The organism is Halobacillus litoralis, from assembly GCF_009856415.1.
In the GTDB taxonomy this organism is placed as follows: domain Bacteria; phylum Bacillota; class Bacilli; order Bacillales; family Halobacillaceae; genus Halobacillus; species Halobacillus litoralis_C.
Genome location: NZ_WMEZ01000001.1, coordinates 1 through 57,671, shown reverse-complemented (window position 1 = coordinate 57,671; position 57,671 = coordinate 1). Strand labels below are relative to the sequence as shown.

Sequence of the window (57,671 nt, the reverse complement as noted above, 5' to 3'; positions counted from 1 at the left end):
AGCGGGGCGGTCATCCAGCTTTTCGTTTGTTTTATCAATGCCATAAAAAGCTCCTGTCACAAAAACAATGACAACGATGAGTCCCCCAGCCAACCATTTCATTGTGCCCCTCCTCCATTACTCAGTAGATACTTTTTCATCTTCGAAGTAATAATCACTAAAAACTTCAGCCATAACATCAGCCGAACGATACAACTCATCTAAATGATTATAAACTCCGCCAAACTCGATAAGGATGGCATTCGGATGTAAGTCCTGGTTATAGATGCCGTCTACCCCTGAACCCTTCTTCGTTATAACCCCGCGGCTGATTCCTGGATATTTCTCCTCCAATAGCTGGTGAATTTTAGATGCGAGTTGTAAGTTCTGTTCATATTGAGGGTGTTCAGCTCCTATGACAAAAGCAAAACGCGCGTAATTTTTTCCGTTGATCGTCGTTGTGGTGTGCTCCTTGGAAAGAGAATCCCGGTGAAGGTCAAACAGGTACTGAATACCTCCGTTCTGACTGATGGCTTCTTCCACCACAGGTCTCATCGCATCGTAAGATTGATAATATTTCATACCTTTTTCATTTCTTAAAGCAGCTACATCTGTTGTATCCACAATGGTTCCAATCCCTCTTTTTTCTAACCCTTCGCCAAGACGTTCACCGATAAGAGTAATATTCACCTTTCCATCATGGTCCGTGGACTCATCCGGTAAATGTGGATAAAATGATTCAGTGTTGTGGGTGTGGTAAATATAAACACGATCTTCACCGACTGGTTTTTCTTCCGGTTTATCATCTTCTTCGTTCGTTTCTTCCACATCCCCTTCCTCGCCGCGGTCGTCTACAATCATAGGAGGTTCTGACTCAATTGGAAGTGTGGAGTAGTCTGTCCCTTTACCAGCGATGATTATTTGACTGTTGTAAGAAGATAATCCAGGGATTTCTCTTCCCAGAAGGCTTCTCGGATCATTTGGTGTAAGACTCGTGAGTAATTGAAAAGATAATGTCGTCAAGCTCGGAATGCGGTTCCCTTCCGGATGAGCATCTTTGAAGGCGCGGTTTTCCATTTCAAATAGATACAAAAACGAACGGCCTTCAAGCTTGGTTGTCCACTCCTGGATCGTACTTGAATAAATACGGTAGGTCGTCTTCGCCCCTGTAAGGATACCGATGCCAATAAACAATAAAAGCAGAACGGTGACTGTGATGATCGTCCATCTTGTCCCCTGCTTCATATAACTTTTCTTATTTTTCTTCATGATCGGGTAACGAGACATGAAAAATCCTCCCCCTCATTCCACTATCTAGTAAATGGTATGAGAGAGAGGAATTTAATAGAACCTCTCTATTAAATCATTATTTAAAATAAGATTGGGCTTCTCCATCCTCTATGCCCGGATGCAAGGCTCCATTGATCCCCTTCGCAATGACATGAGCCATGTCCTGGATGAAGCTGTCTACCTCTTTAGGTGTAACCATCAAGTTATGGCCAAGGGGTGTCAGTACTTCTTTAATCAATTGTTTCTTTTCTGCCTCTTCTAATTGGCCGAACATGCCCATGACGGCTTTGCTTTGCTCTTCGTTCGGGTGGTCTTCAGCCGTAAGTGTCTTTCTCTCAAACGGGTTCATGGCAGGTGATAAGGCATTAGACGGACGATCTTTTTCCCGCCACTCTCTGCCAAAATGCTTTAACACATAATCAATCGCATCACTCGTGATGGTCACGGCATCGACTACTGTTGGTACTCCGATGGATATTACAGGGATTCCGTATGTCTCTCGGCTGATTTCTTTCCGCTTGTTACCCACACCAGACCCCGGATGTATCCCTGTATCTGAAAGTTGTATAGTTGCATTGATCCGATTAATTGACCGTGAAGCAAGGGCATCGATGACTAGAACAAAATCCGGCTTTGTCTGTTCAATAATCCCGTGCACCATATCACTGGTTTCAATGCCTGTTACGCCCATTACCCCCGGTGTAAAAGCAGAAACAGGTCGATAACCATCCGATACGGTTTCCGGGTGAAGCTCAAATAAATGAGTGGTTACATAGATTTCTTCTGTTACCAATGGTCCTAATGCATCCGGGGTTACATTTGCATTACCAAGGCCGACAATTAACCCCCGGTCCATTTCTTTTATTCCACACTCATTCATTAATTTCCTTAACTGTCCCGATAACGTCTTGGATAAATTCACTTGCAATTGGTGATCCTGCTTTCGAATAGCGAGTGACTCCAACGTGACATAATGCCCCGCCTTTTTCCCGATTCGCTCAGCACCTGCTTCATCTACTGTTACATAGGTGATTTTGATATCGTTTTTCTCGTTTTCATGCACCTCGACCCCATCACCATCTGAGGATCCGGGTTCATCTTTTACATTCATCTCCTGTGCCTCAAGCGCCAAGTCCGTTCTCAACGTGTAGTCGAAATTTTCCTCCATTCACTTCAACCTCCTTAAGAAAATCTTCTCCCAAGCAGATAAAAACTATGCAAATGAAGGGATTGGTATTGAGATAAGTATTGAAAACAACGCACCGCTCTGGTAAAATGTCTCTTGTTCGATATGAATGAGTCTTTTGTTTTTACCTAGGAGGTGAAACTATGCCTAATATTAAATCAGCGAAAAAACGTGTACGTACGAATGATGACGCTCGTTCTTTGAATGCAGCTTTCAAATCTGACATGCGTACAGCGGTTAAACGTGTAGAAAAGCTTGTTGAAAGCAAAGATGTAGAGAACGCTAAAGAAGCACTTCCTACAGCTGTTAAGAAAATCGACAAAGCTGTTCAACGTGGTGCCCTTCATCAAAACACAGGGAACCGTAAAAAATCCCGCCTAACAAAACTAGTCAACGCATTATAATTCATTCGTAATTTATGACCAACAGACGATCCTTCTTATTTGAATGGGTCGTTTTTACATGAACGAAGCCCTCCGATTTATCGGAGGGCTTCTTTTCATATTCTCTTGAATTCAATTCAGAGAATTACGATGATACCGGTGTATTTTGTTTGATATTAATTAAACGGTACAGAAGCATTTCAAAAGCCAGGGCTTTCTCCATTTTCCCCTGCTTCAAATTGTAATCCGTTTCTGCAAGTTGATTCATAATTTGATCCAGTTCCTGTTGGGAGAAAGCACGCTCCCTTTTTAACGCCATTTTTATGACGTATGGGTGGGCCTTAATATAGCTTTTCATTTGATTCTGGCCGTACCCTTTCTGCTTGAGTACCTTCGCCTGGCTGATAATCCTGAATTGAGAAGCGAGAAGAGCAGTTAAAGCGATCGGCTCTTCATTCAGTTTTTCCAGATCCTTATAAATCCGAATTGCTCGACCTAAATCTTTTTCCATGACGGCATCGACAAGTTTAAGCCCGGAAGCTTCTGCACTGTGGGAAAGGAGCTGCTCTGCAATTTCTCGCGTAATAACACCGCCTTCTCCGACATACAAAGCCAGTTTTTCCATTTCTTTTCTAAGCGCCATAAGGTTTGCACCAATTTCTTGAGTGAACAGTTCATGAATTTCTGGAGGAACGGTGATATGTAAATCATTCGCTAATGTTTGAATCCATTTGTCAACGTCCCATTCTTTAACTGGCTGACAACTAATGACTTCTCCGTTCTTTTTTAATTGTTTGAACACCTTTTTCCGTTCATCAAGCTTTTCATAAGGGGCAACTAAAATAAGCACCGTGTATTCAGCAGGGTTTTGAAGGTATTCCAGAAGCACCTCCGTGTCATGATCGAACGGAAGTTTATCCGGTTTCCCCTTTAAAAAGACGGGTTGGTTGGCAATGACAACTTTCCCCTCACCAAGAAACGGAAAGGTTTCTGCATCTGTAATAACATCCTCAATGGGAGTTTCTTCTAAATCATACTGAGAAATATTAAACTCTCGATCTTCTTTCTTTAATGTTTTTTCAATGATTTTATTCTTATGTTCTTGAATTAAATAGGATTCTTCTCCATACAATAAGTACACTTGTGATTGTTTTACATTGACCATAAAGTGGTTGTCCTTCCTTTTTAAAAAAAGAGTACGGCGCCCCAAAAAGGGGAACTCAGTGTCACCATTTTATGTTTCTTTGGAATTTCTGTCAAAATGGTGTGCTGATATCGCCGTATGAACCATCTATATAAACGCCATTCCAAAAGCCCCGGGAGCTCTTGGAGAGGACGATGTTGTTCCTCTCTTGCGTTTAGTTTGACCGCTTACGTAAGAATTATCTGTGACAAGTCTTGCTAGGAGTGGGAAAGGTATGAATCATCGATAAAATTCGTTTTCATGCCCGGTACATGTAGATTTTTGGTTAAAAATGGACTATACTTAGTAATTGATATAGGAGGGGTAACAGTGAACGAGTTCAAAAACGATATTCAATCCAAAACTAATGATGTGATCGACTCTGGGTTAGGGTTTGTATTTTCATTTGTTTTCTTCTTCGTCATCTTTTTCATCGGTGTTTTGTTTTCTTTTCTTGGACAGTAATGGGATACAAAACCGGAAGGCTGCTGTTTTCGGCAGTCTTTTTTTATTCTCTGCTCGCATTATACGGGATAAACGTTGAAAACGTTCCACTTTGCCCTGAAAAAAAGTATTGCACGGCCCCGTGGCGATTGGTTTGAAGTAATACAACCCCGTGCTCAGATAATCTTCCTACAACTTCTTCATGAGGATGACCGTAACGATTGTCCACGCCCGCAGAAATCAAGCCAATTCTTGGGTTTAATCCATTCAATAGCTCCTCTGAAGTGGATGTATGACTTCCATGGTGGGCGACTTTTAATACATCCGTCTGTAATGTCGAATTCCTCTTTACGATGTCCCTTTCAATCGGAGCCGATATATCTCCTGTAAAGAACCATCGCTTCCCTCCAATCGAGCTGTACAATACGAGCGAATTATCATTCGGATCTCCATGGTTCCTATCCATTAATGGATGCACCACGTGAAATTCATGCCCCTTGAACCGAATGCTCTCGCCTGCGCTTACTTCCTCAACCTTAACTCCATTTTCGTATTTTTCTGTATGATATGGACTGACATAGATCCGACTAACTTCCATTTCCTCAAGTACAAAAGGAACACTTCCACTGTGATCAGAATCTTCGTGAGAAATAAATAGTGCATCAATACGATGTATTCCCCTTGACTTTAAAAACGGTAAGATCACCTCATTCGCAGTCTTCTCCTTATTCGTCGTAAAAACCGGCGGCCCAGCGGCATCAATCATAATGATTCCCTCCCTATGTGGCAGTTCTATGACAAAGGAATCCCCCTGAGCCACATCCAACATGGTTACGACTCCTTCTTTAGATAAATAAGGAATCGAACTATAAAAAATAAATACAAAAACAACGGCTAGAGAAGCGAGAAACGCCTTCACTTTTTCCTTTTGTTCCCATTTCATCATCATAACGACGAAAAAGAATGCATACAAAACGATGTAAAAAGAGGGAAGTTCACCAATGACCCAAGGGTAATCAAGGGATTCAGATTGTGTGATGAAGATGGATAAAACAAATTCATGAATGAGGGAAAATGCACGGGATAGAAATAAGCATATGGATGGTACGATCAAAGATAGGAGAAAAATAATCATCAATAAGGGGATGACAAAGAAGGAAAAATAAGGGACAGCAATCATATTGATCCATAAAGAAAAAGGCTGAAATTCATAAAAATAATGGACCTGTAAGGCAAGAAGAGAAAGCTGACTGACCAACCCTATAATTGCAGATTGTATCCATTTACTCTCATATTGCTTAAGGATTGGTATCGTAAGCAACAAACTGAAAGTGACTAAAAACGAAAATTGAAAACCTAGATGGTGAAAATAGGAAGGGGAAGAAATTAATAAGAATAGACAGGTGAAGGATAAGAGGTCAATAATAGGGATCTTTTTTTGGAAAGAACCTGTGAATATAAGAAGCACGCCCATTAGTCCTGCGCGCATGACTGATGGTGCACCACCAGATATGAACATGTAAAAAGGCAAAAGGGCAAGTAAGAAAAGCTTGGCCTGCTTCTTTGTAGCTATGCCTGTGCGGTAGAGTAGAAAATAAGTCCCCCCTAGTGTAAGGCCAACGTGCAACCCTGATATGGCGAGGATATGTGATAAATTAAACTCTCTAAACCATTCAACTACTGAAGAATCGATAAGGCTTGTATCTCCAAATATTAGAGCCTCCATCCATATATAAGTCCTTGGATGAACACGTTCCTTCACAGTCATTTTCAATTGTTTCCTTGTGTCGTACAAATGGCTGAACCACGATTCTCCCTCACACTGTAGAGACGATTCACCTTTGATAAGAATTTGAGTATAAATTCCTTTACCTTCCATATAAGCACGATAATCAAATTGACCTGGATTGCGGGCGCCATCAAAAAGATTCACCTCACCTTTTACCGTACAGGCGGCCCCATGTTTCATCATTCCAGGAAGAGGATCACTTATATTCTCTTTCAAATACCTAACAAGCACTTTCCCCTCATCCCCTTTTAATACTATCGAGAAGGATTGATCACTTTTCGTCACATCCGATACAATTTTACCTTTTATGGATTCAATTTTTATGGATTCATTAGGGAGGGGGTGAAAGGGAATGGGATCGAGTGAAAGATGGATATACCCACCTATCCCAAATAGAAGGAGAAGGAAGAGGAACTGGGGATTTCGGCGGTAACTGAGCAACCAATAAAGAAAAATAACCCCAACGACATAAAAGGGAAAACCTTCTTGGATAGATAACACCCCGCCAAGCACAAAGGCTATGACGGGAATGTGCCAAGACCCCCTTAAGAAGTTCACCGGTTTTCCATTCTTAGCAGTTGAGATGCTTCATGTACAAGTTGCTCTGCCTCAGGGTCGTCACTGGACTCAAGTTTCTCAATCATTTGTCGTATGAGAAGCTGCTGTTCGTGTTGAAGCGGTTCCTTTTCCACAGGAACCTTTTGCATTCGTACACCTGACTGTTGCATCAATTCGATTGCATAGGGGTCATTTTTATAATCTTCGCTATAATAGACAGCATTCACCCCCGCTTGTATAATGGCCTTCGTACAGTGCAGACAAGGGAAATGAGTCACGTAGATCTCAGCCCCTTCTGTAGCAACACCGAACTTTGAGCATTGAAGGAGGGCATTCATTTCCGCATGAATGGTACGGACACAATGTCCATCTACGACATAACACCCCTCATCGATACAATGAACGCCCCCCGAGACACTCCCATTATATCCCCCGGCGATCATGCGTTTATCTCTTACTATGACCGCGCCGACAGCTAACCTCTGACACGTACTACGTGATTTTAATAAATAACTTTGTGACATAAAGTATTGATTCCAAGTAATCCGCTCCATTATGTACCCCCACTTTTTTTAATCAAGTTTACTCTCACGTTTCCATTCCGTCAAACTTACGGGACAGTAATCAGTTCTTTTAAGTTTTCCAACGTCTTTTCACCTATTCCAGGAACATTAACAAGATCTTCCACAGAAGAAAATGGACCATTCTCTTCTCTATACTTGATAATACTCTCAGCTTTTGAAGGTCCAATTCCATTCAATGTTTCCATCTCACTAGCTGAAGCACGGTTGATACTCACTTTTTCTCCAGCAAGCGAACCCCCTTCACCTGCTTCAGTAGACGACGATTGGTTAGAGGCTACAAAGATCACCATTTCATCCTGTATTCTTTGAGCCAGATTCACACTAGTGGGATCCGCCCATTCTGTCATTCCTCCAGCTTCTTTAATAGCATCATCCACTCTCGTTTCTTCTGTCATTGTATAAACACCGGGGTTATGCACTTCTCCTTTCACGTCGACTTTTACGGTGCTAGAAGAAGCGTTTTCTTCTACAGTTTCCTGAATAGCCACTTCCTCTACCTTCGACATTTGGGTCTCCCCATCCATTGATGGATTAAAAAAATAAAGGACTCCAATGATTACGAGGACCATAATGATCCAAACGTATCTTTTTAATACGCTCATGTTTTGACCTTCTTTCATAATTATATATTTTCAGAATAAGGATATATAGGTAATCATTAAGGAGGGATTCCAATGAAATGGGGAATCATCGGCACAGGGAATATGGGAAGTATGCTCATCTCTACGCTTATTAAGAGCGGGGCCGTACCTGCTGAAAAGTTGACGATTTACAATCGGACGTTAGAAAAAGCGGAGAAAATTCAAGAAGAATTTCCAAAGCTCACAGTAGCAAGGGATTTAGCAGCACTACAGGATAGAAGCGATATCATTTTCATCTGTGTGAAGCCACATCACTACCGTACCATCATTGATGCACTAGAAGGAAAATGGTCTGAAGACCAATGTCTTGTTTCCATTACAAGTCCAATCGCTGTTGATCAGTTAGAAAAAGTGACTCCTTGCCAGGTCGCAAGAATTGTTCCTTCCATTACAAATCATGCTTGGTCTGGTGTAAGTTTGTTCACGTTTGGATCAAAAATAAAGGACGAAAATCGAGAGTTATTAAAGCAGACGTTCCAGCATATCTCTACCCCCATTGAAGTGAAAGAAGAACACATTCGTGTAGCGTCCGACATCGTATCATGTGGTCCTGCATTCATAAGTTATTTGCTCAGTCAATGGATTGAAGCTGCTGGAGATGTTGCGGGACTTCCCAAAGATAAAGCAACCTCGTTAACGGAAAATATGATGGTTGGGCTGGGAGAACTTCTGGCACAAAAAATCATGACTTTAGAAGAATTGATGGAAAAGGTTACGGTGAAGGGCGGGGTTACAGGTGAGGGATTGCAAGCCTTAGAAGATCACATCGGGCCTTTGTTCCAAAAGATGTTTGAGGCTACCCAAAATAAACATAAAGAGGATAAAAAACACATTGATTTATAATTCCTATATTCGACAAAAAGTACAATTATCCTGCAAAAACCCAACCTGAGTTCAACGTTTTTATAAAACTCGGCTTAAAGCACAATAAAAATAAAAAAGAGTCCGGCATCTACGGACTCTTTCATGACTTTCATTCCTTTGTACAAACAAATAACCAGCGTTCTCCGTGAATGGCTGGAGTTTCACTGAAATCAGAAAACAATCCTTGCACCTTGAAGCCTGTTTGAGAGAGCCAGGACTTCAAATCTGTATGGTCATATCCTCGCTGTTCATGAATTTCATCGAAACGTTGATACTTTCCATCGTCCTCAATAAAAAATGTCAAATCATGTACGAGGCTGTTTTCCAATTCCCCTGGATCACAAAACCAGATAAAAGATAGATCATCACGGACTTCAGCAAATGTTGCACCACTGAGATCCTCGTGAATATGATCTATAGAGTGCACATCAAACAAAAACACTCCCCCTTGGGTAAGGGCTTGGTAAATGGAATGAAACGCTTGCTTCACTTGCTGTTCATCGGTCAAATAGTTGATGACATCACAGTAACTGATGACACAATCATATTCTGATAATCCTTCTAATGAAGTCATATCCTGTTGGATCCATTCGATTGCAGCTCGAGGATTTTTCTGTTGCGCGATGGTCAACATATCAGAGGACAAATCGATACCCGTCATTTGATACCCGTCATTATGAAGACGATGGGTAATTTCCCCTGTACCACAACCAATATCAAGGATGCTTTGACCTTCAGAACGATATCGTTGAAGCATTTTCTTCGTAAAGTCCACCCATTGCTTGTATGGTGCATCCTGCATGAGGAGGTCGTATACACGCGCCATATCCCCATAACTCATTTTAGTTCTCTAACCCTTCGACAGCGACCGTGTCTGCGTCGCCCCAAAGCCTTTCCAGGTTGTAGTAATGACGTTCATCTTTGTGGAAGATGTGACAAACGATGTCATTAAGATCGACAAGTACCCAGCGTGCTTGCTCAAACCCTTCCATTCGCTTCACTTCTATCCCGTTTTCTTCCGCTTGATTTTTCAACTCTCTAGCTATTGCCTGCACTTGGCGTTCATTGGACCCTTCGCAAATCAAGAAATAGTCCGCGATTAATGAAACTTCTGACATATCTAAAACAACGATATCTTGTGCTCTTTTTTCATCACATGCTTGTGCTGCTAAATTTACCAATTCTTTACTTTCCATGGGTTTCCTCCCTATTTCATCTCTATCTTTTCCATGATCAAATCATCATATTAAATCATTATATGCATGAAACGTGTCCGGATAAACGGTCCTTTCCTTACCAATAAGAAAAATGATTGTATTTTTCAAAGCTAAGGCACATGCTTCATCCAAATTTTCAACTGCTTTCTCTCGTACTTGATCCACTCCAGGGAATTCCCGGCCGGGTTCTATATAGTCAGCTAAAAATACAATTTTATCTAACATAGACATGTGCTTTTTCCCTGTCGTGTGACAGCTGATGGCAGAAATGACTTCAGCATCCGTAAGCCCAACCTCTTGTTCAAGCATCAAAGCACCTACGGGTCCATGCCAAAGCTCATGGTGATAATCCAGTAGATCCTTAGGAAGTCGACGATCACTCTCAATCCAACGTTCCATGAGCTCTAGCGGTTTATATTTCGCGTAATCGTGGAAAGCAGCTGCCAGTTCCGCCTTGTTAACATCTGCTTGAAACCGCTCAGCAAGTTCTACCGCCTGGTCTGTCACTCTTACTGTGTGTTCGTATCTTGAAGTTTTTAAAGCAGGCCTCACGTATTCAAGCGCCTTTTCACGACTCATTTTCATACAGGTGATGCTCCTTTATAAAAGAATCAACAACTTCTGGCAATAAATACCGAACACTTTTCCCTTGTGAAATACGTTCGCGTATCATCGTGGAAGATACATCGACTGAAGGGATATCAACAAAATGGACAGGAATTTCATTATTCCACCCATACCCAGGCCTTTCAACTCCAATAAATTGGACCATTCTGGAAAGATCTTCGACACGGTGCCATTTCGGTAAATGCTCGACCATGTCTCCTCCAATGATGAAGTAGAACTGATCGTCTGGAAATTGCTCGACCAGATCAGTCATGGTATCAATCGTAAATGATGTTCCCTTGCGGACTAATTCAACATCACAAATACGAAAGTGCGGATGCTCCTTGATCGCTTTCTCCACCATGGCAAGTCGTGTCTCTGGACTAGTTGAAGATTCCTGTTTATGTGGTGGGATATAGGAAGGCATGAACCATACCTCATCAAGGTCCATGGCTTCACGGGAAAACTCACCCATAATTAAATGACCTTGGTGAAGAGGGTCGAACGTTCCACCAAGAATTCCGACTTTTTTCATTGACCTTCCCCTTTATGGTAATTCGATTTGTTTATTTTCTTTGGACTCTTTATAAAGGATGATTGTATTTCCAATCATCTGGACAATATGAGCATCTGTCGCTTCAACAATCTCATTGGCAACAACATGATTGTCTTCAAAGCAGTTTTGTAAAATGCTTACTTTTATCAGTTCCCTTTTTTCAAGAGCTTCATCAATTTGTTTCGTCATATTTTCATTCACGCCGGCTTTCCCTACTTGAAAAATCGGCTGTATATGATGGGAAGCCGCTCGTAAGTGCTTCTTCTGTTTACTTGTTAACATTCTATACCCCTCTCAATTTCTGTTCGAATTCATCGAGCAATAGCGAAGACTCAGGGTCAGTATCTGTCCATATTTGAAAAGCATAAACGGCTTGCTGCAACAGCATTTCATGTCCAAAATGGAGACGTGCCCCTCTTTTTTCCGCTTCTGTTAAGAATTTCGTTTTCATAGGACGGTAAACAATATCGCTTACAACGGTCCCTTTTGTCAAGTGATCCAGTGATACGATCATTTGGTCATGATCAGGGTTCATCCCGACTGTCGTCGTTTGGACAATTAAGTCATAATCCATGAGGGTATTTTTCGCCTGTTCTAGCGTCAGAGCGCCAGCATGCGCCTTTGAAGGTATATCCTGAATGAGATCCTCTGCTCTCTTCATCGTACGATTCGCTATATCTACACGATTGATTTCAGTTGTTGTAAGAGCTTCAAATATCCCTCTCGCTGCGCCTCCGCTTCCTAACAATAGGGCTTTTGAATTTTCATGAAAAAGATCGGGGAAACGGTTCTTCAGAGAATGAACGAACCCTCTGCCGTCGGTGTTGTAACCGATCCACCCTTGATTGGTGTGGTGAACAGTGTTCACAGCGCCCAAGTGCCTGGCGCTTTCATCAAGACCATCAAGGTAAGGAATAATTTTCTCTTTATAAGGCACGGTTACATTGAAACCATCCAGCCCTTTTTCTTTCAATAAATTGACTTTTTCATCAAACTCATCCGGTTGAATTTCTAAAAGTTCATACTTTCCTTCAATCCCGTGTTGTTCCATAAGTTTTTCATGAATCCATGGAGACATGGAATGACCAATCGGGTGGCCGATCAACCCTAGTTTGTACAAATGATCCCCTCCTATATGAGTGACTCTCTCAAGGACACCTTCACTCCTTCTGGCACGTGTGCCGTAACCGTAATGCCACCTTCTGGTACAGTTACCCAACCGAGTCCAGAAAAGACGATATCCGTTTTATCTTCTTTAATTTTTAACGTGTGACCTTTCAATGGAGGAAGCTTCTTGATTGTAACTTGGTCTGGTGGAGTTAATAATTCTCCCACATGATTTTTATAAAGTTCGTCTGCTTTTTCCAATTTTGTTCGATGGATCGTCAATTCATTTGAGAAGTGACACACAAAAGAACTTCGTTCGCCTGCTTCAAAATCAAGTCGGGCGAGCCCACCTACAAACAGCGTCTGCTCTTCATTTAACTGATACACTTTCGGCTTGACTTCTTTTCTCGGTGTAATCAGCTTTAAATCCTTATCCGATACATAGTGAGCCATCTGATGCCGCTGGATGACTCCAGGGGTATCATATAAAGAGCTCTTTTCATCTAGAGGGATATCGATAAATCCTAAAGTTGTACCAGGGAAATAGGATGTCGTAATCGCATCCTTAACGCCAGATGTATTTGAAATAAGGGTATTGATAAAAGTTGATTTCCCAACATTCGTCGTCCCAACAACATAAACATCTCCATCTTCACGGTAGTGATCGATGGCTTGTGATAATTGCTGGATCCCTTGATTCTTTTCCGCTGAGATTAAGTACACATCTTCAACCTCTAAACCATTCTCTTTAGCTGAACGTTTTAACCAATGTTTGACTTTCCCGTGATTCACTGACTTCGGTAGTACGTCCATTTTGTTCCCCACAAGAATAACAGGGTTGTTTCCAGTCAAACGCTTCAACCCTGAAATAAAACTTCCATTGAAATCAAAAATATCTACAAGCTGAACGACCAGCCCTTTTGTATCACTGATTTGGTTCAACATCTCCAAGAAGTCATCATCTTGAAATGGTACATCCTGGACTTCATTATAATGTTTTAAACGGAAGCATCTCTTGCAAATGATATCTTCCCTTTCTAGTGCTGAAGCAGGTGCATAGCCTGCTTCTTCCGGGTTTGTCGTTTGAATGACGGCTCCGCATCCTTGACATTGTATTTCAGCCATCACTGATCTCTCCTCTGCCATGTAATCTTTCCTTTTCTTCGCATCCAGTTTAATATCCGTCTTTCAATCTTTCTGTTGAACTTTGTAAAGAATCCGTCCGTTTCAACGATAGGAACAACTAAGATTGTATGGAAACCAGCAGAATTCCCGCCCAGGACATCCGTGAGCAGTTGATCTCCAATAACAGCGACTTCATCCTTCTTAAGCTTCATCTGCTTCTGAGCCTTTCTGAAAGCCTTTGATAATGGCTTCCTGGCACTATGGATAAATGTTGTATCCAGCGGCTCTGAAAAAAGCTTAACTCGAGCTTCATTATTGTTAGAAGCAATGGTTACCTGGATGCCATGTTCACTCATCTTCTTAAACCATCCTTTAATGTCTTCCGTGGCATCAGGTTCATCCCAGGCGACAAGAGTATTATCCAAATCTGTGATAACACCTTTGATTCCTTTATCTTTTAATTGGTCCGGGTCGATATCAAAAACGCTCGGCACATGTTCATCTGGTAAAAAGTTTTTTAACATCTATACAGTTCATCTCCTCATACAACGGCAAAATCTCCTTCACCATCATATACAAAATCGAAGCATGTTTCAAAAAGACTTATAATAAGAACAGAAATCGTTCGACAAATATCGACAAAGTTAGGTTGTGGATAAGTTTATACACATATTCCACACAGTAACTTCTTTGTTATCACTCATCTAAACCTCTTTTTACCAAAAGTTATCTACAATTTTATGTAGATAACTTCCATATTGTGGCGAAATAAGGGTCGTGATAAGGTAAGAATACATTAAAAATTGAGACGTTCAGTGATCCAAATTAAGCGGGAGGTGACTGTCACATGTGTGACAGCGGCATGAAGCAATTATCGGATTCCCTACTAATACAATCTTACCACAAAGCCATTGAACTCAATCTTTCAGATGAGTTTATAGAACAAATCAAACAAGAAATAAACGCGCGATCCATCCAGCACCTTTTAGATAAGCATATCTCACAGGTAGGCTGAATTTTACACTTTATGACAAATGCTGACTTTCATATTCGAGAAACGCTCGTCCATCCATCGAAGGACGAGTTTTTTTATGACTTTTTTTATTTGGTTAAATGATGTCTTCCTTCTTATTTATAAGGACAGACTAAATAAAGCCTATCCCCGCATATCCCCGGTATGCTACAGTTGAATAATGAACCTTTTTTTGATTACAATTGAGTGAACACATTGTTACAAACATCCAAAATCCAATTGAAAATAGAGAAAAGTTACGTCAAAGGAGGAACATACCACATGTTGGTGGCTGTATTATTGCCCTTTATCATTGCTATCCTTATTCCATTGTTAAGTAAATGGAAAGAAAAGATTCACACAGGATTTTTCGTCACAATTGTACCTGTGTTGATTTTTATTTATTTTGCGAGCTTTCTAGGTACTGGTTTCGAACCGGTCGTCCATGAGTACTCCTGGATCCCATCCCTGGATATGAATATGGTCTTCCATCTGGATGGACTGAGTTTACTTTTTGTTTTATTAATTAGCGGAATCGGCGCCCTAGTTGCCTTTTATTCGGTTTTTTACCTACATAAATCCGAGCAACTGGGACATTTTTATGTGTACTTCCTCATCTTTATGGGCTCAATGTTAGGAGTAGTATTATCTGATAACGTTTTTGCCCTTTATACCTTCTGGGAGTTCACGTCCCTATCATCTTTCTTATTGATCGGATTTTGGAACTATAAGAAAGAGTCTAGATACGGTGCATTAAAATCGATGCTCATCACTGTCTTTGGCGGATTGAGCCTTTTAGGTGCCCTGATTTTCATGAGTGTGCTTACAAATACGTCAAGCATACGAGGAATGATTGAACAGCAACAATTAATTCTTAACAGCGAATTTTTCCCGTTGATCCTGATTCTATTATTGTTGGGTGCTTTCACGAAGTCTGCTCAGTTTCCTTTCCACATCTGGCTGCCAGATGCTATGGAAGCTCCAACTCCGGTCAGTGCTTATTTACACTCAGCAACAATGGTGAAAGCCGGCATCTATCTGGTTGCCCGGTATTCCCCAATGCTTTCTGCAAATGAATGGTTCTTTATCATTGTATCGATTGCAGGTATTGTCACATTATGCTGGGGATCTTATATGGCAGTAAGGCAAACAGACTTGAAAGGTATTCTGGCTTTCTCCACAATCAGTCAGCTTGGAATGATTATGGCTATGCTCGGATTCGGCACGAAGGCCGCAATCTTTGGGGCTGTTTTCCATATTCTTAACCATGCCACGTTCAAAGGAAGCCTATTTATGGTCGCTGGTATTGTTGATCATGAAGCAGGAACAAGGGACATTCGAAAACTAGGCGGTCTCATGACATTCATGCCTATGACGGCTACACTAGCATTATTTGCCTCGTTCTCTATGGCTGGTGTACCCCTACCATTCTTAAATGGTTTCTATAGTAAAGAAATGTTCTTTGAATCTTCCCTTCATTTAGAAGCAGCAAGCACCGGAATCGCCGGGCTGCTTCAAACAGCTGTTCCTTACTTAGCTGTTTTCGGTAGTATATTTACTTTTGTGTACTCTATGTACTTTTTCTTCGGGACCTTCCGTGGTCGTTCACACTTGAGTGAGCTACCAAAAAAACCGCATGAAGCTCCGATTGGTATGCTCATCTCACCTATTGTGCTGGTGGCTGGCGTCATCCTTATAGGGTTGTTCCCGGGGTTGATCAATGAACCTTTCATCGCCCATGCGGCTGAAGCAGTCAAGGGGGCGGCTTTGGAAGGAAAAGAGATATACTTTTGGCATGGGTTTATACCACCATTTATCATGTCACTCACTGTCCTGGTGTTCGGAAGCATTCTTGCTCTATCCAGGAAGGTTTGGGCCCCGGTGTACAACTTCGTTCCAGGGGTTCTAAGCATGAACAAAGTTTATGACGGCACCGTTGATCGAGTGGAACGATATTCTGCTACGATCACTAAAGGATACATGAACGGTTCTCTAGGACGATATGTAAGGTTGATTCTAGCAGCTATTGTTGTCATTTCTTTTGCCTTTATGGCAATGACGGGTGGGTTTACATTGGATACATCCAATGTAGCGGAAATTACGGCTCCCGAAATACTCGTCGCTGTTACGATGGTTATTGCGGCCATAGGTACCGCCCTTACCAATAACCGAATTGCCGCAATCCTTATTCTGGGAGTTGTAGGTTATGGATTATCGATGCTTTTCGTCATATACCGGGCGCCTGACCTAGCTCTTACTCAGTTGATTATAGAAACTGTAACCGTCGCTTTGTTTTTGCTTGTCTTTTATCATTTACCGAAGCTACGTAAAAAAGAAGAACCTGTAAGTACCAAAGTGCTTAACCTCGTCATATCTATAGGTTTTGGTGCGTTGATGACAATGGTAGCCATCTCTTCTCACAGCAGTAAGTTCTTTGAGTCTATTTCTAAGTACTTTACAGACAATTCATACAAGCTTGGCGGAGGAGACAATATCGTAAACGTCATCCTCGTAGATTTTCGTGGTTTAGATACTTTGTTTGAAATTGTTGTACTGGGAATTGCCGCTATGGCAATTTACGGATTGATCCGTTTTAGAAAGAACAAGGAGGAGGAATAATACATGGAAATTATTATGGCCGTTTTAGCCGGCATTCTCTTCACTATGGGTGTCTACAACCTCCTTCAAAAACAATTGTTACGTATTATCATTGGGACAGGCCTCATTTCTCATGGGGCCCACCTCTTCATCCTGACAATGGGAGAGTTGAAAACAGGGGCACCGCCAGTCCTGACTGAAGGAGTAGAAAATTACACGGATCCACTCCCACAGGCATTGATATTAACTTCAATCGTCATCAGTTTCGGTGTTACAAGTCTACTACTTGTATTAGCTTATCGTGCTGCAAAAATTAACGGCACCGATAATATGGAGCAATTAAGGGGTAACGATTATGAGTAATTTAGCTGTATTACCTATTCTGATGCCTTTAATCGCAGGCATCATTGTAGCTTTCATTCACAATAAGATAACGATTGTAAGAAATGTATCCAAAGTGTTTGCGGTGCTGAATCTCCTCATCACAGGGTACGTTTTCATGCAAGTGAGAGATAACGGGAACATTGTTCTTGAAATGGGTAGCTGGGAGGCTCCTTTCGGCATCGTACTTGTCGCTGACCTCCTCGCAATGACGTTGGTTCTGACGACAAACATCATTGCTGTAGCCAGTGTTTTCTTTGCACCTCAGTCCTTATCAAAAAAAGAAGAGTCTTTTTACTTCTACACATTCTTTTTCCTTTTGATCTCCGGAGTGAGCGGTGCATTTCTAACCGGTGATTTCTTCAACCTTTTCGTATTTTTTGAAGTGCTTTTGATGGCTTCCTATGGATTGATCGTACTTGGGAACGGTAAAGCACAACTTAGGGAATCACTCAAATATGTATTGATCAACTTGTTTTCTTCCATGCTGTTCGTCACAACCATCGCTTTTCTTTATTCGGTGGTAGGAACTGTCAATATGGCACAAGCTGCTCAACGTGTCCAGGAAGTGGATCAGCAAGGAATTCTAACGACGATTGCCATTTTGTTCTTCTTTGTTTTTGCAACAAAAGCGGCGGTCTTTCCTCTTTATTATTGGCTGCCACGACCGTATATATCTCCAAACCCTGTCGTCTCTGCTTTATTCGGAGCCCTATTGACGAAAGTAGGAATCTATTCGATCTTGCGGACATTCACTTTGGTTTTCAATCACGAGGTCGGTTTGACACATACCTTGTTCATATATCTAGCAGCCCTGACTATGATTTTTGGAGTTGTTGGCGCTCTATCAACGAACAATATTAAGCTGATTGTTGCGTATAACATCATTCCAGCTGTGGGCTTTATGCTTATGGGGATCGGGATCTTTACAGAGGTATCCATTAGTGGAACCATTTATTACCTTGTTCATGATATGGTAATTAAAGGTGCTCTCTTCATCCTGGTCGGAGCAACTGCTTATGTAGCAGGAACATCTGACCTACGAAAAATGGGTGGATTGATTCATCATTACCCCGTTCTCGGATGGCTCATGTTTCTGGCATCCTTGGTATTGGCAGGCATACCACCATTCAGTGGCTTTATAGGGAAACTATTACTATTACGCGGTGGATTAGGAGAAGAGGAAATTTTCATTGTCATCACCGCTCTTATTTCAAGTCTACTCATTTTATTCTCGATGATTAGAATTTTCATTAGAGGGTTTTGGGGAGAAAAAATGGATATTCCTGTACCTGAGCGGGAAAAGACAGGGAAACGAATGGCCCTTCCTGCAGCCGGCCTTCTTACAGTTTCCATTCTCCTCGGTGTAGGTGCTGAATCGTTTTTCCCGACAATAGAAACCATCTCTCAATATATGATGGATCCAGAACTCTATATTGATTCTGTGTTAAAGGAGTAGAAGCGAATGCCTTTACAAATCTTACTGAACATCATCATCGCTATGATGTGGATGTTCCTGAGTGAAACATACAATTTCACAACCTTCTTTGTCGGTTATATCTTAGGAATCATACTACTCTTCGTCCTGCAGCGTTTTGTACCAGATTCATTCTATATGAAACGGGCGTGGAAATTTTTCCTTCTCATTCTTTTGTTTATACGAGAGCTTGTCTTATCCAATATCGACATCGTCAAGCATGTCTATAAGCCAAAAATGGATATGCAGCCAGGAATATTCGCACTTCCGATTGATGTAAAAACAAACTTTGAAATCACTCTTCTCGCCAACTTAATTTCACTGACTCCCGGGACCTTATCTGTCGTAGTAAGTGAAGATCATACGAAGATCTTCATCCACGCGATGGATATGCCGGATGTGCAGGAATCCGTGAGCGAAATTAAAAATTCATTTGAAAAGCGTATCATGGAGGTGACCCGTTAAATGGAAGACATCCTTGATGTGACACAAACATTGATACAAATATCAGCTACCATTGCTGTTATAGCTGTTGCTATCTCCGTGATCCTCCTTTTGTATCGTGCAATCCTCGGCCCAACAAATCCGGACCGTGCGGTGGCCCTTGATATCATTGGAATAAATCTCATGGCCTTAGCAGGACTAATCGCCATCCTGCTCGTAACCACAAGGTTTAATGACGTCGTCCTACTGATTGGTATTCTACTCTTCATCGGTACGGTCGCACTGGCGAAATTCTTAGAAAAGGGTGTTATCATTGAGCGGGACATGGATTAATTTAATTTTTGACATCACTATATGTCTGTCTCTATTGATCGGTGCCTTTTTCCTTATCTCTGGTTCCATAGGGATTTTGCGTTTTCCTGATGTGTACACACGACTTCATGCGGCGACAAAAAGTTCAACCCTTGGAGTGTCAGGAATTATGATCGGTGCATTTCTATTCCACTACGTAGAACATGACATCGTAAGTGGTAAACTGCTTCTTGGAATATTTTTCGTCCTGTTGACCGCGCCGGTCTCCGGACATATGATCTCAAGAGCGGCTTATCGTGCCGGCGTACCTCTTTGGGAAAAGAGTGTAAAGGATGAATACGCAGAAGTTCTAAAAGAAGAGCAGAAGCGACAAGCATCAGATTCATAAAACGACATGCCTCCATTCTGATGGGGGCATTTTTTTACCTTTATGAACATTATTTTTAACCACAGACAAGCACAGACGACTTCTCAAGGACATAAGTATGTTGTAGGCATTTGCCTAATCCTTGAGGAGGTGCGTCCTATGAGCAGTCTCATCGCTTCCATCCTTTATTTTTTCAAAGAGTCTCTCTTCTTCATGTCTTATGTAAAAAACCAGGCTTTTCCGAATCCCCTGCCTCCAGAAGAAGAAGCCAAACAGCTTCAATTAATGGCAGAAGGTAGTCATGAAGCCAGAAACAAACTGATTGAACACAATTTGCGACTTGTCGCACACATTGTGAAAAAGTTTGAAAACACGAAAGAAGACTTTGAAGACCTTATTTCTATTGGGACAATCGGATTGATCAAAGGAATTGAAAGTTATTCAACAGGAAAAGGGACGAAACTTGCCACGTATGCCGCACGCTGCATTGAGAACGAAATTCTCATGCACCTCAGGTCTACGAAGAAAATGAGTAAGGACATTTCACTGCAAGATCCGATCGGGCATGACAAAGAAGGAAACGAATTGAACCTTCTTGATATTCTACAGGCGGATGTCACTGATATTGTGGAGGAAATCCAACTTCATATGGAATTGGAGAAAATCAAGGATTTCATCACTGTGTTAGATGAGCGGGAAAAAGAAGTCATTATTTTCCGATATGGACTGAATCAGACGGAAGAGAAAACGCAGCGGGAAATTGCCAAAGAACTTGGAATATCGAGGAGTTATGTATCAAGAATTGAAAAGCGTGCGTTAATGAAGATTTTTCATGAGTTCTATAAACAGAGCAAACAAGGGAAAAATGGATAAAAAACAGCCACTACCATCTTATAAGAATGGAGTGGCTGTTTCATTCAGTCCTCTATGAGTTGTTGTTTCCATTTTCTAATTTTTAATGTCATGATGAATGCTGTCATAAGGGCTATGCCGATGACAGGGTACAAAAACAAGTAAGATTTTGTACCATATTCATAAAGGCTGATCAATGTACCTATATAAAGATAAGTGCTCATGATTAAGAGCGTCATCACGAACCGTTTAAAATCCATTACTTTTTTCTTTAACCATTGGGAAGTATCCAATACAGTCCACCTCCTACTATGAAATCTTAACATATGAGAATCATAGTGTCGGTGGAAATGATTGTTATTCGTAATTTTTCACCATTTCCATGATCATGACAGCTGCATTTTCGGCAGCTTTCGGTAAAAATTGATCAAATGAAATAGACGATTCTTTACCAGCGATATCGGACAACGCCCGAATGACTACAAATGGTGTTCCGTACTTATAACAAACCTGGGCGATCGCAGCGGCTTCCATCTCTGCTGCAATCATCTCAGGAAACTTACCTCGAACAAAATCTACCCTGGATTCCTCTTGCATAAAGGAATCACCTGTAGCGATGATGCCTTTCGCTGCTTTAGCATCTGTCTTCTCGACAGCATCCATCGCTTGTTTAACAAGGTTTTCATCCGCAGCATACATGTCAGGCATCCCTGGGACTTGTCCATATTTATATTCAAAAACCGTCACATCGACATCATGGTGTGTCACTAGGGAAGAAATGACCACATCCCCGACTTCAAGATCTTTGGCAAAACCGCCAGCCGATCCTGTATTGATGACAGCATCAATTTCATACTGCTCATGAAGAATAGTCGTAGCCATGGCTGCATTGACCTTACCAATGCCCGACTTTAATAACACAACTTCCTTCCCGTGCAATAGTCCATCGACAAACAGACTGCCAGCCACCTCTTTCTCTGATGCTATATCCATATTCGCTTTTAGTAATTCAACTTCTTCATCCATAGCTCCAATGATTCCAATAGCCATAACCGAACTTCCTCTCTCAACCGTTTTTATTTTTTAGAATCTCAAGTTTGACTGGTTTATACCCTTGTCCTTCAATCCAGTCAATCTGTACCCTGAGGTATCCTGTCTTATTTTTGTCAGAGACCGTTGCCTTGGCTTTTTGATGATGACCTCTATTACTTACATCCCAATAGATGATATTGTCCTCAGAAAGGCCTACAGCGCTTCTGATTGCCTCTTGTAACTCTTTATAGTCCTGGGAACCTGATTGATAAGTAATCCGATGTTCACCGTTCGTCTCCATTTCTGTCGGAATAACCGGCCAATCCTTTGTGATGACACGTTCTACATTAGGGTCATCACTTTTTTCTATTTTCAATCCTTTTTCGTCTTCGATCGGCTTCAACTCTTCGAATTCTTCAATGGAAACCTGATGCTTATCTGATTGTTCCTCCGTATCTTCACCTTTTTTATCCTTTGCTTCTTTATCTTTTTCCTCACTGTTCTCGTTAGCTTCCGCCTGAGAACCTTCATTCGGACCTTGAGCTTCCTTTGTAACCTCTTCACTTTGTGTATCCTTTGCTTGACCCTTTTGGTCCTCTCCACCGAAGACCAACAATCCAATGAGTAACACCATGAAAACACTGCCTGCCCCTACAAGCCAAGTCAACATCTTCGTACCACGACGTTTTTTCTCATAACGACCTGAGCGGGAATACGGGGATTGTTTGTTTGACATGATTTTCTGCCTCCTTTTTACTCGCCGTTTATTATACATGAAGTTTTGACTGTTACCAATGCTTTCTTTTACCTATCTCATTTCCCGGGCTATATTAAACAATCGCTCCCTTTTCTGGAAGACTCAATTTGGACCATTGTAGAACCGACGAGTGGGAATACGGGGATTGGTCTGGCAATGGCGAGACTCCTGCGGGAAAGAATGATAGGTGAGACCCCGCAAGGCGTAAGCCTGAGGAGGCTCAAGAGATTAGAGGAAGTTCGATTAAGTTCGGCACGTCCTGTGCCAACATCGAACGACCCCACTTCGTGTGCGGCCCCGCGGTAAGTGAGCTATTCCCCGTAGCCCTCATCCACTCAATAAAAGTCTCGAAACTGAGTCTTCAAGAATCCTGCCATGTTCTTTAAGATGAGGAGTATGTAAGCATAAAAAAAGACAGGAGAGACCCTGTCTTTTTTTATTATTCGACTGTGATGATTTTTACGTCGATTTCTCCACCTGGTGTCGCGACTTTGACTTTGTCACCAACAACATGTCCAATCAAGCTTTGAGCCATTGGAGAGTCGTTTGAGATTTTGCCTTCAAATGGATCGGCTTCAGCACTTCCGACAATCGTGTACGTCTCTTCGTCTCCCTCCGGAAGCTCTTGGAACGTTACTGATTTACCCAAAGATACGGTGTCAGGGTTTTCATTATCGTTTTCAATGATGACTGCATTTCGAATCATGTTTTCTACTTGTGTGATTCGTGCTTCTACAAACGCCTGTTCATCTTTAGCTGCATCGTACTCAGAGTTCTCTGATAGGTCACCAAAACCGCGAGCGATTTTGATCCGTTCTACTACTTCTTTGCGTCGCTCTGTTTTTAAATGATGCAATTCTTCTTCTAACTTTTGTTTACCTTCTTCCGTCATATAATAACTTTTTTCTTCTGCCATGGTCCAAATACACTCCTTTAAATACAAGAAAAAATGATGTCCTTAATATAGGAAATGAGCAGTACGACTGTACGCTCATTAAAGATGATTTACTATACTTTACCCGAGGACATTATGTTTTAGAACTACTAGTGAAAACTATGCCAGATTTTTGGTAGTATTTCAACTATTTTCTTTCGTCACTGTTTGTCCTTTTTCGTAAAGGACCGTTTGGATTTTCGTTGCCATAAGATCAATGGCCACGTGGTTTTGTCCACCTTCTGGGATGATAATATCTGAGTATCGTTTGGTTGGTTCTACGAATTGTAAATGCATAGGACGTACAACATTAATATATTGTTCGATGACAGAGTCGAGCGAACGGCCTCTCTCATTAATATCTCTCATTAATCTACGGATAATTCTTACATCTGCATCTGTATCTACAAAAACTTTAATATCCATGAGATCTCTGAGGCGTTCGTCTTCTAAAACAAGAATACCCTCAACGATAATCACTTCTTTCGGTTCAACATGAATGGTTTCATCTGAGCGGGTATGCATCTTATAATCATAGACCGGTTTTTCTACAGACTTTTGTTCAAGCAATTGCTCTAAATGCTCAATGAGAAGATCATTATCGAAAGCTAGAGGGTGATCGTAGTTTGTTTGTAACCGTTCCTCGAATGGCACATCACTTTGATCTTTATAATAATAATCTTGTTCTAGCATTAATAAGGTCTTATCTGTAAAGCGCTGGATGATCGAACGAGTCACACTCGTTTTGCCTGATCCTGATCCTCCCGCTACTCCAATCACTACTGGTTTATCACTCATGCTCCTGGGTGCTCCTTTCATCCATTCCAATCTTATCTATCATTGCTTTTGTGTTTCCTTCTTTTTCGTTATAGCAACTCCGTCTCCAATTGGGACAATGGTTGTATAGTAATCAGGATGTTGGAAAAGCCATTCATTAAATCTCCTGATTTTATTAGCGATCTTCGCCATTCTTGGGGTTGCTTCTGAGTCATCAGCAACAAAACCCTTAAATAGAACATTGTCAGAAAGAATGACGCCTGTGTCGGATACCATCGGGGAATACATATGGAAAAATTCTTCATATTTCCCTTTGGCTGCATCGATAAATAATAAATCAAACGGGCCTTCTTTTTCAATGGTAGATGCTACCTCTAGGGCATCTCCGTGTATGACATGAATCCGTTCCTCGGCATTCATATCCTTAATATTTTTCAAGGCATCTTTGTACCGCTGTTCGTCACGTTCGACTGTTGTTATTTGACTACCTGGGCAGGCTTCCAGCATTCGAAGGGCTGAGTAACCAATAGCTGTACCGATCTCCAGGATATTTTTAGGTTGTTGGATCCTGAGAAGCTGCATGAGAAAATCAATCCCCAACGGTTCCATGATTGGTACTCGCTGCTCTTCTGCATCGGATTCCATTTTCTTTACAGCTTTGGAAGGCTTTGAAAGCAATGACTGTAAATATTTTTCTTGATTCACCGAGTTTCACCCTTCCCACCATTTTTACATCCGGTTTACAACCCCATTATTTTAACATAAAAAAAAGAAGGAATGCGAGTATCTTTTTGCATTCCTTCTAAAAACATGTTAATTAATATATTCACTTTTCAGTTGGTTATGTTCTTCAAGGGAACTGGCGTAATGAATCTCTCCGCTACTATCAGCAAGGAAATAGTAGTAATCATGCTCCTTCGGTTTAGCAGCTGCTTGTAGAGAGTTCTCATTGAAGTTTGAAATCGGCCCAACCGGCAGTCCGGTTATATAATAGGTGTTGTATGGGGATTCGATTTCCAGATCTTCATACAGGACTCGGTCTTTATGCTCTCCGTGGGCGTAAAGCACGGTCGGATCTGTTTGAAGCTTCATATCTTCAACCAGACGGTTTTGGAACACGCCGGAAATCATTTGACGACTTTCTGGTGTTCGAGCTTCATTTTCCAGAAGGGAGGCCATTGTAACGAGATCATGAACATTTTCAATTCCTTCAACGTTTCCCAGCTGGTTGACATATGGTAGCACAACCGCTTTGGTTTTATCCAGCATTTTCTTCACGATCTGATCGATGGTTGGATCCTCGACATAGACGTCATAAGTCGCAGCAAACAAATACCCTTCTAAGGGGTGGCGGATATCTTCGTTCAGTATATCCTCTGTTAGCAGCTGAGGATATTCAGACATCTTTTCTTTCACATAGGATTCATCATCCACTTTTTCCATGAATTCTTCCTTAGTAAATGGTAAGTCTTCTGCGTAAACCTCTGCAATCTGCTCCAGGTTACGTCCTTCAGGAACCGTCACTTTGTAAACCGATTCTTTCACAAGCTTACCTGTTTTTAACGTCTCAATAATTTCATTTAGCGTCATGGAAGATGTAAATTGATAATTCCCCGCTTGGAAACCCGATTCATTCTTGAATTTTGTATAAAAGCGGAAGATCAAATCGTTTTTGATGACCTCATTCTCTTCGAGAATACCTGCTATCGAAGATGTTGAAGATCCCAAAGGTATCTCGACATTGATCTGTTTATCATTTCCTGGCTCTACAGGCTCTAAAGCAGACTTCACGTAAAGATATCCTGTAACTCCTCCGATCAAAAGAGCAAGGACCAAGACCGTAAGTATGATCGACACTATTTTTCTCACTTTACTCGCTTCCTCTATTCTATTTTTCAATCTTTTTTTATATTGATTTTTAAAGTCAGAATTAGACAACGGACTTCCCCCTTTCATCCGGTTCATTATACTATAAAGTGAAAGAATCTTTCTACATATTCCCTTAATTTTCTACAAGGATGAATGAGTCTATTGCCTCAGATCATAATAAAAGCCTGCAGCTGATCGCTGCAGGCGGAAAGAATCACGTTAAATCTTCATCTGTCAACGTGTTCAACATTTCTTCGACCATTTCCCATTCATCGTCGGATTCGATCTGGAATAGAGCTAGGTCATCCTCTTCATTCCCTTTTTCTTCGTAACGGAAGGCGAAGACTTCTACTTCTTCTCCATCCTTTTGTTCAGCAGGGACCACTGCGATATAAGAATGTCCTGTTTGTTCAACATCAAAGGTGAACAACACTTCAAATAAATGCTCTTCCCCATTTTCATCAGGAATGATGATGCGTTCTTCTTTTTCTAGTGCCATATCAAACGTCCTCCTTATTGTTTCGAATCCAGATAACTTTGCAAAATCATGACAGCAGCCATTTTATCAATGACTTTCTTCCGTTTTTTCCTGCTGACATCTGCATCCAGCAGCACGCGTTCGGCTGCCATTGTTGTTAAGCGTTCATCCCAAAGGTGTGTTTGGAGATGAAATTCTTCTTCTAGCCATGTAGCGAAAGTCTGACTCGCTTCTCCTCGTGGGCCGACCGTACCATTCATATTCTTCGGAAACCCTACGACAGCTTCCGTCACGTCATGGTCACGGATGACTTCTCTTAGCGGTTCTTTCGCCGTATTGTAGTCCTGTTCGTCCCAACGGAGTGTGGTGAGGCCCTGAGCCGTCCAGCCGAAAGCATCCGATATAGCGATGCCTATCGTTTTTTCGCCAACATCCAAACCTATTTTTTTCATTCAATGCCCTCTTTATTCTCTTTGATGTAAGATTTAACCAGCTCTTCAATCAACTCATCACGCTCAATTTTGCGGATCAAGTTTCTGGCATCCTGATGACGAGGAATGTATGCAGGGTCGCCTGATAGCAAATATCCGACAATCTGGTTGATCGGATTGTACCCTTTCTCTTGTAATGCTCCGTAAACAGATAGAAGTACGGATTGGACATCTTGATCAAACGGTTCTTCAGAGAAGTTGAACCTCATCGTTTTATCCATTGAACTCATTACATTCACCTCGCACTTTGTAGTATTTACTCTATTATATACCTAATTCTTCTATAGGAAAAACTAGGCGTTTTGACTTGCATATTCTTTTGCATATTCGAGTGCTTCTGGAATTTTAGAAGCGTCTTTACCACCCGCTTGGGCCATGTCTGGACGGCCGCCACCGCCGCCACCACACCGGGTCGCTGCCTCTTTGATCAATTGACCCGCATGATATCCTTTTTCTACTAAGTCCTTCGATACTCCTGCAATCAATTGAACTTTATCTCCATTTGGAGCGGCTAGAAGGATCATTCCTGAGTCAAGTTTTTGCTTCAGATCATCAACCATCGTCCTGAGAGCATTCATATCTTTGACATCTACTTGCTTAGCAAGAACCTTCACACCATTGACTTCCTCCACTTCATCCAGAATATTGGAGGCTTCCATGTTTGATAATTTAGCACTTAGCGATTCATTTTCTTTTTGAAGGTCTTTCATTTCTTTATGAAGGACTTCAATTCGTTCTGGAACCTGCTCAGGCTTCGTCTTCAATTGCTCCCCAGCTTTTTTCAGCAACGCTTCTTTGCCATTCATATACAAATAAGCGTCCTTAGCTGTCACAGCCTCGATTCTTCTCGTGCCAGCGCCAATTCCAGACTCTGAAATAATCTTGAATAAGCCGATTTCTGCTGTATTCATGACATGACAACCTCCGCAAAGCTCAAGGCTGTATTCGCCGACCTGGACGACTCTAACCGTGTCACCATATTTTTCACCGAACAACGCCATCGCGCCCTTAGCTTTTGCTTCTTCAATAGAATTAAGCTCGATGGAGACCGGAATAGACTGCCAAACTTTCTCATTGACGATAGCCTCTATTTTCTCCATTTCTTCGTTCGTTACAAAACCGAAGTGAGAAAAGTCAAAACGAAGGCGATCTGGAGCTACAAGAGAACCAGCTTGATTGACATGTTCACCGAGGACATCTTTTAAAGCTTGATGCAGAAGGTGTGTCGCCGTATGGTTCTTAACAATAAAGGACCGTCCACTTTGATTGACTTCTGCCTTCACTGTGGCTCCTTTTTCAATGGAACCTTGTTTAACGACTGCTTCATGCATATGCTGACCATTCGGTGCTTTTTGAACATTGGTAACTTCAACTACTGCGGATTCCGTTCTTAGAAAACCGCGATCGGCCATTTGACCGCCACTTTCGGCGTAGAATGGTGTTTGGGATAGGAAAAGGTAAATGGTGTCGCCCTCTTCTGCATATCCACTGAAATCTTTTCCTTTAATCAATTCTACGATTTCCGTTTCGACTTGAAGTGTGTCATAGCCAATGAATTCACTTTCGACGTGAACGTCACCGAGTACTCCATCCTGGACTTGCATGGAATCCGTCTTTTGACGAGCACTCCGTGCGCGCTCCCGTTGCTTTTGCATTTCGTTTTGGAAACCTTCTTCATCAATGGTGAATCCGGCTTCTGCTACGTACTCTTCTGTCAATTCTTTCGGGAAACCATACGTATCATACAAACGGAAAACTTCTGTTCCAGGGAACACATTGCTTCCTTTCTCTGTTTCCTGTTTGATGATGCTGGAAAGAATCTGTAGCCCATCATTCAATGTTTCATGGAAACGGGCTTCTTCTGTCTGAATGACGTTTTGAATGAAAGCTTCTTTTTCCTTCACTTCAGGATAGAAGTCGACCATGATTTTAGAGACTTCAGGAACTAGTTTATACATGAACGGTTTATCAATCCCGATCTGCTTTGCAAAACGTACAGCTCGACGCAACAGACGACGCAAGACGTAACCACGACCTTCATTCGAAGGCAGGGCTCCGTCACTGACAGCGAATGTCACGGTTCTCATATGGTCTGCAATTACTTTGAAGGAAGCATCTGTATCGAAGCTATCTCCATAATTTTTATCAGCCATTTTTTCCGTTGCTTCAATGATGGGAAGGAATAGATCTGTCTCAAAGTTCGTTTCCGTTTCTTGAATGACGCAGACAATACGCTCAAGCCCCATCCCTGTATCAATGTTTTTCTTAGGAAGTGGTGTATAAGTATCGTCAGGGTTGTGATTGAACTGGGAGAAAACAAGGTTCCATATTTCCAAATAGCGTTCATTTTCCCCGCCTGGGTAAAGTTCTGGATCATTCAAGTCATTTCCGTATTTTTCTCCACGGTCATAAAAGATTTCTGTGTTCGGGCCACTTGGTCCTTCTCCGATATCCCAGAAATTCTCTTCGATGCGGATGATGCGCTCTTCATCCAGTCCGATTTTATCTTTCCAGATTTGGTATGCTTCATCATCTTCCGGGTGCACGGTTACAGATAACCTTTCTGGGTCGAACCCGATCCATTGATCACTCGTAAGGAATTCCCATCCCCATTCCATGGCTTCTTCCTTGAAGTAATCTCCAATAGAAAAATTACCGAGCATTTCAAAGAAAGTGTGGTGTCTGGCCGTAAATCCTACATTTTCGATATCATTTGTACGGATTGATTTTTGTGCATTCACAATTCTCGGGTTTTCCGGAATGACGCGACCATCGAAATATTTTTTTAATGTTGCCACACCACTATTGATCCATAGAAGTGTAGGATCTTCGTGGGGGACGAGTGACGCACTAGGTTCTACGCTGTGTCCCTTTTCTTTAAAGAAGTCAAGAAACATTTGACGGACTTCCGCTGATGTTAATGATTTCATTTTCAATAACCTCCTCAGTTTCATGGATATTATAGAGACCGTTCCGGACGAAGAAGGAACAAAAAAACCCCGTCCCTGCCTTTAGATCGGCAGGGACGGGGTTTTGTTTCCGCGGTACCACCCTGGTTATAGACCATACACGGTCTATCAGCTTGAATGCCTGTAACGGGGCATGACCCCGGCGGGAATTAACCGCACTCCGGAATAGCTTTCAACAACCTCCATGCAATGCGTTTTTCAGCCTGGAACGCACCTCTCTGCTCATGAAAGAATCGCCTACTTTTTTCCTTCATTGTGTTCTTTCGTCCTTATAGTCTTTGCTAAGCGTAATTATAGATAACTGGCGTTCATCTGTCAATGTTTAACCTTCCTGTACGGATTTCAGCCGCTACAACTTTAAAACAAGTCAATACCGGAACGGCCAAAATCAGCCCGGGGATGCCGGCTACTTCTCCACCGATCAGCAACGCCAAGATGATGAACAAAGGGTGAATATGGATGCTCTTCCCCATGATATACGGAGAAAGGAGATTTCCTTCAACCAGTTGAATGACCAGAATGACAGCCAATGTAAATAGGAGTGTATTCACACTGACAGTAAGCGCAACGATAACCGCCGGACCCGCTCCAAGAAGTGGACCGAAGTAGGGAATGATATTGGTCAGACCTGCAATTAACCCTAAGACTAAAGGATATGGAAGGTCAATCAACCAAAATCCTGCGGTAGCTAATACGCCTACAAATAAACTGATCAATAGCTGCCCTCGAATATAGCCCCCTAGAGAGTGATTCAACTCTCTGACCAACCTCTTGGATTCTTCATGCCATTTTGAAGGGAGAATGGACACTAGCGCTTTCCCAATGCTCTTATAATCTTTAAGAAAATAAAAGGTCATGACGGGCACGACAGCTAAAAGAACAATCATGTTAAAGATCCCGCTGAGACCTGCTAGTAGGGCCAGCACTCTCCCGCTTACCCATTCTTCAAAACTTGCAAAACGCGCATCCACTTCATGATGCAGACCATCCGGCAATTTTTCTGTTTGAGCATATAGCTGCTTCGTCCAACCCTGATACGACTCCACCAAATAAGGCAAATGCTCATTTAAAAGCTTCAATTGATCAAGCAAACGTGGAATACCCTTATATAAACCAAAGGCCGTCAACGAAAAAAACAGCACAAATATCACAAGTATACTAATCGTACGAGATAGACCGAGATCCTCAATCACGTGCACGAGTGGTTGCAATAAAAGGGACAACACAAGAGCAAGCAAAAACGGTAACAGCACTTTCCCCAAGACGATGAGGACACCATCATAATAAGGGAACAACCAAGCTAGCAATAAGAGAGAAAGTAAGATGATAAAAAAGATGGTGAATCTCCGCAACCATTTTGAGGAGCGATCACTCATAAATCATCAAGATCCTTGCTGATAAAAAATATCATTTAAAGAACTTAAACTACCATCTTCCTCAATTTGGTTGATATTCATTTTCCCATCTTCAATCGTTAACTCAAGGCAACAGTTCCAACAATAGTATTGTTCGTTACCAATTTTCCCAAGGTTCTTATTATTACAGTTCGGGCATCTCATCGGACATACTCCTTTTTTTACCAAATAGTATGTCCACGAAAATGAGATTCATACATTACTTGAGTTGTTCGATCACCCATTCAACTCCTTCATCCACCTCTTCCTCAGAAGGGTTGGTATGTGGTGTGTGCTCAAGTATAAAATACTTGTCCCTTCCTTTTGCCAGTAACTCTATACAAGGAGCCATGTCAAAAGCTGTGCCCTGCTTCTCAAAGTCCGGATGAATCAGTGTCCAAATATACCCCTGATTAGTAAACTGGACATTATGCATATGTACGACTTTGGTATATGGAAGAAGCGGCTCTATATACCTTCTCCAATTGTCTCCCACCGCAATTCTATAATCACCGATATCGACACAAATATGTAACCCGTATTTCCCCCACAGATTCATAGGAAAATCATAAAGGTACTGAATGCCTGCTGGAGATTTAAGTTGACCGAGTTTTGGTTCACACACGATCGGAACCCCATACGATTCCTGCAAGTGATGTAAAAACTGGAGCCCCTCCTCTATCTTTTCAAGTGTGTAATCTGTCTCGCCTTTGAAGTAAGGAAAATGGACAAGTACATAGGAAGCTCCTGATCGAGCCGCTTCTTGCACTTCCTCTACAAACAATTCCCTGGCGAGGGAAGGTTGCATTTTCACTTCCTCTAAAAGATCATATTTGCTGTTTTCTCTGAAGTGTGGAACATGAATGCCAAAACTCACTTTGTTCTCTTTGACTAATTTCAAAAAGGAGAGATAAGAGTCCATATCTCCAAACTCTCCGATTTCCACATGAGGCAATCCTCTATTAAACAGCTCTGGAAGACGGTTACGATCGGACAATATGGTACTTCCAGACATCCCGATAGAATGAGCCAAAACGTTACCTCCTACATAAAATCATATGGTGACAACTGTTCTTCCTCTTCTTCTGTGTCTATTTCAGTGACGGTTTCTTCTTGCAATTTCTCCTTCAACCTTGTGTATCTTGTATTGGTATCTGTCGTACCTACCCCGTCAAGGAAAGCTTCCCTGTCGCCGCAAATGATAAGAGATTGTTTGGATCTTGTAATAGCCGTATAGATCAAATTCTTTCTTAACATTCGACGGTAGCTTCTTACGATTGGGAGAATAACAATCGAAAACTCACTTCCCTGCGATTTGTGGATGGAAGTACAATAAGCGTGCATGATGCTGTTCAAGTCTTTTTTCGGATAGACCACTTCTTTCCCTTCAAAGTCGACAACCACCTGTTCAACACCATCGACATTTTCTTCCGCGCGGAAAATCGCAACGATCTCTCCGATGTCTCCATTATAAACGCCATCTTCTGGCTGATTCACTAATTGGATGACCTTATCCCCTTTTCGATAGGTGACCTCGAAGTGTCTTAAATCACGTTTTTGTTTACTTTTTGGATTCACGGTCTGCTGGATGCTCTCATTCAACTTATGGATCCCTACATCTGTTCGATACATCGGAGCAAGCACTTGAATATCTTTCAGTTCGTTCCCCTTTTCCAATGCCTTTTGGACAATGTTTGTCACGAGATCACTTAACTGATGTTCTCTTGCCGGGATGAAGTTGAAATCATGGTCCTTTTCAAGGGAGGCTGTCGTACAAGCATCTTTCTTAATCTCATGGGCAAGCTGTATGATTTTGGAACCTTCCTTTTGACGATAAACTTCTGTTAGCTTTATGGAAGGAAGCGTGTTGGAAGCCAGGAGGTCAGCAAGCACTTGGCCGGGGCCTACCGAAGGCAGTTGATCTTCATCTCCAACAAGCAAGACTTGCATATCATCAGGGATGGCACGGAACAACTGATTGGCAAGCCAAATATCGACCATTGAAAACTCGTCAATGATCAAAAGACTGCCTCCAAGTGGATTATTCTGGTTGCGTTCAAAGGAGTCATGCCCATCCCAGCCAAGCAAACGGTGGATCGTGCTTGCAGGCAACCCCGTAGATTCTGTCATCCTTTTTGCCGCTCTCCCTGTAGGTGCTGCAAGGACGAATGGAAAAGGTTTATCACTATCATAATCTTTCGGATCGGTAGAAAAATCGTTCAATTCTGCATACGTATGGATGATTCCTTTAATGACTGTTGTCTTCCCCGTCCCCGGTCCACCTGTCAGAATCATCAATTTGGAATGAAGAGCTTTTTCGATGGCGTTGAACTGGTCTTCCCCATAACTCATCGCTTCTTCTTCTTCTAAATCTCCGATGATTTTCATTAAATCTGCTTGCGTATGCGCGACCTCGACCTCTTTCTCTTGAATGCGATCGACATGACTGCAAAAGCCATTCTCAGCAAAATATAGAGTTGGAAGATAGATGCGTTCTTCTTCTATATATACAAATCGTTCCTCACCAAGGTGGATCATTTGCTCAGATAATTGTTCAAAAGTAATGGCCGGATCGGAACCCTGATTTAACAGCTGTTCTACCTGGACAAGGCACTCCTCTGTCGGCAGATAGACATGTCCTGCACTCATACTTTTTTGCATCATATACAAACACGCTGCCCGTATTCTTGTCGGATGATCATGGGAAAGGTTTTGCATCTTTGCCATTTCATCTGCTCGATGAAAACCGAAACCATCCACATGGAAGACGAGCTGGTAAGGGTCCTCTTCAATGATAGCCATCGTTTGATCCTTGAAGGCTTCATAAATTTTTTGTGCAAGCTTCAATCCAAACCCATATTGGGATAAGTGAATCATGACATGTTCGAACCCTTGATGCTCTTTCAAGGCCTCATAGAGTTGATCCGCTTTTTCTTTAGGCAGCTTAGGAACAGTATCTAACACATCACGGTTTTCCAATATTCTCGAGATTGCTTGTTCTCCTAACTCATCCACGATCCGTTCGGCTGTTTTTTTTCCGATGCCGTGGAAAAGATCACTGGACAAGTAGAGAACAATCCCATCTTTCGTTTCCGGCAAAACACGATTGTACATATCGACTTCGTACTGCAGCCCGAATTTTTTATGGTTTTTGAATTCTCCATAAAACACATAGGTTTCGCCTTCCTCCAAAGGAGAAAAATGTCCCTTGATCACAAGGGACTTCTCCTCGAAAGCTTCATTTGTTTCCTTCACATGAATGGAAGCGATCGAAAAGTGCTCGGATTCATTGTGAAAAATCATCCGGCTCAATTCCCCTTTGACATACGGACGTTCTTCATTCGATTCTTGAAAGAGCGATTGTTGAGTCATACCCATCGAACTCCTCTACTCGTTTAACGCTTGTTCCACTTGCCCTTTGGCATGAGCTGCCAGCATATGCTCAGGATTGATTTCCAATGCTTTCGAAAAATGCTCGAGTGCTTTCCCGGCGTTCTCCTGATGAAGAGCAACGACACCAAGATTGTAATGCGCATCACTGTGTTGTTCTTCTAATTGTAGCACATGGTTCATGACTAGTTCAGCTTGATCAATCTGTCCATTCTGAGCCAGGCATAGCCCATATTGGAATTGGACATCCACGTCCTCCGGCGCAAGTTCCGATGCTCTCAGAAGATAAGGGAGAGCAAGCTTCACGTATTCTTGATGAATGAATGTCATCCCCAACATGAAGTGGACATCTGCTTCATCCAACCCTTGCTGAATCGCCTGGATAAACTGCTCCTGTGCTTTTGTATACTTTTCCTGTTCATAATACACATTCCCCAAACCATAATAGGCGGTTGCTGCCGTATCATCCAGTTCGATGGCACGATGAAAGAAGCGCTCGGCTCTTTCATGGTCATTCATATGTGTAAGCAAATTACCGAAATTGATATACCCCACAGGCTCTTTCGGATTCTCATCAATGGCCTCCGTAAATAGTTTTGCCGCTTCCTCATAATTGTGGTTTTGCATCTGTTCAATACCTTGTTTTAACTTATCCATTCTTAAAAATCTCCTTTCCTGATTCTCTTCTAACGACACTTAGGTCTCATCAGCTATATTTCTTTGGGCGTTTCCTTGCCCTCCCAATTGGACTGAAACCGTTCTACTCATAAAAAAGTCATGTCCAAAAAATACGGACATGACTTTTTCATTCTATCCTACATAAGTGATCGCTTCATCTTGTTTGAGCACAACATCAATCGTCGCCCCACCAAGGCAAACGTCTCCATCGTAAAAGACGACCGCCTGCCCAGGGGTGATGGCACGTTCAGGTTCGTCAAACCTGACTTTCCACTTTCCATCTTCCATCGGGTGTACCGTAACTCCGCTGTCTTCCTGACGGTAACGGAATTTAGCCGTGCATTTGAATGACTCTGTCGGTACGGACCCTTTTGTCCAGCTCGCTTCAGAAGCGATGAGACCATCAGAGTACAGCGCATCATGATGGAACCCTTGTCCAACGTAGAGAATATTATCCGTCACATTCTTGCCTACGACGAACCATGGGTCTCCAGCGCCTCCAATACCTAATCCTTGACGCTGACCTAATGTATAGTACATCAATCCGTCATGCTTGCCTTTCACTTCACCATCCAGCGTTTCCATATTGCCTGGTTGTGCAGGTAAATATTCACTTAAGAATTCCTTGAAGTTACGCTCCCCGATAAAGCAGATTCCTGTAGAATCTTTCTTCTTCGCAGTGGCAAGACCATGCTCTTCCGCAATCCTACGCACTTCTTTTTTCTCAAGATGACCCAGCGGGAACATCACCTTAGAAAGCACTTCCTGTGATAGCTGGTTCAAGAAGTACGTTTGATCTTTATTGTGATCGACTCCACGAAGCATTTCATATGTGCCGTCGTTCTCACGGACTTGCGCATAGTGGCCCGTCGCCAAGTAGTCAGCTCCGAGAGACATCGCGTGGTCCATGAACGCTTTGAACTTGATCTCTTTGTTACACATCACATCAGGATTCGGTGTGCGGCCTTTTTTGTACTCATCAAGGAAATAAGTGAACACTTTGTCCCAATACTGTTTCTCGAAATTCACTGCAAAATACGGAATATCCAACTGGTTGCAGACGCGGATGACATCTTCATAATCTTCCGTAGCTGTACAGACACCATTTTCATCGGTATCATCCCAGTTCTTCATAAAAATACCCACAACATCGTAGCCTTGTTCTTTCAATAGAAGAGCTGCGACAGATGAATCCACCCCGCCACTCATTCCAACGACTACCCGTGTATCTTTAGGATTTTTCATTTCTTTCACCTTCCTTTATCAAGCCAGCCGTTTAATAATTTGGCTGACTCTCCTTGCTGCTTCTGTTATATCTTCTTCATTATTTGCGAGTCCAAAACTGAATCGGATCGAATTTGTCGTTTTCGGATGGTCGGATCCATACATCGCAGAAAGAACATGAGATGGCTCTACAGAACCTGCCGTACAAGCACTTCCGCTTGAAGCAGCGATGCCTGACAAATCAAAGTTCGTGAGCAGCGTTTCCACGTTCATTCCAGGAAAACTGATGTTTACGATCGATTCTATTGTTTTTTCATGGAACCCGTTCACTTCGAATGAAATGTTCTCTTCCTGCAGTGTTTGAAGAAAGAGCTGCTTATAATGAAGGTATTTTTCTTTATACGTCGAACGTTCAGCCTCCATAATCTCAACAGCTGTCTTCAGCCCTTGAACGGCTGGAATGTTTTCTGTACCTGCCCGCCTTTTACGTTCTTGTTCTCCACCATATTGAAGAGATTCAATCACCGTACCTTCACGGATATACAAAAAACCGATCCCTTTCGGACCATTGATCTTATGACCGGAAACCGCCATCAAATCGACTCCCAGTTGCGAAACATCCATATCCATCAGACCGTATGCCTGGACAATATCAGAATGAAAATAAGCCTGGTGTTCCTTTAACACGGCAGTTATCTCTTCAATCGGCTGAATCGCTCCTGTTTCATTATTGACCATCATGATGGAGACAAGAATGGTATCTTCGCGGAGAGCAGCTTTTACATCCTCCACTTTTACAATCCCATGCTCGTCGACAGGCAGATAGGTGACTTCAAAGTCATGAGACTCCAAGTATTCGACTGCATGTAATGTAGCATGATGTTCAATCGAAGTGGTAATGATATGCTTGCCCTTCGAACGATTGGCTCTCGCCGTACCAATGATCGCTAAATTATCCGCTTCGGTCCCCCCGCTCGTAAAAACAATTTCCTTCTCATTCGCACCGAGGCCACGTGCGATTCTGCTGCGACCTTCATCTAAGATCCGACGGGCTTTCCTTCCAAACTGATGAACACTTGACGGATTACCAAATACATCTTTGTAAACAGGCATCATTTCTTCAATCACTTTGGGGTGGACTGGTGATGTCGCCGCATGATCCAAATAAATTGACTTCATCTTTTCACCTCCGACCATTAAATATAAAACATATAAGCATCCTGAGTCTGGTCATCGACATGATCTTTCAAGTCTTCAAGAGTTGTGGTATCAAGGACATCTTTCACTGCATCCCTGACCCTCTTCCACAACGCTTGTTTGGCAGGCTCTTCATTTTCAATCCCTTCAACTGGTGTGATCGGCCCTTCTAAAACACGGATCACATCTCCTGCTGTAATTTCATGAGGAGCCTTCGTGAGCATATAGCCCCCATAGGCACCACGAACACTTTTAACAAGACTTGCGTTTCGTAATGGTGCAATCAACTGCTCCAGGTAGTGTTCGGATAAGTCATTGTCTCTGGCTATCTGTTTCAAAGAAATTGGTCCGTCTCCATATTTCCTTGCCAGTTCAATCATGATGGTTAGCCCGTATCGGCCTTTGGTAGATATCTTCATACATGTCACCCTTCATTAATAAAAACTGTAGCCATGTTTTTGCCTGTGGTAAAGTGTATCCTACAAATGTACCTAGAAACAGGGCGATGAATACCGTCCCTGCCCCAACAGGTCCACCAAGGGCAAAACCTGCAATGGCTACGATGATTTCAATTCCATTTCTTACTGTCGATACTTTCCATCCAGTCGCCTTCGTAATCAATAACATCAGACTATCACGTGGTCCTGCCCCGATCTCAGGTGCAACATAGACACCAATCCCAAAAGCAATGACAAACGTTCCTGATATAAAAATGAATAATTGCATAACCAAAGTTTCAGGTTCTGGTAAAAGCCAATTAAAGAAATCAATAAAAACACCGATAAGAATCATATTTAATATCGTTCCTGCTTGCGGCCACATTTTTTGAAAAACGGAACTCGTCAGAACGATCAGCAACCCGGCGATAATCGACCAGGTCCCTACGGTGAGACCTAGTTGAAGAAACAGACCATAATGAAACACATCCCATGGTCCTATTCCAAACTCTTTCACCTGCATCGTCATTGAAATACCGAGGCCCAGGATGACTAAACCAATAAAGAAAAAGCTCCAGCGAATGAAGATTTCACGCTTTTTCTTAGTCAAATGAGTCATGGTCATCTTCCTCTCTCTATTATACCAAACGCTATTATAGCATGAATGGCAAGTCCCTTGCATTTTCCTTGGAATCATTCTACGCTTACATTCATAACTGCCAAAAGGAGAATGTTCTATGAGTCAGCAGCCACTTGCTTTTCGATTGCGCCCAGCTAATATAAATGAAATTATCGGACAGTCCCATCTCGTTGCCGAAGGAAAAACCATCAACCGTATGATCAAGGCTGAACGCCTGGCATCGATGATTTTATTCGGGCCACCTGGGACAGGGAAAACTTCGATGGCAACCGCACTTGCCAAAAGCTTGAATATCCCTCATAAGACGTTGAATGCGGTAACGGATAAGAAAAAAGATATGGAAATAGCTGTGGAAGAAGCGAAGATGCACGGGCAGCTTGTTTTAATCCTTGACGAGGTCCACCGTCTGGATAAAGCAAAGCAGGATTTCCTTCTCCCACATCTGGAAAGCAATCGTTTAACCATGATTGGTTGTACGACAAGTAACCCATACCATTCTATAAATCCGGCGATTCGTAGCCGTTGTCATTTATTTGAGCTGTACAGGTTAGATGACGATCACATCAAACAGGCGGTTCACAGAGCGTTGGAAGATCGTGAAAAGGGTCTTGGTCACATGAACATCCAAATGACTGACGAAGCTCTTAACCACTTTGCTCAATCTTCCAATGGAGATCTGCGCGCCGCCTTGAACGGGTTGGAACTAGCCGCTTTTTCTACACCTGCGGATGAAAATGGGATTGTGGACATCAACCTAGAGGTGGCAGAGGAATGTATGCAGAAAAAAAGCTTTTCACATGATAAAGATGGAGATGCTCATTATGATGTCCTCTCAGCCTTTCAAAAATCGATTCGCGGCAGTGATGTGGACGCTTCCCTTCATTATTTAGGCCGACTGATCGAAGCTGGGGACCTTGATAGCATCGCTAGAAGATTAGTAGTCATTGCATATGAAGATATTGGTCTCGCCAATCCTCAAGCAGGTCCTAGAGCTCTTTCTGCCGTGGAAGCAGCTGAGAGAATCGGATTTCCTGAGGCCCGCATTCCATTAGCAGTAGCTGTGACGGAGCTTGCTCTCTCCCCGAAATCCAACAGTGCGTACAAAGCCCTGGATGCGGCTCTATCTGATATTAGAAATGGAAAAAGCGGAGAAGTTCCTCAACATTTAAAAGACTCTCATTACAAAGGTGCAGAAAAGCTAGGAAGAGGGATCGATTACAAGTATCCTCATAATTATGAGAATGCATGGGTGGACCAGCAATACCTCCCTGACCTCATACAATCACGCCAATACTATCAACCGAAACGGACAGGTAAATTCGAACAAGCCCTTGAACAGGTTTATAGCAAAATCAAAAAGCAAAAGTCTACTTGAGTATATTTCCACTTCTTCTTGGCTACACTACTACTAAATCTGACAAACTATTATCTTTAAAGATAAAATTAGGAGTGGTGAATATGCCTAAAGTAAGACAAGATGCCTGGTCTCATGAAGATGATCTATTATTAGCTGAAACCGTTCTGAGACATATACGGGAAGGTAGCACACAATTGAAAGCTTTTGATGAAGTCGGTGATATTTTGAACCGTACTTCCGCGGCCTGTGGGTTTAGATGGAACGCAGAAGTCCGCCAAAAATATGAACAGGCCGTTGAGCTTGCCAAGAAACAACGAAAAGAGAAAAAACGTAAAGAAGCGAAGCAGCAACCTGTCTATCAGAGACCTCAGGCGCCTGTTGTTTATCAAGCAGAAATAGAGGAAGAAGATTACTTACTTCCTGAGCCGGTTACCGCAGAAATCCATGAGGAAAAGCGGGCTCATCAAGAACTCGGCTTAGAAGACGTCATTTCTTTCTTGAACAACCTAAAACAAGAGAGTACAAATTCCGGTTCTCTACAAAACCGCCTATCGGAACTAGAGCGTCAAAATAAAGAGTTAGTCGAACAAAATCAGCAATTAAATGGTCAGCTCGAAGCCATGACAGAAGATTACCAGGCTTTGATTCAAATTATGGACCGTGCTAGAAAAATGGTCATGTTTGATGACTCTGATCATGCTTACAAGCCTCAGTTTCGCATGGAGAAAAACGGAAATCTCGAGAACCTTGCACGCTAACTAGCACACAGGTGGGTGTCTTATCATTTCATAGCCCATTAAAAAAAGCGTTTCCCTAAGCGGGAAACGCCTTTTTTGTTCAATTTTTAATCATTCATTTTTAAGTAAAGAACAATTAAAAAAACCAATCCCAATTGTGCCGTCGTATCATGAGTTTTGAACCCGCTCTAGGCAGGTGGGTGCCCTGTTCCACATTTCTTGCGTCCTCCCATCAGTGATGGTTATGAGGCATGCATTCCATGTGGAAACACCAGGCTCCCGTTTCAAAAATGTTCGGTCAAAACGTACATTCGAACAACGTACACATCAGGATTGGTCTTTTTAATTTTGTAATGTAATCTTAGCATATAACCATAACAGAATCAACAATTAAGCGAGACATTTATTCAACTGAGTCAGACTGACTAGATGGCTTCAACTGAAGGTGAAGTTCATCCAATTGAGCATCACTGACAGGTCCCGGAGCGTTTGTCATCGGGTCTTGTGCTGATGCTGTTTTCGGGAACAAGATCGTGTCACGCAAGTTTGTACGGCCGGCTAAAAGCATGACGAGCCTGTCCAGTCCAAAGGCAATGCCTCCGTGTGGCGGCGTACCGTATTCTAGTGCTTCAAGAAGGAATCCAAACTGTTCATTCGCTTCTTCCTGGCTGAAGCCAAGGACTTCGAACATTTCCTGCTGCATTTCTTTTTCGAAAATACGCAAGGAACCTCCGCCAAGTTCATAACCATTGAGAACGATGTCATAGGCTTCTGCACGGACGTCTTTTGGATTTTTCTTCAGTTCATCCATACGTCCGCCTGCAGGCATCGTAAACGGGTGGTGTGCCGCATGATATCGGCCTTCATCTTCATCATACTCGAATAACGGCCAGTCGGTAACCCATAGGAAGTTGAACTTGGACTCATCTATCAAGTCTAAACGACGGGCAAGCTTTTGACGTAAAGCTCCTAGACTATCATGAACAACGGAGGTCTGATCCGCTACAAAGAGAAGAAGGTCCCCATCTTTTGCAGCCACTTTTTCTTTAATCGATGCCGCCTCTTCTTCAGAGAAGAATTTCGCAATCGGTCCATTGAACTCCCCATCTTTCACTTTTAACCATGCCAATCCCTTGGCTCCATAAACTTTGACATCTTCTGTCATTTTATCAATATCTTTGCGGGAAAATTCGTCGGCTTTCCCTTCCACGTTAATGGCACTAACTTGGCCGCCGGAAGAAACCGCTCCACTGAAGACCTTAAAACCGGAATCCTTCACATCTTCAGAAAGATTCACTAGCTCAAGACCGAAGCGGGTGTCAGGCTTATCTGACCCGTAACGTTCCATCGCCTCATCATATGGCATACGAAGGAACGGAGTTTCGATTTCCTTGCCTTTCACTTCTTTCATGACGCGCTTCATCATCCGCTCTGTCATTGCCATGATATCTTCTTTTGTCATGAATGATGTCTCAATATCGACCTGTGTAAATTCAGGCTGACGGTCAGCGCGCAAGTCTTCATCTCTGAAACAACGGACAATCTGGTAATACTTCTCGAATCCTGACATCATCAACAGCTGCTTGAAAAGCTGAGGAGATTGAGGCAGTGCATAGAATTCACCTTCATGAACCCGGCTCGGAACAAGATAGTCACGTGCGCCTTCTGGTGTACTCTTCGTCAGCATCGGGGTTTCCATATCCAGAAATTCTTCTCCATTTAAGAAATTGCGAATCGACTGGGTCGTTTGGTGACGCATTTTAAACGTCTCCTGCATTTCCTTTCTTCTCAAATCCAGGTAACGGTATTTCAGACGAAGGTCTTCGGATACCTCGGATTGATCTTCAATCATGAACGGTGGCGTCTTCGCTTTGTTAAGGATCGTCAATTCCTTTGCAGCTACTTCAATCTCGCCCGTGCCTAGGTTGCTATTGACGGTTTGAGCGTCGCGGGCAACCACAGTCCCCTTAACTTCAAGGACATATTCACTGCGAACATTCTCAGCTTTCTCCAAAGCTTCCCCAGAAGTCTCAGGATTGAAAACGACCTGAACTAAGCCTGAACGGTCTCTTAAATCAATAAAAATCAAACCACCTAGATCACGGCGTTTTTGTACCCATCCCTTAAGGGTGACTTCCTGTTCCAGATGTTCTCTGCGCAAAGATCCGCATTTTGTTCTTTCCATCTTATTTGCCTCCTGTCAGTTCTTTCTGCATATGTTCAATGATTCCATCAAGAGCCACCTCTTGTTGCTCTCCTGATGCCATGTTTTTCACGTTAATGACCCCATTCTCAAGTTCCTGATCACCAAGGACAAGTACAAATTTACTTCCAAGACGATCAGCTGCTTTAAACTGGGCTTTCATTTTCTTTCCTAAGTAATCTTTGTCCACTTGAATGCCAGCACGGCGTAATTCGTCTGTTAGCTTTACAGCTGTACGATTCGCTTCATCACCTAGGGAAACAAAGAATACATCTAATCCCTCATCCGTAGGGAGTTCAACATTTTCTGCTTCTAAAGCCATCAACAAGCGCTCAATACTCATAGCAAAGCCGATTCCAGATGTTTCAGGACCGCCCACTTCCTGAACTAATCCTGTATAACGACCACCGCCGCTCAATGTGGTGATGGCACCGAAGCCTTCTGCCTCACTCATAATTTCAAAAGCGGTGTGGTTGTAATAATCGAGTCCACGTACGAGGTTTGGATCGACGACATATTCAATGTCCATCACATCCAAGTATTGTTTGACCTGTTCAAAATAATCTTTTGAATAATCATTCAAGTATTCAAGAATGGAAGGAGCTGTTTCCATTGCCGGATGTTCACGGTCTTTTTTACAATCCAGGACTCTTAGTGGATTTTGATCAAGCCTCACTTGACAATCCGCACAAAGTTCCTCACGGTGTGGATCGAAGTGACGGACCAAAGCTGCTCGGTGGGCCTCCCTGCTCTCTTGGTCACCAAGACTGTTCACGACTAGTTTCAATGATTTCAGCCCTAGTTCTCTGTAAGAGTTTAAAGCAAGTGAAAGTACCTCTGCATCAATAGCTGGATCGTCACTGCCTAAGGCTTCGATACCAAACTGCACAAACTGCCTCATTCTTCCCTGTTGAGGTCGCTCATATCGGAACATAGGCCCCATGTAGAAGTATTTGGTCGGCTGGTTCGGTAAACCATAGACTTTATTCTGTACATATGAACGAACGACAGAAGCTGTTCCCTCTGGTCTCAAGGTGATGCTTCTTCCTCCTCGATCTTCAAACGTGTACATTTCTTTTTGGACGATGTCAGTACTATCCCCGACACCTCGTTGGAAAAGCTCGGTATGTTCAAAAATCGGCGTTCTGATTTCTTTATAATGATAGCGACGGCATAGGTCAGCTAATTGTTCTTCTACATACTGCCATTTTTCAGATGTGCCAGGCAGAATATCCTGCGTACCACGAGGGGCATTCATACTCATTTCTAACTCCTCCTAACGAAATAAACCATTTTTTACCACAAAAAATCCCGTCCCTTTTCCGCGCTTGCGAAAAAGGGACGGGATTACCCGCGTTGCCACCCTGATTTGAGGCTGTGAGAGCCTCCACTCAAAACAGTTAACGCCTGTGTACGTCTACACCTACTCTCATTTCGATGTAGAACCTAAGAAACGTCTTTCATCAGAATATAACGATCGAATGCTTTCAGCCTAAGGCATTCGTTCTCTGTCCGCATGGAAACTGACTACTTTTTTCCTCAATGGTTTTGTTCGAATCATTTTAGAATTGATTATAATCATATAATCTCTGTCAACCTTATGTCAAGTTTATGGCCACAAATTAATAAGATCAATCTTTTTCCTATGGAGAAGGATATTTACAGCATTTGTCGAATAGTGAAAGGAGACTGTTGAGGAGGTGGAATATTTTTTGAAAAAAGGCATAATTTTCTTCATTTTTATTCTGGGAGTTCTTACTTTTTATGAAACTCCCCCCGTGTATGCCGACAAAGCGGTGATCCAGGTCGATCACTTGAATGTAAGAACCGGACCTGGAACGAATTACGACCGTATCGGCAAGGTACATACAGGGGAAACGTACACAATTTTACAAGAGAAAGAAGATTGGCTCAAAATCAAGCGGAGAGGGACAGACGGCTGGGTTGCCAAATGGCTGACAAAAGTCAAAGCCGAGCAAACATCCAGCGGCCGCCATTATTCCAAGTATGATTATCTCAGAATTCGATCCGCTCCGAATCTGGATGGGAAAATCGAAGGCTATTTGATGAAGGGCGATGCCATAGAGCCAACCAAGACGGATGGGAAGTGGGTCTATGTAAAAAAAGGAAATACGAAAGGCTGGGTCCATGGGGACTATCTGACAAAAGAAAATAGAGACACTCATGAACCTCCCAATGAAGAGAAATCAGATGAGGATCAACCCTCTACCGTCAAAGGAAAAGTGGAAGTTGGAACAACCGTTCTAAATGTCAGGAGTGAAAACTCGACGCGAGGTCGCATCCTCACAAGAATACGTAAAGGTGAAACATATGAATACATAGCGAAGAAAGACCGCTGGTATCAAATTAAATACAGCAGCGGAAAGACAGGTTGGGTAGCTGGTTGGCTTGTAAATGAAACAGACAACGATCAAACGAACACTCCTACTTCGAAAAACACCTATGTATCTTTGAACTATAACGGCACGAATCTAAGATCAGGTCCATCCACCAATTACAAAATCATTGGTCGTGGGCATAAAGGCGACCGATTTGAAGTATTAAGCAAAGAAGGACAATGGTACAAGATCTCATATGACAGGAAAACAGCATACGTTGCTGGGTGGATTGTCGAAGAGGTGAATAAGGAAAGTGTTGCCACAACACCGGCAACTTCAAATTCCCTCAAAGGAAAAACGATAATGATCGATGCTGGTCACGGAGGACGCGACCCCGGGGCAGTTGGTAGAAGTGGAAGCTACGAAAAAACATTAACGCTGGATACGGCTTTTCTTCTTCAAAGCCAGCTGGAAAGCAAAGGAGCCAAAGTGCTGATGACCAGGACAAAAGATCAGTACATCTCGCTTTCCATCCGTTCCTTCCATGCAAACCGTTCCAATGCCGATGCTTTCATCAGTCTGCATTACAATGCGGCACCACTCAGTGTTATTGCTAGAGGACTTAATAGTTACTATTACTCTCCAAAAGACAAAGCACTCGCGGATCCTATACAGACATCCATGGTTGCACATACAGGATTGCGAGATCGAGGTACGAAAAAAGGTAACTTCCATGTCATCAGGGAAAATAATAAGCCTTCTGTTCTATTAGAACTTGGTTTCCTATCTGATGCTAGAGAAGAACAAACGGTCAAAACGCGTTCTTATCAAATGAAAGCCAGTCAAGGAATCACCGAAGGCTTGATCAATTACTTCAACTAGTATGTAAGATTCATTAAAAATTCGACGGTGCCAAATAAAAAAGCTGTACTCGATATCGAGTACAGCTTTTCTTATCGTTCTTTACTGTCGATAATTAATGTGACAGGTCCTGAATTGGTCAGTTGAACGTCCATCATGGCACCAAATTGTCCTGTTTCCACTTTAACACCTTCATGTTCCACCATCTGATTAAAGGATTCATACAACTCTTCCGCTTGATCAGGCTTCGCTGCATGCATGAAGTTGGGACGGCGCCCTTTCCTGCAGTCCCCGTATAATGTGAATTGAGAAATAGATAGCATTTGGCCGCCTAAATCGACCAGTGAATGATTCATTTTTCCATCTTCATCTTCAAAAATCCGCAAGTATGGAATCTTTTTAGCTAAATACCGTGCATCTTCCTCTGTATCCTCATGAGTCACACCTAATAAAACGACAAGGCCCCGATCTATGGTACCTACGGCGTTTTCCTCAACGGTGACAGAGGCATTTACAGCTCTTTGAACCACTGCTTTCATCGTAGATTCCCCTTTACACTTCTATTGCATGACACGACGAACCGTGTACACTTCTTGAATTTGTTTGATCCGTTCGACAATCTTCCGTAAATGGCTTGTGTTCTGTATTAAAATGGTAATATGAATGGTCGCCATTTTATTACGGTCTGACTTTCCAGATACGGCGGTAATGTTCGTTTTCGTTTCATTGACGGCTTGTAGCACTTCGTTAAGCAGTCCACGTCGATCATAACCCCATATTTCAAGATCCACATGATACTGCTTGGAATCTGTGACTGAAGTTTCCCATTTCACAGGTAATAGACGTGTCTGAGCTTCTTCTGTATGGACATTAGGGCAGTCGCTTCTGTGAACAGAGACTCCACGTCCTTTTGTGATATAACCGACAATTTCATCGCCAGGTACTGGGTTACAGCATTTGGATAGACGGACAAGAAGATTGTCCACCCCTTCCACTCGTACTCCAGAATCCTTCTTACCTGTTTTTGCAGGAGTTTTGATTTCCGTAGTATTTACATCAGCAAGTGTCTGCTCAAGGTCTTGTTCTTGCTGCTTCTGCTTCCTGATTTTCTCTGTTAATCGAGTAGCAATTTGAGCGGCTGTAATTCCCTGATAACCGACAGCAGCGAACATGTCTTCTTCGTTTGCGAAATTGAACTTTTCCGATACACGGTTCAAGTTATCTGTCGTGTACACATCTTTCGGTTGAATACCGAAGTTGCGAATTTCGCGCTCGACAAGCTCTTTCCCTTTAGATATATTCTCATCTTTTTGCTGTTTCTTGAAAAATTGTTTAATCTTATTTTTCGCCTGTGATGTCTGAGCGAGCTTAATCCAGTCTTTGGAAGGTCCATACGCATGCTTAGACGTCATGATATCGACAATGTCCCCGGTCTTCAATTCATAATCCAAAGGTTCCATTTTGCCATTCACTTTTGCGCCAATGGTTTGATTTCCAACTTCCGTATGAATTCGATAGGCGAAATCTACGGGCACTGAACCAGATGGAAGCTCAATCACGTCTCCTTTTGGTGTGAAGACATAGACCATGTCTGAAAATAAATCCACTTTAAGGGATTCCATGAATTCTTCAGCATCATGCGTTTCACTTTGCCATTCAAGAATTTCACGGAACCATGTAAGCTTCTCTTCAAACGATTGTTCAGCTGAGGTCTGCCTTCCTTCTTTATAAGCCCAGTGTGCTGCGATTCCATACTCTGCAATTTCATGCATTTCGTGTGTACGAATCTGGACTTCAAGAGGGTCTCCCTTTGGTCCGATTACTGTTGTATGCAGAGATTGATATAGGTTAGGTTTCGGCATGGCTATATAATCTTTAAAACGGCCAGGCATCGGTTTCCAACACGTGTGTATGATACCGAGTACGGCATAACAATCTTTGATACTATTGACTGTAATTCTAACGGCTAACAAGTCATAAATTTCGTTGAACTGTTTATTCTGAAGAACCATCTTCCGGTAGATGCTATATAGGTGCTTCGGCCGTCCAAATAGATCCGCATCAATGTTGACTTCCTTTAATTGACCTCGGATTTCATCAATGACTTCCTCAATATAATGCTCCCGTTCATTCCTCTTCTGCTTCATCAAATGAACAATCCTGTAGTATTGCTGAGGATTCAAATACCGAAGGGCGGTATCTTCAAGCTCCCATTTAATTGTAGAAATACCAAGCCGGTGAGCCAGAGGTGCAAAGATCTCCAGCGTTTCATTTGAAATCCGGCGTTGTTTTTCAGCTGGAAGATGCTTTAACGTGCGCATGTTGTGTAGTCTGTCCGCAAGCTTAATTAAAATGACGCGCATGTCTTTCGCCATAGCGACAAACATTTTCCTGTGGTTTTCCGCCTGCTGGGCTTCTTTGGATTTATATTTGATTTTACCTAATTTCGTAACGCCATCAACCAGCATCGAAACTTCTTCATTGAAGGCTTCCTCAATTTCTTTAAGGGACACATCTGTATCCTCTACGACATCATGAAGAAAACCGCCTGCGATCGTTTCAGGATCCATCTCTAAATTTACAAGAATACCTGCTACTTGAATGGGATGGATGATGTAAGGCTCTCCTGACTTTCGGAACTGGTTGCTATGAGCCTTTTCAGCAAATTCATAAGCACGACGAATAAACGCCAGATCTGACTCGTTCAAATACTGACTCGCTTGTTCTATGACTTCTTCCGCAGTTAGAACTGTATCTTTCGCCATTCAATCACCCTAGTTTCTTTAGAACTTTCAAAATATATTTGATTAACATTATCAAAAAAAGGACTCTTCTTGTAAAGGGAAAAGCCCGATCATCAATTGTAAAACAAAGAGCGCCCCTGAAAAGGGCACTCTTTCCATTAATATTGCATTAAAGTAAGGACGTCATGTCCGTCCAATTTGCTGCGGCCATCTAAGTATGTGAGTTCGATCAGGAACGCACACCCAGCTACTTCCCCGCCTAACTGCTCGACAAGGTCGATGGTCGCTTCAATTGTACCACCAGTCGCAAGAAGGTCGTCGACAATCAGCACTCGTTGACCTTGCTTAATTGCGTCTTTATGAATGGTCAATACGTCTTTTCCGTATTCGAGACCATAATCCACTTTAATTGTTTCGCGTGGAAGCTTTCCTTCTTTACGCACAGGTGCAAAGCCGATTTCCAATGCATAAGAGACAGGGCATCCAACGATGAATCCACGTGCTTCCGGTCCTACTACAATATCGATTTCTTTGTCTTTTGCGTATTCTACAATTTCATCAACCGCTGCTTTGAATGCCGGGCCATTGTCCATCAATGGAGTGATGTCCTTAAATTGGACACCTTCTTTCGGCCAATCTTCAACGATTGCAATATGCTCTTTATAATCCATTCGTTACTTCCTCCTTGACTTGCTTAAAACGCTGGTTCATATATTGGTCAAACCAACTCTTCAATTCTTTATATGTGGAATAATATAAGGTACGTTCAATTTTCAGCTGTTCCTCCCGTTGAAGATAAAGCGAAGATTCCCGCAAATCTTTTTGAGAAGGTTCGGATTCCGCTGTAATAATCCCGTCTTTTATTCTAACAAAGTCGAGTTCAAAAAACACCTCAGAAATAAATTCCACCATGGACTTGTCCCATCCTTTACGATTGGCAAGTAGATCTGCTTCTTCATGAAGGTTGAACCGACCACGCTTCAATAGCATACCATAAAACCATTTGAAGTGGTCCCTTGAAGGCCATGTTTTTAGAAAAGTACTCTCCTGTATATGATAACAGACATAAACTTTACGAGTTTCCAGTTTAGATAAAAGCTTGGTCATATCCGACATGCGTTTAGGAAGATCGATAATCAGAAGACCATCATAGGAATCCCCGTGCTCCACTGTCTCTGCCTGGATGACAGGAACATCACATGGGGCTTGTTCTTCCCCTTGAAAGCTGACAGCTGCAAACGTTTGATTCGGTGGAATGATCAAGTTCTTCTCTATATGTTTAGAACCTCTGTGATCAAATAGCTGCCATTCTTTTACACGGAGGTCCTTGATCATCACTTGTAAGTTTTTGCGTCCGTTCCATTCATTAATCCCAAGTTCTCCTACAACGTCCAATGCTGCTTGAGGGGATATCTGCTGATAAAGGTCCCCCATCCCGAATGCAATTCCATCCAAACGGGACTGCTGACTTTGAAATTGGAATTTCAGATGATTTTTTTTACTTCCGATCAACCGTACTTCTTTCGGGGTATGATTAAGATGAAACAACGGTTTCGGGTTCCCCATTCCAAATGGACGGAGTTGGTTGACTTCTTCGATTTGTTTCAGCGATATGTCTTCCAATTCAACCGTGGTTTCAATATCAAGGACTTGTTGATAGTCGTCATCGGATAGTTTTTCCTCGGCTAAGGAAATTAAATCGCTTCGCAAATCATCAATTTGGTCAATGGCCAGTGTCATACCCGCCGCTTGGGCATGACCACCGAAGTGTATAAAACGAGGCCTTATTTCCATACAGTTCGAGAATAAATCGAAAGCATCAATACTTCGTGCTGAACCTTTCGCTTCCCCTTTTTCTTCATCAATGGCGAGGACAATCGCCGGACGGTCAAATTGACGGACGAGCTTGGATGCTACGATGCCGAGCACGCCTGGGTTCCAGCCTTCCTTAGCAACTACAATCACATTCTCAGCTTCCCCATTTTCAACAGAAACCATTTCTTCGGCTTCTTTTGCGATCGCCGCAACGATTTTCTGCCTTTCCTGGTTCAACTGATTGATGAAGGTAGCGATTTGGTCAGCTTCTTCCAAATCTTCTGAGAGCAATAAATCGACCGCAGGAGTTGCGTCTTGCAGTCGCCCTACAGCATTGAGACGAGGCCCAATCGTAAAACCGATCGTCTCTTCATTCATATCTCCCTCAATACTGCAAACTTTTCTCAACGCCTGAATCCCGGGGCGGGTCGAGTGAGAGATTGCCTGCAGACCAATGGAAGCAAGGACTCTGTTTTCCCCCTTCAAAGGGACAAGGTCTGCAATTGTCCCAATCACAGCAAGGTCAAGAAATTCTTTTGGAAAACGACCTAAAAGAGCGTGAGCAAATTTAAAAGCCACACCGACACCAGCTAATTCCTGAAATGGGTAATCGGCCGAGGTCTTTGGATGGATGATTGCATACGCATCCGGCAGCACCTCCTGGACTTCGTGGTGGTCCGTAATAATCAAGTCAATGCCCAGCTCCTTCGCAAAAGTCGCTTCTTCCATAGCAGCTATCCCTGTATCTACCGTAATGATCAGAGCATAACCGGAATCATAGGCAAATTGGAAAGCCTCTTTATTAGGTCCGTATCCTTCCGTGAAGCGGTTAGGAATGTAAAAGTCGCAGTCCGCGCCAGCTTTTCTGAGCGCTTCGACCATGACGGAGGTAGATGTAACTCCGTCTGCATCGTAGTCACCGAATACCAGAATGGACTGGTCGGAAGCAATGGCTTCCTTCACCCGAGCCACGGCACGATCCATCCCCTCCATGAGCATTGGGTCGTGAAGCTGATCAATCGAAGGCCTTAAAAAACGGTCCGCCGCTTCCGCATCATGAATCCCTCTTTTTTCAAGAAGCTGTTGGGTAAGCGGAGTAACACCTGGAAGGCCTGCCGAATTCTCTTCCGGATTTCTATATGTAAATTTCCATTTCATCTTGCTTTGTATCATAAGTTCACCCCTGACCCATCTATTATACAAGAGCGGACCAGGGGTAGCAAACGCAATTATGTGACTTTTGATGAAGAACTTTCCTCTTCAGGCGCTCTTTCTTTTTCATCAGGACCGTTACTATTTTTATCCGTGATACGGTCAGTGGAGGCAGATGTCTCAGACTTCAACCGGCTGTTTTCTCTTTTCAACTTGTAATAACGTAAAGCGCCGACGGATGCTGTAGCTAAACCACCTAGCAGAACAGATATAAGAATGACAAGAATCAGTGGCGCTTCACCTGACCCGAATAAGTAATTGACTTGAACAGGATCTACATTAATGACTGCGAATATAGCAATGACTAATGCAAAAATGAAAGCCAATATAAGATAGCTTTGTCCTTTCATCACTTCAACACTCCTTCAATAGATAAAGATATCTTTATAGTCTTGATATACCCTGAAATAGACGGTAATAATCAAAAAGACCACCCTCTTGGAGGATGGTCTTTGGTATCCAGCACCTCTAGTTTTACACTTGAGGACCGTCTGTTTTTTTCTTTTTCACGTAGTTGATCGGGTTATCTTTAATGTTACGCCCTCGCCATATGAGCCATAGTTGAGAGGCAATGAACAGGGACGAATACGTTCCTGCTATTAGTCCAATCACTAGAGCGAATGAGAAGTTCGTAATCGATGACGCTCCGAAGAATAACAGCATCACAGCAGCGAAAATGACGGTAATGACTGTATTGAAACTACGGGCGAGCGTCTGCATCAAACTGTCATTGACGACTTTTGCAAGCTCTTTGAAAGATTTGACTTTCTTCTTCATCCTCAGATTCTCACGGATTCGGTCGAAGGTTACAATCGTATCGTTCACCGAATAACCAACAATAGTTAGAATAGCTGCAATGATCGTAATGTCAAATTCGAGCCTGGTTATACTGAAGAACGCAACGATAAAGAAGGCGTCATGCAGCAAGGCGATAATGGCTGTCAAAGCAAAGAAGATTTCAAAACGGATCGTCACATAGATGATGATTCCGATCGATGCATATAAAACAGCCAGGGCTGCGTTTTTAGCGAGCTCTTGACCAACAATCGGTGATACAGTACTAACGTTCGGCGTATTGCCGAACTCTTCTTCATAGTAGCTTTGAATTTCACCGATTTTATCTTTACTCAGTTCATCATCGAAACGGGCGACTGCAATCTCACTGTTGTCCCCGGATATGATGACCTGTTTCGGATTGACATCAAATTCTTCTTGCATCGTTTGTTCCACTTGTTCTGATGTGATGTTCCCATCAGACAAAATCGACACTCTGGAACCACTAGTAAAGTCAATCCCTAAGTTCAAGCGGAAGAAAGCAAGAGCTAGAATTCCTGCCAAAACGAGGGCGATGGAAATCGTGAAGAATCGTTTCCGCAGTCCTACGAAATCGAATTTACGTTTCATAAAGGTTGCTTCGACTTCTTCTCCTTCAGAAATATCATGGATATCTTCTGGTTTCACCCCAAACCACTTCGGCTTCTTATTCAAGTAGCGGCTCTTCACCCATAAACTCATGAATAGACGCGTACCATATACAGCTGTTATGAAGCTGACGAGAATACTGACAATCAACATCGTCGCAAAACCTTTGACAGAACTTGTTCCGAAAATGAATAGAACAGTGGCTGCGATCAGCGTGGTTATGTTCGCATCAAGAATGGTTGCTAAAGAACGTTTGTTTCCTGCCTTATAAGCTGAAAGGAGCGATTTGCCTGATTTCAATTCTTCCTTAATTCGTTCATACGTAATGATGTTGGCGTCTACGGCCATACCCACCCCGAGAATCAAAGCGGCGATTCCAGGCAGTGTCAAAACGCCATTCATCAGTTCAAAAACAACGAGAATCAAATAGATGTACACACTAAGAGTAAGTGTTGCAATAACCCCAGGGAAACGGTAATACGCAATCATAAACAAGAAGATCGCTGCAATTCCGATGAAGCCTGCTAGGATGGTTTTGTTCATCGCTTGCTCACCGAATTGAGCACCGACAGATGTTGAATAGGTTTCTTCAAGATTGACCGGTAGGGAACCAGCATTTAGAATATCTGCCAACTGTTTGGCCGATTCCTGTGTGAAATCTCCACTGATCATAACTGAATTACTACGAACCGGCCCGTCTGAAAACCCTGGTGCAGAAATATAAGCCGGGTCTTCTTTCCCCCACTCTTCAGCGAAGGAAGTCTCTTCAGTATAATCCAACCAGATCACTAAAAGATTGTCAGGATATGGTGTGTTTGGATCATTCGGAGTGTTGTAAATTTCCTCTGAAACATCATAAAACTTTGAAGCACTCTTAACCTTCAGCGTTACGACGGGTTCATTCGTATCTGGATGATAAGACTGCTGAGCACTTCCCTCAACTAGGTCGGACCCATCCATATACAACTTTCCATCCGTGCCCCGGAAAGAAAGTTCAGCGGTTGTCGAGAGCAGTTCTCTTGCTGTTTGCTGATCTTCCACTCCAGCAAGCTGTACTCGAATTCTTCCCCCATCTTCAATAGTGATGTTCGTTTCACTTATACCCAGTGTATCCACACGTTCCGTCAATGAACGGGCCGTAGCTTCGAGGACTTGTTCATTCACTTCCTGGTCCTCATCTAACGGCTCGACATCGTATAAGATTTCAAAGCCACCCTGCAAATCTAAACCTAACTTAATATCTTTCGTAACTCCTGTTATGGTCGTCCCTATCGTAGCAGCAAGTAATAAAACTACGATAAAAAAGGCGACGATCCGCCCTCGCTTCACCATACTGTCCTGTTCCTCCTTTATGTACGATCACATGCGATGATCCATCGACTATATGTATAAATGCTAATAGACAATATTTGATAATCCCCGTACCTATTCTACTACTTTTTCAAACTTTCGCAACAATAGGACAAACTTTAAGCTGATCTCCGTAAAGGCATCTTCCTTTATTCATATTCTGAAGTTCCCTTCAGAGCTTCAATGGAAGCAAGCAAATCATCATTCTGATAAGCCTCTGTTGTCAGATAACTCGTATATGTATGTGTCTGCAAATGTAGGATATCCTGGACCATTTGGTGCAGTCTCTTTTCAGGTTCGCCATTCCATACTTTTTTTATTAAACAATCCCACACTTCTTCTTCGGTCGCACGGTTATAGCCTAATAGGTGGAACTCTTCTACTTTGCTTTGTAAAACAATGTTCAATTCTTTTCGCCAGCTCGTTACCGCTTTTTTCTGATCCATTGGGAAGCTCCTCACTCTAAGGTTTTCGTAAACGGGTGTCATGCCTTGTCCATCCTTACGCATATACTTCATTGTAGCGGAATTTCATTTCTTTGAGAAGGCGGATCAATCATATGTCAAAACAAACTTTTTTACATGGTGCACTGATTCTGGTTGCTGCTGGACTGATCACCCGTTTACTCGGTTTCATTAACAGGATCGTCGTTGCGCGCGTCATGGGACCTGAAGGTGTGGGGCTTTACATGATGGCTTTGCCTACGTTGATTTTAGCCATTACTATTACCCAATTCGGTCTTCCCGTAGCCATTTCAAAGAGAGTTTCAGAAGCTGAAGCAACTCGGAACGAAAGTAAAATCAAGCGTATTCTATTAGTTTCTCTTGCGATTACCGGATCCTTAAGCATTCTGTTTACCATTGGACTGTTCCTATTAGCGCCCGTTGTAGCTACTTATTTCCTTACCGATTCTAGAGCCTTATATCCATTGCTAGCTGTGACACCCATTATCCCTATCATCGCTATATCGTCTGTGATTCGTGGATATTTCCAAGGCAGACAAAACATGAAACCCCAGGCAATTTCTCAAGTTATTGAACAAATCATCCGGATCGGTTCAGTCGTGATCCTTACAAAAATGCTTTATCCCTACGGCGTTGAATATGCAGCCGCCGGTGCCATGGTTTCTGCTGTCATAGGTGAATTCGTTTCGTTGATGTACATGTTGAGACAATTCAATGTCCACAAAAGCTTCCGCCTGCGAAAATCCTGGAAAAAACATATCAGCGAGGGAAAAAAAACACTCAACGAATTGATGACCATTGCTCTTCCAACAACAGGCAGTCGTTTCATTGGTTCCTTAACGTATTTCTTTGAACCAATCCTTGTCGCACAAAGTTTGGCTATTGCAGGAATTACTGCTATAGAATCGACCAAGCAATATGGTGAACTTACAGGATATGTACTGCCCTTGCTATTTTTACCGACTTTTTTGACACACGCCCTTTCTATCGCTCTTGTCCCTTCAATCAGTGAAGCTGCAGCACAAGGAAAAAACGAAACCATCGCTTATCGAATCATGCAGTCAATCCGATTATCCATTGCTTCTGGAGGATTGATCACCATCGTGTTCATGATCTTCCCTGCTGTCATCCTTATGACTGTTTATGGGACAAGCCAGGCTTCCTTCATGCTGCAATTTATGGCGCCATTCTTTCTACTTCACTATATCCAGACGCCTCTACAAGCAACCCTGCAAGCTTTGGACCTTGCCCGGCCAGCCATGTGGAACACATTGATCGGGGCCATTATCAAGTTTATTGTCCTTGTCGGGTTAAGTTCTCGTCCTGAATTCGGGATTCATGGAGTTGCCCTTGCCATCGTAGTGGGTGTCGTTGTTGTTACACTCCTGCATCTTGGGGTCCTTATGAAATATAAAGTCATCAATTTCCCTTTACAGATGTTCTTTAGATTTGGCCTTGTAATCGGCATCATCGGAGTTGTAGGGTTTCAATGGAAACATAGCTGGCTTCTTGAAAGTAAACCACTTTCTCAGTTGTTGACGATGGGGATGGGGCTTTCTGTTTTGTACATTGTGCTGTTGTTCGTATTTCGTTTAATCCGATTGGAAGAAGTGAAAATGATCCCTTGGAACCGCTTGTTCCACAAAAAATAACCGCCTGGAAGCGGTTATTTTTTATACCTTTTTTTATTTTCATAACCCCTAACTTCACTAAAGCTCCCTATCCTTGAAGACTCAGTTTCGAGACTTTTGTTGTGTGGATGGGGGCTGCGGGGAATAGCTCGCTTTCCGCGGGAGCGCGGTGAGCCTCCTCGGACTTTGAACTGACCCCCTATTTTTGGACACTATGTAATTAAGCTGCTTTCTCAAATTTTTCACGGTATTGAACTGGACTCATCCGAAGTTTTGACTTGATCCGTTCGTTGTTGTAATCATCCATGAAGACG

Annotated in this window: 60 protein-coding genes, 1 other RNA gene and 2 other annotated features (1 of these 63 running past the window's edge); of the genes, 15 read left to right on the top strand and 46 right to left on the bottom strand. The window is 42.6% G+C overall.

From position 1 onward, the window contains the following. The 3 genes from GLV98_RS00300 to gpr form a co-directional block, all read right to left on the bottom strand. Positions 1-102 carry the start of a hypothetical protein gene (locus tag GLV98_RS00300; RefSeq protein WP_160910959.1) on the bottom strand. The gene continues 216 nt to the left of window position 1, outside the view, so the window shows 102 of its 318 coding nt (coding positions 1-102); its start codon is at positions 100-102; its stop codon lies beyond the left edge, outside the window. A 15-nt stretch (positions 103-117) separates the two neighbouring features. Further along, positions 118-1,266, bottom strand: coding sequence for a stage II sporulation protein P (gene spoIIP / locus GLV98_RS00295; protein ID WP_160910957.1), 1,149 nt, complete (start codon positions 1,264-1,266; stop codon positions 118-120). Positions 1,267-1,345: 79 nt separating this feature from the next. After that, positions 1,346-2,437, bottom strand: coding sequence for a GPR endopeptidase (gene gpr, locus GLV98_RS00290; protein WP_160910954.1), 1,092 nt, complete (start codon positions 2,435-2,437; stop codon positions 1,346-1,348). A 161-nt stretch (positions 2,438-2,598) separates the two neighbouring features. Here gpr and rpsT point away from each other — a divergent pair, with 161 nt between their 5' ends. Next, positions 2,599-2,859 (top strand): 30S ribosomal protein S20, encoded by a 261-nt coding sequence (gene rpsT, locus GLV98_RS00285; protein ID WP_160910952.1) that lies wholly within the window; start codon positions 2,599-2,601, stop codon positions 2,857-2,859. 124 nt (positions 2,860-2,983) lie between these two features. On the opposite strand, the gene holA is transcribed toward rpsT, so the two are convergent. Beyond that, positions 2,984-4,003 (bottom strand): DNA polymerase III subunit delta, encoded by a 1,020-nt coding sequence (gene holA, locus GLV98_RS00280; protein ID WP_160910950.1) that lies wholly within the window; start codon positions 4,001-4,003, stop codon positions 2,984-2,986. A gap of 348 nt (positions 4,004-4,351) precedes the next feature. On the opposite strand from holA, the gene GLV98_RS00275 reads away from it, so the two are divergent. Continuing rightward, complete coding sequence (locus GLV98_RS00275) at positions 4,352-4,486, top strand: YqzM family protein (protein ID WP_089654323.1); 135 nt, start codon at positions 4,352-4,354, stop codon at positions 4,484-4,486. Between the two features lie 43 nt (positions 4,487-4,529). Here the strand turns inward: GLV98_RS00275 and GLV98_RS00270 are convergent, their stop codons facing one another. From GLV98_RS00270 to GLV98_RS00260, 3 genes are read right to left on the bottom strand one after another with little or no spacing between them, the layout of a single operon-like run. Continuing rightward, positions 4,530-6,755 carry a DNA internalization-related competence protein ComEC/Rec2 gene (locus GLV98_RS00270; RefSeq protein WP_337193718.1) on the bottom strand — a complete coding sequence of 742 codons (2,226 nt, stop codon included), beginning with the start codon at positions 6,753-6,755 and terminating at the stop codon, positions 4,530-4,532. A 53-nt stretch (positions 6,756-6,808) separates the two neighbouring features. Continuing rightward, complete coding sequence (locus GLV98_RS00265) at positions 6,809-7,366, bottom strand: ComE operon protein 2 (RefSeq protein WP_160910946.1); 558 nt, start codon at positions 7,364-7,366, stop codon at positions 6,809-6,811. A gap of 56 nt (positions 7,367-7,422) precedes the next feature. Next, a complete protein-coding gene (locus tag GLV98_RS00260; protein ID WP_160910944.1) occupies positions 7,423-7,998 on the bottom strand; it encodes a helix-hairpin-helix domain-containing protein in 576 nt (191 codons plus the stop codon). A 72-nt stretch (positions 7,999-8,070) separates the two neighbouring features. Between GLV98_RS00260 and comER the strand changes: the two genes are divergently transcribed. Beyond that, positions 8,071-8,880 (top strand): late competence protein ComER, encoded by an 810-nt coding sequence (gene comER, locus GLV98_RS00255; protein ID WP_160910942.1) that lies wholly within the window; start codon positions 8,071-8,073, stop codon positions 8,878-8,880. A 130-nt stretch (positions 8,881-9,010) separates the two neighbouring features. Here the strand turns inward: comER and GLV98_RS00250 are convergent, their stop codons facing one another. Genes GLV98_RS00250 through GLV98_RS00215 form a run of 8 tightly spaced genes read right to left on the bottom strand, consistent with a single transcriptional unit; the run spans position 9,011 to position 14,036 of the window. Then, positions 9,011-9,727, bottom strand: a complete 717-nt coding sequence (locus GLV98_RS00250; protein WP_160910940.1) for a class I SAM-dependent DNA methyltransferase — start codon at positions 9,725-9,727, stop codon at positions 9,011-9,013. Positions 9,728-9,743: 16 nt separating this feature from the next. Further along, the gene (gene rsfS, locus GLV98_RS00245) at positions 9,744-10,097 is read right to left on the bottom strand and encodes a ribosome silencing factor (RefSeq protein ID WP_089654329.1); all 354 of its coding nucleotides are present in this window, start codon (positions 10,095-10,097) and stop codon (positions 9,744-9,746) included. Between the two features lie 45 nt (positions 10,098-10,142). Beyond that, on the bottom strand, positions 10,143-10,697 hold the full coding sequence (yqeK, locus tag GLV98_RS00240; RefSeq protein WP_423784999.1) for a bis(5'-nucleosyl)-tetraphosphatase (symmetrical) YqeK: 555 nt from the start codon (positions 10,695-10,697) through the stop codon (positions 10,143-10,145). Next, on the bottom strand, positions 10,687-11,259 hold the full coding sequence (locus tag GLV98_RS00235; protein WP_160910935.1) for a nicotinate-nucleotide adenylyltransferase: 573 nt from the start codon (positions 11,257-11,259) through the stop codon (positions 10,687-10,689). The genes yqeK and GLV98_RS00235 overlap by 11 nt, the downstream gene beginning before the upstream one ends. Before the next feature lie 12 nt (positions 11,260-11,271). Continuing rightward, positions 11,272-11,562, bottom strand: a complete 291-nt coding sequence (yhbY, locus tag GLV98_RS00230; protein WP_160910933.1) for a ribosome assembly RNA-binding protein YhbY — start codon at positions 11,560-11,562, stop codon at positions 11,272-11,274. A gap of 1 nt (position 11,563) precedes the next feature. Beyond that, positions 11,564-12,400, bottom strand: coding sequence for a shikimate dehydrogenase (aroE, locus tag GLV98_RS00225; RefSeq protein ID WP_160910931.1), 837 nt, complete (start codon positions 12,398-12,400; stop codon positions 11,564-11,566). An 11-nt stretch (positions 12,401-12,411) separates the two neighbouring features. Further along, entirely contained in the window at positions 12,412-13,512 is a 1,101-nt protein-coding gene (yqeH, locus tag GLV98_RS00220) for a ribosome biogenesis GTPase YqeH (RefSeq protein WP_160910929.1), read from the bottom strand. Then, on the bottom strand, positions 13,512-14,036 hold the full coding sequence (locus GLV98_RS00215) for a YqeG family HAD IIIA-type phosphatase (RefSeq protein WP_160910927.1): 525 nt from the start codon (positions 14,034-14,036) through the stop codon (positions 13,512-13,514). Before GLV98_RS00215 ends, yqeH begins: the two co-directional genes overlap by 1 nt. Before the next feature lie 323 nt (positions 14,037-14,359). Between GLV98_RS00215 and GLV98_RS00210 the strand changes: the two genes are divergently transcribed. The 8 genes from GLV98_RS00210 to sigK all read left to right on the top strand — a co-directional run bounded on the left by GLV98_RS00210 (position 14,360) and on the right by sigK (position 20,976). Continuing rightward, positions 14,360-14,527, top strand: a complete 168-nt coding sequence (locus tag GLV98_RS00210) for a sporulation histidine kinase inhibitor Sda (protein WP_423784989.1) — start codon at positions 14,360-14,362, stop codon at positions 14,525-14,527. Positions 14,528-14,806: 279 nt separating this feature from the next. Continuing rightward, the gene (locus GLV98_RS00205) at positions 14,807-17,143 is read left to right on the top strand and encodes a Na+/H+ antiporter subunit A (protein ID WP_160910925.1); all 2,337 of its coding nucleotides are present in this window, start codon (positions 14,807-14,809) and stop codon (positions 17,141-17,143) included. Between the two features lie 3 nt (positions 17,144-17,146). Beyond that, positions 17,147-17,485, top strand: coding sequence for a Na(+)/H(+) antiporter subunit C (locus GLV98_RS00200; RefSeq protein ID WP_089654337.1), 339 nt, complete (start codon positions 17,147-17,149; stop codon positions 17,483-17,485). Next, positions 17,478-18,962 (top strand): Na+/H+ antiporter subunit D, encoded by a 1,485-nt coding sequence (locus GLV98_RS00195; protein ID WP_160910922.1) that lies wholly within the window; start codon positions 17,478-17,480, stop codon positions 18,960-18,962. Before GLV98_RS00200 ends, GLV98_RS00195 begins: the two co-directional genes overlap by 8 nt. Positions 18,963-18,968: 6 nt before the next feature. Continuing rightward, positions 18,969-19,445, top strand: coding sequence for a Na+/H+ antiporter subunit E (locus tag GLV98_RS00190; RefSeq protein WP_160910920.1), 477 nt, complete (start codon positions 18,969-18,971; stop codon positions 19,443-19,445). After that, positions 19,446-19,757 (top strand): Na(+)/H(+) antiporter subunit F1, encoded by a 312-nt coding sequence (locus tag GLV98_RS00185; protein ID WP_160910910.1) that lies wholly within the window; start codon positions 19,446-19,448, stop codon positions 19,755-19,757. Then, complete coding sequence (gene mnhG, locus GLV98_RS00180; RefSeq protein ID WP_160910908.1) at positions 19,738-20,124, top strand: monovalent cation/H(+) antiporter subunit G; 387 nt, start codon at positions 19,738-19,740, stop codon at positions 20,122-20,124. Before GLV98_RS00185 ends, mnhG begins: the two co-directional genes overlap by 20 nt. 138 nt (positions 20,125-20,262) lie before the next feature. Further along, positions 20,263-20,976, top strand: coding sequence for an RNA polymerase sporulation sigma factor SigK (sigK, locus tag GLV98_RS00175; protein WP_089654342.1), 714 nt, complete (start codon positions 20,263-20,265; stop codon positions 20,974-20,976). A gap of 44 nt (positions 20,977-21,020) precedes the next feature. Here sigK and GLV98_RS00170 read toward each other — a convergent pair whose 3' ends face one another. The 20 genes from GLV98_RS00170 to GLV98_RS00080 all read right to left on the bottom strand — a co-directional run bounded on the left by GLV98_RS00170 (position 21,021) and on the right by GLV98_RS00080 (position 39,201). Continuing rightward, positions 21,021-21,248 carry a YrhC family protein gene (locus tag GLV98_RS00170; protein WP_160910906.1) on the bottom strand — a complete coding sequence of 76 codons (228 nt, stop codon included), beginning with the start codon at positions 21,246-21,248 and terminating at the stop codon, positions 21,021-21,023. Positions 21,249-21,312: 64 nt separating this feature from the next. Then, positions 21,313-22,005, bottom strand: coding sequence for a 5'-methylthioadenosine/S-adenosylhomocysteine nucleosidase (mtnN, locus tag GLV98_RS00165; protein ID WP_160910904.1), 693 nt, complete (start codon positions 22,003-22,005; stop codon positions 21,313-21,315). Between the two features lie 16 nt (positions 22,006-22,021). Further along, the gene (locus GLV98_RS00160; protein WP_160910902.1) at positions 22,022-22,723 is read right to left on the bottom strand and encodes a YrrS family protein; all 702 of its coding nucleotides are present in this window, start codon (positions 22,721-22,723) and stop codon (positions 22,022-22,024) included. A 460-nt stretch (positions 22,724-23,183) separates the two neighbouring features. Next, a complete protein-coding gene (gene greA, locus GLV98_RS00155) occupies positions 23,184-23,660 on the bottom strand; it encodes a transcription elongation factor GreA (protein WP_160910900.1) in 477 nt (158 codons plus the stop codon). Positions 23,661-23,822: 162 nt separating this feature from the next. Continuing rightward, entirely contained in the window at positions 23,823-24,476 is a 654-nt protein-coding gene (gene udk, locus GLV98_RS00150; protein ID WP_160910897.1) for a uridine kinase, read from the bottom strand. Positions 24,477-24,515: 39 nt separating this feature from the next. Beyond that, entirely contained in the window at positions 24,516-25,100 is a 585-nt protein-coding gene (locus GLV98_RS00145; protein ID WP_202409896.1) for an O-methyltransferase, read from the bottom strand. A 168-nt stretch (positions 25,101-25,268) separates the two neighbouring features. Beyond that, the gene (gene mltG, locus GLV98_RS00140; RefSeq protein ID WP_202409865.1) at positions 25,269-26,393 is read right to left on the bottom strand and encodes an endolytic transglycosylase MltG; all 1,125 of its coding nucleotides are present in this window, start codon (positions 26,391-26,393) and stop codon (positions 25,269-25,271) included. Between the two features lie 145 nt (positions 26,394-26,538). After that, positions 26,539-26,823 (bottom strand): DUF1292 domain-containing protein, encoded by a 285-nt coding sequence (locus GLV98_RS00135; protein ID WP_089652614.1) that lies wholly within the window; start codon positions 26,821-26,823, stop codon positions 26,539-26,541. A 14-nt stretch (positions 26,824-26,837) separates the two neighbouring features. After that, positions 26,838-27,254: a Holliday junction resolvase RuvX gene (gene ruvX / locus GLV98_RS00130; protein WP_160910890.1), complete on the bottom strand. Its 417-nt coding sequence runs from the start codon at positions 27,252-27,254 to the stop codon at positions 26,838-26,840. Continuing rightward, a complete protein-coding gene (locus GLV98_RS00125; RefSeq protein ID WP_115822523.1) occupies positions 27,251-27,523 on the bottom strand; it encodes an IreB family regulatory phosphoprotein in 273 nt (90 codons plus the stop codon). The genes ruvX and GLV98_RS00125 overlap by 4 nt, the downstream gene beginning before the upstream one ends. A gap of 63 nt (positions 27,524-27,586) precedes the next feature. Next, positions 27,587-30,223 (bottom strand): alanine--tRNA ligase, encoded by a 2,637-nt coding sequence (gene alaS, locus GLV98_RS00120; RefSeq protein WP_160910888.1) that lies wholly within the window; start codon positions 30,221-30,223, stop codon positions 27,587-27,589. 88 nt (positions 30,224-30,311) lie between these two features. Beyond that, positions 30,312-30,525: a binding site (T-box leader), on the bottom strand. A gap of 45 nt (positions 30,526-30,570) precedes the next feature. Beyond that, complete coding sequence (locus tag GLV98_RS00115) at positions 30,571-31,638, bottom strand: AI-2E family transporter (RefSeq protein WP_160910885.1); 1,068 nt, start codon at positions 31,636-31,638, stop codon at positions 30,571-30,573. A gap of 6 nt (positions 31,639-31,644) precedes the next feature. Then, on the bottom strand, positions 31,645-31,821 hold the full coding sequence (locus GLV98_RS19925; RefSeq protein ID WP_089652618.1) for a hypothetical protein: 177 nt from the start codon (positions 31,819-31,821) through the stop codon (positions 31,645-31,647). A 55-nt stretch (positions 31,822-31,876) separates the two neighbouring features. Further along, positions 31,877-32,689 carry a TIM barrel protein gene (locus GLV98_RS00110; RefSeq protein ID WP_160910883.1) on the bottom strand — a complete coding sequence of 271 codons (813 nt, stop codon included), beginning with the start codon at positions 32,687-32,689 and terminating at the stop codon, positions 31,877-31,879. Between the two features lie 11 nt (positions 32,690-32,700). Next, a complete protein-coding gene (locus GLV98_RS00105; RefSeq protein WP_160910881.1) occupies positions 32,701-35,028 on the bottom strand; it encodes an ATP-dependent RecD-like DNA helicase in 2,328 nt (775 codons plus the stop codon). 15 nt (positions 35,029-35,043) lie between these two features. After that, positions 35,044-35,703, bottom strand: coding sequence for a tetratricopeptide repeat protein (locus GLV98_RS00100; RefSeq protein WP_160910879.1), 660 nt, complete (start codon positions 35,701-35,703; stop codon positions 35,044-35,046). Between the two features lie 153 nt (positions 35,704-35,856). Beyond that, complete coding sequence (mnmA, locus tag GLV98_RS00095; RefSeq protein ID WP_160910877.1) at positions 35,857-36,969, bottom strand: tRNA 2-thiouridine(34) synthase MnmA; 1,113 nt, start codon at positions 36,967-36,969, stop codon at positions 35,857-35,859. Positions 36,970-36,987: 18 nt separating this feature from the next. Next, a complete protein-coding gene (locus GLV98_RS00090; RefSeq protein ID WP_160910875.1) occupies positions 36,988-38,127 on the bottom strand; it encodes a cysteine desulfurase family protein in 1,140 nt (379 codons plus the stop codon). 17 nt (positions 38,128-38,144) lie between these two features. Continuing rightward, positions 38,145-38,564, bottom strand: a complete 420-nt coding sequence (gene cymR, locus GLV98_RS00085) for a cysteine metabolism transcriptional regulator CymR (RefSeq protein WP_146812759.1) — start codon at positions 38,562-38,564, stop codon at positions 38,145-38,147. Then, entirely contained in the window at positions 38,518-39,201 is a 684-nt protein-coding gene (locus GLV98_RS00080) for a YczE/YyaS/YitT family protein (RefSeq protein ID WP_160910873.1), read from the bottom strand. Before GLV98_RS00080 ends, cymR begins: the two co-directional genes overlap by 47 nt. 118 nt (positions 39,202-39,319) lie before the next feature. Here GLV98_RS00080 and GLV98_RS00075 point away from each other — a divergent pair, with 118 nt between their 5' ends. Then, positions 39,320-40,597, top strand: a complete 1,278-nt coding sequence (locus tag GLV98_RS00075) for a replication-associated recombination protein A (RefSeq protein ID WP_160910871.1) — start codon at positions 39,320-39,322, stop codon at positions 40,595-40,597. Between the two features lie 83 nt (positions 40,598-40,680). Beyond that, entirely contained in the window at positions 40,681-41,337 is a 657-nt protein-coding gene (locus tag GLV98_RS00070) for an RsfA family transcriptional regulator (RefSeq protein ID WP_160910868.1), read from the top strand. 123 nt (positions 41,338-41,460) lie between these two features. On the opposite strand, the gene ssrS is transcribed toward GLV98_RS00070, so the two are convergent. From ssrS to hisS, 3 genes are all read right to left on the bottom strand, one after another. Further along, positions 41,461-41,653, bottom strand: a non-coding RNA gene (gene ssrS, locus GLV98_RS00065) — 6S RNA. 66 nt (positions 41,654-41,719) lie between these two features. After that, the gene (gene aspS, locus GLV98_RS00060) at positions 41,720-43,501 is read right to left on the bottom strand and encodes an aspartate--tRNA ligase (RefSeq protein WP_160910866.1); all 1,782 of its coding nucleotides are present in this window, start codon (positions 43,499-43,501) and stop codon (positions 41,720-41,722) included. A 1-nt stretch (position 43,502) separates the two neighbouring features. Further along, positions 43,503-44,783, bottom strand: a complete 1,281-nt coding sequence (gene hisS / locus GLV98_RS00055) for a histidine--tRNA ligase (protein WP_160910864.1) — start codon at positions 44,781-44,783, stop codon at positions 43,503-43,505. Positions 44,784-44,853: 70 nt separating this feature from the next. Then, positions 44,854-45,071, bottom strand: a binding site (T-box leader). Between the two features lie 160 nt (positions 45,072-45,231). On the opposite strand from hisS, the gene GLV98_RS00050 reads away from it, so the two are divergent. Next, complete coding sequence (locus GLV98_RS00050; RefSeq protein ID WP_160910862.1) at positions 45,232-46,740, top strand: SH3 domain-containing protein; 1,509 nt, start codon at positions 45,232-45,234, stop codon at positions 46,738-46,740. 71 nt (positions 46,741-46,811) lie between these two features. Here the strand turns inward: GLV98_RS00050 and dtd are convergent, their stop codons facing one another. The 7 genes from dtd to GLV98_RS00015 all read right to left on the bottom strand — a co-directional run bounded on the left by dtd (position 46,812) and on the right by GLV98_RS00015 (position 55,708). Continuing rightward, complete coding sequence (gene dtd, locus GLV98_RS00045; RefSeq protein ID WP_160910860.1) at positions 46,812-47,258, bottom strand: D-aminoacyl-tRNA deacylase; 447 nt, start codon at positions 47,256-47,258, stop codon at positions 46,812-46,814. 21 nt (positions 47,259-47,279) lie between these two features. Beyond that, positions 47,280-49,484, bottom strand: a complete 2,205-nt coding sequence (locus GLV98_RS00040) for a RelA/SpoT family protein (protein WP_160910858.1) — start codon at positions 49,482-49,484, stop codon at positions 47,280-47,282. A gap of 137 nt (positions 49,485-49,621) precedes the next feature. Next, positions 49,622-50,134 carry an adenine phosphoribosyltransferase gene (locus GLV98_RS00035; RefSeq protein WP_160910856.1) on the bottom strand — a complete coding sequence of 171 codons (513 nt, stop codon included), beginning with the start codon at positions 50,132-50,134 and terminating at the stop codon, positions 49,622-49,624. After that, complete coding sequence (gene recJ / locus GLV98_RS00030) at positions 50,124-52,451, bottom strand: single-stranded-DNA-specific exonuclease RecJ (protein ID WP_160910854.1); 2,328 nt, start codon at positions 52,449-52,451, stop codon at positions 50,124-50,126. Before recJ ends, GLV98_RS00035 begins: the two co-directional genes overlap by 11 nt. A gap of 56 nt (positions 52,452-52,507) precedes the next feature. Next, a complete protein-coding gene (locus GLV98_RS00025) occupies positions 52,508-52,840 on the bottom strand; it encodes a LapA family protein (protein ID WP_160912882.1) in 333 nt (110 codons plus the stop codon). A 124-nt stretch (positions 52,841-52,964) separates the two neighbouring features. After that, entirely contained in the window at positions 52,965-55,244 is a 2,280-nt protein-coding gene (secDF, locus tag GLV98_RS00020; protein ID WP_160910852.1) for a protein translocase subunit SecDF, read from the bottom strand. A 167-nt stretch (positions 55,245-55,411) separates the two neighbouring features. After that, positions 55,412-55,708 (bottom strand): post-transcriptional regulator, encoded by a 297-nt coding sequence (locus GLV98_RS00015; protein WP_160910850.1) that lies wholly within the window; start codon positions 55,706-55,708, stop codon positions 55,412-55,414. A 113-nt stretch (positions 55,709-55,821) separates the two neighbouring features. Here GLV98_RS00015 and spoVB point away from each other — a divergent pair, with 113 nt between their 5' ends. After that, the gene (gene spoVB / locus GLV98_RS00010) at positions 55,822-57,378 is read left to right on the top strand and encodes a stage V sporulation protein B (protein ID WP_160910848.1); all 1,557 of its coding nucleotides are present in this window, start codon (positions 55,822-55,824) and stop codon (positions 57,376-57,378) included. A 199-nt stretch (positions 57,379-57,577) separates the two neighbouring features. Here the strand turns inward: spoVB and GLV98_RS20365 are convergent, their stop codons facing one another. Further along, on the bottom strand, positions 57,578-57,664 hold the full coding sequence (locus GLV98_RS20365; protein WP_423784998.1) for an IS3 family transposase: 87 nt from the start codon (positions 57,662-57,664) through the stop codon (positions 57,578-57,580). Between the last annotated feature and the right edge of the window lie 7 nt (positions 57,665-57,671).

What these genes read in the sequence shown, in the direction of transcription:
- GLV98_RS00250 (WP_160910940.1), bottom strand. Translation starts at nt 9,727, where the DNA reads ATGGCGCGTGTATACGACCTCCTCATGCAGGATGCACCATACAAGCAA.
- holA (WP_160910950.1), bottom strand. Translation starts at nt 4,003, where the DNA reads ATGGTCAATGTAAAACAATCACAAGTGTACTTATTGTATGGAGAAGAA.
- GLV98_RS00105 (WP_160910881.1), bottom strand. Translation starts at nt 35,028, where the DNA reads ATGACTCAACAATCGCTCTTTCAAGAATCGAATGAAGAACGTCCGTAT.
- rsfS (WP_089654329.1), bottom strand. Translation starts at nt 10,097, where the DNA reads ATGGAAAGTAAAGAATTGGTAAATTTAGCAGCACAAGCATGTGATGAA.
- GLV98_RS00135 (WP_089652614.1), bottom strand. Translation starts at nt 26,823, where the DNA reads ATGGCACTAGAAAAAGAAGAACGCATCATCATTCCTGATGAAAATGGG.
- alaS (WP_160910888.1), bottom strand. Translation starts at nt 30,223, where the DNA reads ATGAAATCATTAACATCAGCGGAAGTCCGTCAAATGTTTCTTGACTTC.
- GLV98_RS00185 (WP_160910910.1), top strand. Translation starts at nt 19,446, where the DNA reads ATGGAAGACATCCTTGATGTGACACAAACATTGATACAAATATCAGCT.
- yqeK (WP_423784999.1), bottom strand. Translation starts at nt 10,697, where the DNA reads ATGAGTCGTGAAAAGGCGCTTGAATACGTGAGGCCTGCTTTAAAAACT.
- yhbY (WP_160910933.1), bottom strand. Translation starts at nt 11,562, where the DNA reads ATGTTAACAAGTAAACAGAAGAAGCACTTACGAGCGGCTTCCCATCAT.
- GLV98_RS00210 (WP_423784989.1), top strand. Translation starts at nt 14,360, where the DNA reads ATGTGTGACAGCGGCATGAAGCAATTATCGGATTCCCTACTAATACAA.
- yqeH (WP_160910929.1), bottom strand. Translation starts at nt 13,512, where the DNA reads ATGGCTGAAATACAATGTCAAGGATGCGGAGCCGTCATTCAAACGACA.
- GLV98_RS00260 (WP_160910944.1), bottom strand. Translation starts at nt 7,998, where the DNA reads ATGAGCGTATTAAAAAGATACGTTTGGATCATTATGGTCCTCGTAATC.
- GLV98_RS00265 (WP_160910946.1), bottom strand. Translation starts at nt 7,366, where the DNA reads ATGGAGCGGATTACTTGGAATCAATACTTTATGTCACAAAGTTATTTA.
- GLV98_RS00040 (WP_160910858.1), bottom strand. Translation starts at nt 49,484, where the DNA reads ATGGCGAAAGATACAGTTCTAACTGCGGAAGAAGTCATAGAACAAGCG.
- hisS (WP_160910864.1), bottom strand. Translation starts at nt 44,783, where the DNA reads ATGAGTATGAATGCCCCTCGTGGTACGCAGGATATTCTGCCTGGCACA.
- GLV98_RS00160 (WP_160910902.1), bottom strand. Translation starts at nt 22,723, where the DNA reads ATGTCAAACAAACAATCCCCGTATTCCCGCTCAGGTCGTTATGAGAAA.
- GLV98_RS00100 (WP_160910879.1), bottom strand. Translation starts at nt 35,703, where the DNA reads ATGGATAAGTTAAAACAAGGTATTGAACAGATGCAAAACCACAATTAT.
- GLV98_RS00070 (WP_160910868.1), top strand. Translation starts at nt 40,681, where the DNA reads ATGCCTAAAGTAAGACAAGATGCCTGGTCTCATGAAGATGATCTATTA.
- dtd (WP_160910860.1), bottom strand. Translation starts at nt 47,258, where the DNA reads ATGAAAGCAGTGGTTCAAAGAGCTGTAAATGCCTCTGTCACCGTTGAG.
- GLV98_RS19925 (WP_089652618.1), bottom strand. Translation starts at nt 31,821, where the DNA reads ATGAGATGCCCGAACTGTAATAATAAGAACCTTGGGAAAATTGGTAAC.
- GLV98_RS00190 (WP_160910920.1), top strand. Translation starts at nt 18,969, where the DNA reads ATGCCTTTACAAATCTTACTGAACATCATCATCGCTATGATGTGGATG.
- mtnN (WP_160910904.1), bottom strand. Translation starts at nt 22,005, where the DNA reads ATGGCTATTGGAATCATTGGAGCTATGGATGAAGAAGTTGAATTACTA.
- spoVB (WP_160910848.1), top strand. Translation starts at nt 55,822, where the DNA reads ATGTCAAAACAAACTTTTTTACATGGTGCACTGATTCTGGTTGCTGCT.
- comER (WP_160910942.1), top strand. Translation starts at nt 8,071, where the DNA reads ATGAAATGGGGAATCATCGGCACAGGGAATATGGGAAGTATGCTCATC.
- greA (WP_160910900.1), bottom strand. Translation starts at nt 23,660, where the DNA reads ATGGCAGAAGAAAAAAGTTATTATATGACGGAAGAAGGTAAACAAAAG.
- GLV98_RS00125 (WP_115822523.1), bottom strand. Translation starts at nt 27,523, where the DNA reads ATGAGTTCAATGGATAAAACGATGAGGTTCAACTTCTCTGAAGAACCG.
- ruvX (WP_160910890.1), bottom strand. Translation starts at nt 27,254, where the DNA reads ATGAAAAAAATAGGTTTGGATGTTGGCGAAAAAACGATAGGCATCGCT.
- spoIIP (WP_160910957.1), bottom strand. Translation starts at nt 1,266, where the DNA reads ATGTCTCGTTACCCGATCATGAAGAAAAATAAGAAAAGTTATATGAAG.
- GLV98_RS00025 (WP_160912882.1), bottom strand. Translation starts at nt 52,840, where the DNA reads ATGAAAGGACAAAGCTATCTTATATTGGCTTTCATTTTTGCATTAGTC.
- GLV98_RS00145 (WP_202409896.1), bottom strand. Translation starts at nt 25,100, where the DNA reads ATGGAATCCGATGCAGAAGAGCAGCGAGTACCAATCATGGAACCGTTG.
- secDF (WP_160910852.1), bottom strand. Translation starts at nt 55,244, where the DNA reads ATGGTGAAGCGAGGGCGGATCGTCGCCTTTTTTATCGTAGTTTTATTA.
- udk (WP_160910897.1), bottom strand. Translation starts at nt 24,476, where the DNA reads ATGAGTGATAAACCAGTAGTGATTGGAGTAGCGGGAGGATCAGGATCA.
- mnmA (WP_160910877.1), bottom strand. Translation starts at nt 36,969, where the DNA reads ATGAAAAATCCTAAAGATACACGGGTAGTCGTTGGAATGAGTGGCGGG.
- GLV98_RS00080 (WP_160910873.1), bottom strand. Translation starts at nt 39,201, where the DNA reads ATGACTCATTTGACTAAGAAAAAGCGTGAAATCTTCATTCGCTGGAGC.
- GLV98_RS00195 (WP_160910922.1), top strand. Translation starts at nt 17,478, where the DNA reads ATGAGTAATTTAGCTGTATTACCTATTCTGATGCCTTTAATCGCAGGC.
- rpsT (WP_160910952.1), top strand. Translation starts at nt 2,599, where the DNA reads ATGCCTAATATTAAATCAGCGAAAAAACGTGTACGTACGAATGATGAC.
- recJ (WP_160910854.1), bottom strand. Translation starts at nt 52,451, where the DNA reads ATGATACAAAGCAAGATGAAATGGAAATTTACATATAGAAATCCGGAA.
- gpr (WP_160910954.1), bottom strand. Translation starts at nt 2,437, where the DNA reads ATGGAGGAAAATTTCGACTACACGTTGAGAACGGACTTGGCGCTTGAG.
- GLV98_RS00075 (WP_160910871.1), top strand. Translation starts at nt 39,320, where the DNA reads ATGAGTCAGCAGCCACTTGCTTTTCGATTGCGCCCAGCTAATATAAAT.
- GLV98_RS00200 (WP_089654337.1), top strand. Translation starts at nt 17,147, where the DNA reads ATGGAAATTATTATGGCCGTTTTAGCCGGCATTCTCTTCACTATGGGT.
- GLV98_RS00035 (WP_160910856.1), bottom strand. Translation starts at nt 50,134, where the DNA reads ATGGATTATAAAGAGCATATTGCAATCGTTGAAGATTGGCCGAAAGAA.
- GLV98_RS00215 (WP_160910927.1), bottom strand. Translation starts at nt 14,036, where the DNA reads ATGTTAAAAAACTTTTTACCAGATGAACATGTGCCGAGCGTTTTTGAT.
- aspS (WP_160910866.1), bottom strand. Translation starts at nt 43,501, where the DNA reads ATGGAAAGAACAAAATGCGGATCTTTGCGCAGAGAACATCTGGAACAG.
- GLV98_RS00205 (WP_160910925.1), top strand. Translation starts at nt 14,807, where the DNA reads ATGTTGGTGGCTGTATTATTGCCCTTTATCATTGCTATCCTTATTCCA.
- GLV98_RS00015 (WP_160910850.1), bottom strand. Translation starts at nt 55,708, where the DNA reads ATGGATCAGAAAAAAGCGGTAACGAGCTGGCGAAAAGAATTGAACATT.
- GLV98_RS00235 (WP_160910935.1), bottom strand. Translation starts at nt 11,259, where the DNA reads ATGAAAAAAGTCGGAATTCTTGGTGGAACGTTCGACCCTCTTCACCAA.
- cymR (WP_146812759.1), bottom strand. Translation starts at nt 38,564, where the DNA reads ATGAAGATATCTACCAAAGGCCGATACGGGCTAACCATCATGATTGAA.
- sigK (WP_089654342.1), top strand. Translation starts at nt 20,263, where the DNA reads ATGAGCAGTCTCATCGCTTCCATCCTTTATTTTTTCAAAGAGTCTCTC.
- GLV98_RS20365 (WP_423784998.1), bottom strand. Translation starts at nt 57,664, where the DNA reads ATGGATGATTACAACAACGAACGGATCAAGTCAAAACTTCGGATGAGT.
- GLV98_RS00090 (WP_160910875.1), bottom strand. Translation starts at nt 38,127, where the DNA reads ATGAAGTCAATTTATTTGGATCATGCGGCGACATCACCAGTCCACCCC.
- GLV98_RS00115 (WP_160910885.1), bottom strand. Translation starts at nt 31,638, where the DNA reads ATGAGTGATCGCTCCTCAAAATGGTTGCGGAGATTCACCATCTTTTTT.